At 60.3% G+C, this 44,298-nt stretch carries 44 protein-coding genes; 16 read left to right on the forward strand and 28 right to left on the reverse strand.

Annotation, left to right across the window (positions count from 1 at the left end):
• Positions 1-127 precede the first annotated feature (127 nt).
• The 3 genes from pgsA to EAY64_RS10140 are packed head-to-tail and all read right to left on the reverse strand — an operon-like array spanning position 128 to position 3,117.
• Positions 128-709: a CDP-diacylglycerol--glycerol-3-phosphate 3-phosphatidyltransferase gene (gene pgsA / locus EAY64_RS10130; protein WP_103524656.1), complete on the reverse strand. Its 582-nt coding sequence runs from the start codon at positions 707-709 to the stop codon at positions 128-130.
• A 24-nt stretch (positions 710-733) separates the two neighbouring features.
• Positions 734-2,539: an excinuclease ABC subunit UvrC gene (gene uvrC, locus EAY64_RS10135; RefSeq protein WP_103524657.1), complete on the reverse strand. Its 1,806-nt coding sequence runs from the start codon at positions 2,537-2,539 to the stop codon at positions 734-736.
• Entirely contained in the window at positions 2,539-3,117 is a 579-nt protein-coding gene (locus tag EAY64_RS10140) for a DUF4124 domain-containing protein (RefSeq protein ID WP_226034206.1), read from the reverse strand. The genes uvrC and EAY64_RS10140 overlap by 1 nt, the downstream gene beginning before the upstream one ends.
• Between EAY64_RS10140 and guaB the strand changes: the two genes are divergently transcribed.
• Positions 3,107-4,570, forward strand: coding sequence for an IMP dehydrogenase (guaB, locus tag EAY64_RS10145; protein ID WP_059285330.1), 1,464 nt, complete (start codon positions 3,107-3,109; stop codon positions 4,568-4,570). The two genes, EAY64_RS10140 and guaB, sit on opposite strands and share 11 nt — an antisense overlap.
• An 81-nt stretch (positions 4,571-4,651) precedes the next feature.
• Here the strand turns inward: guaB and EAY64_RS10150 are convergent, their stop codons facing one another.
• Together EAY64_RS10150 and EAY64_RS10155 are read right to left on the reverse strand one after the other, a co-directional pair.
• Positions 4,652-5,137 (reverse strand): AraC family transcriptional regulator, encoded by a 486-nt coding sequence (locus EAY64_RS10150; protein ID WP_103524659.1) that lies wholly within the window; start codon positions 5,135-5,137, stop codon positions 4,652-4,654.
• Between the two features lie 12 nt (positions 5,138-5,149).
• Entirely contained in the window at positions 5,150-6,022 is an 873-nt protein-coding gene (locus tag EAY64_RS10155) for an AraC family transcriptional regulator (RefSeq protein WP_103524660.1), read from the reverse strand.
• A gap of 175 nt (positions 6,023-6,197) precedes the next feature.
• Between EAY64_RS10155 and EAY64_RS10160 the strand changes: the two genes are divergently transcribed.
• Both EAY64_RS10160 and EAY64_RS10165 read left to right on the forward strand, forming a co-directional pair.
• A complete protein-coding gene (locus tag EAY64_RS10160; protein ID WP_103524661.1) occupies positions 6,198-7,070 on the forward strand; it encodes an alpha/beta fold hydrolase in 873 nt (290 codons plus the stop codon).
• 141 nt (positions 7,071-7,211) lie between these two features.
• Positions 7,212-8,069: an HDOD domain-containing protein gene (locus tag EAY64_RS10165; protein ID WP_103524662.1), complete on the forward strand. Its 858-nt coding sequence runs from the start codon at positions 7,212-7,214 to the stop codon at positions 8,067-8,069.
• A 72-nt stretch (positions 8,070-8,141) separates the two neighbouring features.
• Here EAY64_RS10165 and EAY64_RS10170 read toward each other — a convergent pair whose 3' ends face one another.
• Positions 8,142-9,632: a carboxypeptidase M32 gene (locus EAY64_RS10170; RefSeq protein WP_103524663.1), complete on the reverse strand. Its 1,491-nt coding sequence runs from the start codon at positions 9,630-9,632 to the stop codon at positions 8,142-8,144.
• 133 nt (positions 9,633-9,765) lie between these two features.
• Here EAY64_RS10170 and EAY64_RS10175 point away from each other — a divergent pair, with 133 nt between their 5' ends.
• Positions 9,766-10,158, forward strand: coding sequence for a nuclear transport factor 2 family protein (locus tag EAY64_RS10175; RefSeq protein WP_147456207.1), 393 nt, complete (start codon positions 9,766-9,768; stop codon positions 10,156-10,158).
• Here EAY64_RS10175 and EAY64_RS10180 read toward each other — a convergent pair.
• The 8 genes from EAY64_RS10180 to ilvD form a co-directional block, all read right to left on the reverse strand.
• Positions 10,110-10,841 (reverse strand): hypothetical protein, encoded by a 732-nt coding sequence (locus tag EAY64_RS10180; RefSeq protein ID WP_199106883.1) that lies wholly within the window; start codon positions 10,839-10,841, stop codon positions 10,110-10,112. The two genes, EAY64_RS10175 and EAY64_RS10180, sit on opposite strands and share 49 nt — an antisense overlap.
• Positions 10,842-11,011: 170 nt before the next feature.
• On the reverse strand, positions 11,012-12,121 hold the full coding sequence (gene ribD / locus EAY64_RS10185; protein WP_103524665.1) for a bifunctional diaminohydroxyphosphoribosylaminopyrimidine deaminase/5-amino-6-(5-phosphoribosylamino)uracil reductase RibD: 1,110 nt from the start codon (positions 12,119-12,121) through the stop codon (positions 11,012-11,014).
• A gap of 102 nt (positions 12,122-12,223) precedes the next feature.
• A complete protein-coding gene (gene nrdR, locus EAY64_RS10190) occupies positions 12,224-12,682 on the reverse strand; it encodes a transcriptional regulator NrdR (protein WP_103524666.1) in 459 nt (152 codons plus the stop codon).
• Positions 12,683-12,830: 148 nt separating this feature from the next.
• A complete protein-coding gene (glyA, locus tag EAY64_RS10195; RefSeq protein ID WP_103524667.1) occupies positions 12,831-14,078 on the reverse strand; it encodes a serine hydroxymethyltransferase in 1,248 nt (415 codons plus the stop codon).
• A gap of 95 nt (positions 14,079-14,173) precedes the next feature.
• The gene (locus EAY64_RS10200) at positions 14,174-15,280 is read right to left on the reverse strand and encodes a hypothetical protein (RefSeq protein ID WP_103524693.1); all 1,107 of its coding nucleotides are present in this window, start codon (positions 15,278-15,280) and stop codon (positions 14,174-14,176) included.
• Between the two features lie 749 nt (positions 15,281-16,029).
• On the reverse strand, positions 16,030-16,668 hold the full coding sequence (gene yfcF, locus EAY64_RS10205; protein WP_103524668.1) for a glutathione transferase: 639 nt from the start codon (positions 16,666-16,668) through the stop codon (positions 16,030-16,032).
• A 24-nt stretch (positions 16,669-16,692) separates the two neighbouring features.
• Complete coding sequence (locus tag EAY64_RS10210; protein WP_103524669.1) at positions 16,693-17,079, reverse strand: nuclear transport factor 2 family protein; 387 nt, start codon at positions 17,077-17,079, stop codon at positions 16,693-16,695.
• 82 nt (positions 17,080-17,161) lie between these two features.
• Positions 17,162-19,015: a dihydroxy-acid dehydratase gene (gene ilvD, locus EAY64_RS10215; protein ID WP_103524670.1), complete on the reverse strand. Its 1,854-nt coding sequence runs from the start codon at positions 19,013-19,015 to the stop codon at positions 17,162-17,164.
• A 198-nt stretch (positions 19,016-19,213) separates the two neighbouring features.
• Here ilvD and lgt point away from each other — a divergent pair, with 198 nt between their 5' ends.
• The 8 genes from lgt (at position 19,214) to EAY64_RS10255 (ending at position 26,740) form a co-directional block, all read left to right on the forward strand.
• Positions 19,214-20,065 carry a prolipoprotein diacylglyceryl transferase gene (gene lgt, locus EAY64_RS10220; RefSeq protein ID WP_103524671.1) on the forward strand — a complete coding sequence of 284 codons (852 nt, stop codon included), beginning with the start codon at positions 19,214-19,216 and terminating at the stop codon, positions 20,063-20,065.
• 118 nt (positions 20,066-20,183) lie between these two features.
• Complete coding sequence (locus EAY64_RS10225) at positions 20,184-21,032, forward strand: putative selenate ABC transporter substrate-binding protein (RefSeq protein ID WP_103524672.1); 849 nt, start codon at positions 20,184-20,186, stop codon at positions 21,030-21,032.
• Positions 21,029-21,826: a phosphonate ABC transporter ATP-binding protein gene (locus EAY64_RS10230; RefSeq protein ID WP_103524673.1), complete on the forward strand. Its 798-nt coding sequence runs from the start codon at positions 21,029-21,031 to the stop codon at positions 21,824-21,826. Before EAY64_RS10225 ends, EAY64_RS10230 begins: the two co-directional genes overlap by 4 nt.
• On the forward strand, positions 21,820-23,388 hold the full coding sequence (phnE, locus tag EAY64_RS10235; RefSeq protein WP_226034205.1) for a phosphonate ABC transporter, permease protein PhnE: 1,569 nt from the start codon (positions 21,820-21,822) through the stop codon (positions 23,386-23,388). The genes EAY64_RS10230 and phnE overlap by 7 nt, the downstream gene beginning before the upstream one ends.
• A 187-nt stretch (positions 23,389-23,575) precedes the next feature.
• Positions 23,576-24,382, forward strand: a complete 807-nt coding sequence (locus EAY64_RS10240; protein WP_103524674.1) for an ABC transporter substrate-binding protein — start codon at positions 23,576-23,578, stop codon at positions 24,380-24,382.
• Positions 24,383-24,474: 92 nt separating this feature from the next.
• Positions 24,475-25,212 carry an amino acid ABC transporter permease gene (locus tag EAY64_RS10245; protein WP_103524675.1) on the forward strand — a complete coding sequence of 246 codons (738 nt, stop codon included), beginning with the start codon at positions 24,475-24,477 and terminating at the stop codon, positions 25,210-25,212.
• Positions 25,209-25,883 (forward strand): amino acid ABC transporter permease, encoded by a 675-nt coding sequence (locus EAY64_RS10250; RefSeq protein WP_103524676.1) that lies wholly within the window; start codon positions 25,209-25,211, stop codon positions 25,881-25,883. The genes EAY64_RS10245 and EAY64_RS10250 overlap by 4 nt, the downstream gene beginning before the upstream one ends.
• A gap of 89 nt (positions 25,884-25,972) precedes the next feature.
• On the forward strand, positions 25,973-26,740 hold the full coding sequence (locus EAY64_RS10255) for a 3',5'-cyclic-nucleotide phosphodiesterase (protein WP_103524695.1): 768 nt from the start codon (positions 25,973-25,975) through the stop codon (positions 26,738-26,740).
• A gap of 102 nt (positions 26,741-26,842) precedes the next feature.
• Here the strand turns inward: EAY64_RS10255 and EAY64_RS10260 are convergent, their stop codons facing one another.
• From EAY64_RS10260 to EAY64_RS10315, 12 genes are all read right to left on the reverse strand, one after another.
• Positions 26,843-27,607, reverse strand: a complete 765-nt coding sequence (locus tag EAY64_RS10260) for a substrate-binding periplasmic protein (protein ID WP_158604659.1) — start codon at positions 27,605-27,607, stop codon at positions 26,843-26,845.
• A gap of 113 nt (positions 27,608-27,720) precedes the next feature.
• Positions 27,721-27,933, reverse strand: a complete 213-nt coding sequence (locus EAY64_RS10265; protein ID WP_103524678.1) for a heavy-metal-associated domain-containing protein — start codon at positions 27,931-27,933, stop codon at positions 27,721-27,723.
• Between the two features lie 16 nt (positions 27,934-27,949).
• Positions 27,950-30,292, reverse strand: coding sequence for a heavy metal translocating P-type ATPase (locus EAY64_RS10270; protein WP_103524679.1), 2,343 nt, complete (start codon positions 30,290-30,292; stop codon positions 27,950-27,952).
• 127 nt (positions 30,293-30,419) lie between these two features.
• Positions 30,420-31,487 carry a magnesium/cobalt transporter CorA gene (gene corA / locus EAY64_RS10275; protein WP_226034204.1) on the reverse strand — a complete coding sequence of 356 codons (1,068 nt, stop codon included), beginning with the start codon at positions 31,485-31,487 and terminating at the stop codon, positions 30,420-30,422.
• Between the two features lie 2 nt (positions 31,488-31,489).
• Entirely contained in the window at positions 31,490-32,983 is a 1,494-nt protein-coding gene (gene ppx, locus EAY64_RS10280) for an exopolyphosphatase (RefSeq protein ID WP_255640360.1), read from the reverse strand.
• Positions 32,984-33,128: 145 nt separating this feature from the next.
• On the reverse strand, positions 33,129-33,833 hold the full coding sequence (gene phoU / locus EAY64_RS10285; protein WP_103524680.1) for a phosphate signaling complex protein PhoU: 705 nt from the start codon (positions 33,831-33,833) through the stop codon (positions 33,129-33,131).
• A 126-nt stretch (positions 33,834-33,959) separates the two neighbouring features.
• On the reverse strand, positions 33,960-34,619 hold the full coding sequence (rpiA, locus tag EAY64_RS10290; RefSeq protein ID WP_103524681.1) for a ribose-5-phosphate isomerase RpiA: 660 nt from the start codon (positions 34,617-34,619) through the stop codon (positions 33,960-33,962).
• An 85-nt stretch (positions 34,620-34,704) separates the two neighbouring features.
• Complete coding sequence (ispF, locus tag EAY64_RS10295) at positions 34,705-35,184, reverse strand: 2-C-methyl-D-erythritol 2,4-cyclodiphosphate synthase (RefSeq protein WP_103524682.1); 480 nt, start codon at positions 35,182-35,184, stop codon at positions 34,705-34,707.
• A gap of 5 nt (positions 35,185-35,189) precedes the next feature.
• Positions 35,190-35,873: a 2-C-methyl-D-erythritol 4-phosphate cytidylyltransferase gene (gene ispD, locus EAY64_RS10300; protein WP_103524683.1), complete on the reverse strand. Its 684-nt coding sequence runs from the start codon at positions 35,871-35,873 to the stop codon at positions 35,190-35,192.
• A complete protein-coding gene (gene dnaQ / locus EAY64_RS10305) occupies positions 35,870-36,592 on the reverse strand; it encodes a DNA polymerase III subunit epsilon (RefSeq protein WP_103524684.1) in 723 nt (240 codons plus the stop codon). Before dnaQ ends, ispD begins: the two co-directional genes overlap by 4 nt.
• Positions 36,593-36,653: 61 nt before the next feature.
• Positions 36,654-37,097, reverse strand: coding sequence for a ribonuclease HI (rnhA, locus tag EAY64_RS10310; RefSeq protein ID WP_103524685.1), 444 nt, complete (start codon positions 37,095-37,097; stop codon positions 36,654-36,656).
• Complete coding sequence (locus EAY64_RS10315) at positions 37,094-37,903, reverse strand: class I SAM-dependent methyltransferase (RefSeq protein WP_103524686.1); 810 nt, start codon at positions 37,901-37,903, stop codon at positions 37,094-37,096. The genes rnhA and EAY64_RS10315 overlap by 4 nt, the downstream gene beginning before the upstream one ends.
• A 20-nt stretch (positions 37,904-37,923) precedes the next feature.
• Between EAY64_RS10315 and gloB the strand changes: the two genes are divergently transcribed.
• Together gloB and EAY64_RS10325 are read left to right on the forward strand one after the other, a co-directional pair.
• Positions 37,924-38,682, forward strand: coding sequence for a hydroxyacylglutathione hydrolase (gene gloB, locus EAY64_RS10320; RefSeq protein ID WP_103524687.1), 759 nt, complete (start codon positions 37,924-37,926; stop codon positions 38,680-38,682).
• A gap of 293 nt (positions 38,683-38,975) precedes the next feature.
• On the forward strand, positions 38,976-40,802 hold the full coding sequence (locus EAY64_RS10325) for a LysM peptidoglycan-binding domain-containing protein (RefSeq protein WP_226034203.1): 1,827 nt from the start codon (positions 38,976-38,978) through the stop codon (positions 40,800-40,802).
• A gap of 73 nt (positions 40,803-40,875) precedes the next feature.
• Here EAY64_RS10325 and dtd read toward each other — a convergent pair whose 3' ends face one another.
• Positions 40,876-41,328 carry a D-aminoacyl-tRNA deacylase gene (gene dtd, locus EAY64_RS10330; RefSeq protein ID WP_103524689.1) on the reverse strand — a complete coding sequence of 151 codons (453 nt, stop codon included), beginning with the start codon at positions 41,326-41,328 and terminating at the stop codon, positions 40,876-40,878.
• Positions 41,329-41,379: 51 nt separating this feature from the next.
• On the opposite strand from dtd, the gene EAY64_RS10335 reads away from it, so the two are divergent.
• Both EAY64_RS10335 and yaaA read left to right on the forward strand, forming a co-directional pair.
• Positions 41,380-42,219 carry a PhzF family phenazine biosynthesis protein gene (locus EAY64_RS10335; protein WP_103524690.1) on the forward strand — a complete coding sequence of 280 codons (840 nt, stop codon included), beginning with the start codon at positions 41,380-41,382 and terminating at the stop codon, positions 42,217-42,219.
• Positions 42,220-42,270: 51 nt separating this feature from the next.
• Positions 42,271-43,044, forward strand: a complete 774-nt coding sequence (yaaA, locus tag EAY64_RS10340) for a peroxide stress protein YaaA (RefSeq protein WP_103524691.1) — start codon at positions 42,271-42,273, stop codon at positions 43,042-43,044.
• 24 nt (positions 43,045-43,068) lie between these two features.
• Here the strand turns inward: yaaA and EAY64_RS10345 are convergent, their stop codons facing one another.
• A complete protein-coding gene (locus tag EAY64_RS10345; protein ID WP_103524692.1) occupies positions 43,069-44,064 on the reverse strand; it encodes a 2-hydroxyacid dehydrogenase in 996 nt (331 codons plus the stop codon).
• Positions 44,065-44,298 lie beyond the last annotated feature (234 nt).

The following is a 44,298-nucleotide window of genomic DNA, read 5'->3' on the forward strand; positions in this document are numbered from 1 at the left end:
TTGGCAAGGTTGCGCTCTACCAACTGAGCTATTCCCGCACTCACACTACTTTTGCTTCTCTTGTCTGCCACCGAAGTGGCGTCGAGAGAGTGCGAATTATAAGGGTTTCTCGGACCCTGTCAACACTTCACACATCAATTTTTTTACCGGAAAACTCGCGTGCCGCCATGCGCAGATAATAAACCATTGACCACAAAGTCAAAATTACCGCGATCACCATGAAAATATTTCCAAGCAGCAGGCTGTTTACCCCCGGCAACAGCGGACCGGCATACAGCAAGAGCAGAATAGCCAGCATCTGTGCCGCCGTTTTCAGCTTGCCGATATAGGCCACAGCCACGCTGCCACGGCTGCCCATGCCTGCCATCCACTCACGTAAGGCGGAGATGGTGATTTCGCGGCCGATGATGATCATGGCCATCCAGCCGGGAGTGCGGCCCATCTCGACCAGCAGTATCAACGCAGCGGCGACGATGAGCTTGTCTGCGACCGGGTCCAGAAAGGCACCGAAGGCTGAGGTTTGCCCCAGCTTGCGCGCCAGAAACCCGTCCAGCCAGTCAGTCCAGGCCGCGAGGAAAAATATCATGGCCCCTACATTGTTGCGGTCACTGGCATGTAGCACGGTATCCGGCAGGAAAAACACGGCAACGCAGAGCGGTATCAGGGCGACTCTGAGCCAGGTAAGGAAGATCGGCAAGTTGAAGGGCATGTGGTTAATCTGCTTAGGTTTTGTTTAATGCAGCGCGTGGTAAATCTTTTCCGCCAGCGTCCGGCTAATGCCATCCACCTGCGCCAGTTCGTCGACACTGGCCGCCACCACGCCACGCAAGCCGCCAAACCGCAGCAGCAGCTGCTGACGGCGCTTGGCACCAATACCCGGAATATCTTCCAGCGTGGAGGCGGTCCGGGCCTTGGCACGGCGGGCACGATGACCAGTGATGGCAAAGCGGTGTGCTTCATCGCGTATGGTCTGGATCAGATGCAAGGCAGGATGATCACTGCGCAATTGTAGCGTCTTTTGCTGATAAGGGAGGATGAGCGTTTCCAGACCGGGTTTGCGCTCTTCCCCTTTGGCCACGCCGATGATGGGCAGGCTTAGTCCCAGTTCGGCAAAAACTTCCAGTGCCACCCCCACCTGGCCCTTGCCACCATCAATCAGCACCGCGTCTGGCAACAGGCCTTCGCCTGCAGCCAGCTTGCTGTAACGCCGCGTCAGGACTTCGCGCATGGCAGCATAGTCATCGCCCGCCTTGGCGGTTTCAATATTGAAACGGCGATACTGACCAGGCTGCATGCTTTCCTTGTCATACACCACACAGGAAGCCACCGTGGCCTCGCCCATGGTGTGGCTGATATCAAAGCACTCCAGCCGCTCTACCCCCTCCAGCCCGAGTGCTTCGTTGAGCTGTGCCACGCGATGCTGCTGGGTGGCCTTGCTACTGTGGCGCTGCTGGATGGCCAGCATGGCATTCTTCTCGGCCATTTCCAGCCATACACGGCGCTCGCTGATGGGGTTGCTGACCAGATGGACTTTGCGCTCGGATTGTTCTTCCAGCGTTTGTCGCAGTGCAGCGGACACTTCACCATTGAAGATGATGACCGGCGGCATGGGTGCACCCAGATAGTGCTGGGCGAGGAAGGCATCCAGGTTGGCTCCGGCATCATCCTCTTGTGCCCCCTGCGGGAAAAAGCTTTTATCCCCCAGGTGACGGCCGCCGCGAATCATCACCAGATTGATGCACACCAGCCCGCTTTCAGCTGCAACAGCCACCACATCGCAATCGAGCTGGCTGGAGTTGCTGGAGACAAACTGCTTTTCCTGCACCCGGCTCAGCGCCTGTACCTGATCGCGCAGTTCTGCCGCCTGTTCGAACTCCAGCTGCGCGGCGGCCTGTTCCATGCGGGCGGTCAAGCTGTCGATCAGTTCGCTTTGCCGGCCTTGCAGGAAAGCCACTGCGCTTTGCACATCGTTACGGTAATCCTCGGCCGAGACATGTTCGACACAGGGGCCGGAGCAACGCTTGATCTGGTAGAGCAGACAGGGGCGTGAGCGATTGGCGAATACTGCATCTTCACAGGTGCGCAAGCGGAATACTTTTTGCAGGATCTGTATGCTTTCCCGTACCGCATAGCTATTGGGATAAGGACCAAAAAACTGATGCGGCTTTTTCGGCTCGCCACGGTAATAGGCCATTTGCGGGTAGTCGTGGCCGGTCAGCATCAGGTAGGGGTAGGACTTGTCATCCCGAAACAGGATGTTGTACTTGGGGGCCAGCGCCTTGATCAGATTGTTTTCCAGAATCAGCGCCTCCGCTTCCGAGCGGGTGACGGTGGTTTCGATGCTGGCAATCTGTCGTACCATCAACTGGATGCGTGGTGAGAGATCGCTTTTCTGGAAGTAGGAGCTGACCCGTTTTTTGAGGTCGATGGCCTTGCCTACATAAAGCACATTGCCCGACGTATCGAACATGCGATAGACGCCGGGCAAATTAGGAAGGCTGGCCAGTAACGATGGGTAATCGAATACGCTGGAAGGCACTACTTGTTACACCAGGTGGCTACATTTTGCTGGGCTTCTTGCAGTAAGTCGTTGCGCTGGCTGTCGGTGGCGAGGCCATTGCTGCCTGGCAGCTTGACCCGACCGCTCTGTTGCAGCGACGCCAGGTAACTCCGGGCATTCTTGCAGTTTTCCTGTGCCGTTTTTTTGTTCTGTTCTTTTATCTTGGCGTTTTCAGCATCAATATCGGCATTTTTCTTTTCAAGATCGCTCAGTACTGGCGTCTTGGGAGCTTTGGCTGGGGCAGAGGCCGCGGCGGAAGCCCGTACATTCAGTGGCTTGGCCCTGGCCCCCGGCGGCGGCTGGTCGGAAAACACGGTCTTGCCGTTGGCATCGATGTACTGGTACACCTCGGCCATGGCCGGGGCCGACAGCGAAAATGCAACAAGCACACTCAGAATCGCACGGGTTTTCATTCTTTGGTGTCCTAAGCTGAAACACGCTGATTGTACGGTGTCGGCACGCTGATCGCAAAAACAAGCGACAGCATTTTTTGCAACACTTCTATAGTCTCGGTATAATGCCGCTTTGCCGCAAAGGAAACGCCAGATGCGTATCATCGAGAAAGCCTATACTTTCGACGACGTTCTCCTCGTCCCGGCCCATTCTGAAGTCCTGCCGCGCGACGTAGTCCTCTCTACCAAACTCACCCGCAATATCACGCTGAACCTGCCGCTGGTTTCTGCTGCCATGGATACGGTTACCGAATCCGGGCTGGCCATCGCCATGGCTCAGGAAGGTGGTATTGGCATCATTCACAAGAATATGTCGGCCGACAAACAGGCTGCGGAAGTGTCCAAGGTAAAACGCCACGAAAGCGGCGTGGTCAAAGACCCGATCACCATCGCACCTGACATGCTGGTGCGCGATCTGGTCCTGCTGACCCGCCAACACAAGATTTCCGGCCTGCCGGTGATCGAAAACGGCAAGGTTGTGGGTATCGTCACCAACCGTGACCTGCGTTTCGAAACCCGCCTGGAACAGACCGTCGGCTCGATCATGACGCCGCGTGAACGCCTGATTACCGTGAAGGAAGGTGCCAGCATCGACGAAGCTCGCGAGCTGATGCACACCCACCGCCTGGAACGCGTACTGGTCATCAACGACCAGTGGGAGCTGAAGGGTCTGATCACCGTCAAGGACATCATCAAGACCAGCGAACACCCGAGCGCCAACAAGGACAATCAGGGTCGTCTGCGCGTAGGTGCTGCAGTTGGCACCGGCGGTGATACCGAACAGCGCGTTGCCGCGCTGGTGGCTGCCGGCGTGGACGTGATCGTGGTGGATACTGCCCACGGCCACAGCCAGGGCGTGATCGACCGCGTGCGCTGGGTCAAGCAGACCTACCCGCAAGTGGATGTGATTGGCGGCAATATCGCCACCGCTGCTGCGGCTCGCGCGCTGGTGGAAGCCGGTGCCGATGGCGTGAAAGTGGGCATTGGCCCAGGCTCCATCTGCACCACCCGTATCGTGGCCGGTGTGGGCGTACCGCAACTGACCGCCATCCACAATGTTTCCGAAGAACTGAAAGGCACTGGCGTGCCGATGATCGCCGACGGCGGCATCCGCTTCTCCGGTGACATTTCCAAGGCACTGGCTGCCGGTGGCAACTGCGTGATGCTGGGCGGCATGTTCGCCGGCACCGAAGAAGCACCGGGCGAAGTCGAGCTGTATCAGGGCCGTTCCTACAAGTCCTACCGTGGTATGGGCTCGCTGGGCGCCATGAGCCAGGGCTCAGCCGACCGCTACTTCCAGGACAGCTCCAACGCTGCCGACAAGTTCGTGCCGGAAGGCATTGAAGGTCGCGTACCGTACAAGGGCCCGATCGCTGCGGTCATCCATCAGCTGATGGGCGGCCTGCGCTCCTCCATGGGTTACCTGGGCTGCGCCAACATCGATGAAATGCATGAAAAAGCCGGCTTCGTGGAAATCACTTCCGCCGGTATGCAGGAATCGCATGTACATGATGTGCAAATCACCAAGGAAGCGCCGAACTACCACGTTTCGCGCTAATCCTCAGTCGCCAGCGGCCGCCAGACCGCTGGATGATCAAAAGCCCGTGTCACACGACACGGGCTTTTTTGTGGCTGCGCCTCAGGCCAGGGGCAATAGCAAACGGGTGCGCCATGCCTCCGGAGCCACCGCATGCGGCCCGCTCAAGGCTTCATCCAGCAAGGGGCGCTGGCCAAACTGCTCGCCGCTGGCGGGCAGCCATTCTTGTATTAACCAGTTCCATGCCTCGGCCAGGCCGGTATACGGCCCCTGATGCACAATGCATGCATAACGCCCTGCAGCCAGCTCAGCATAAGAAAAACCCCTGGCCGCAACTTCGCTCGCCGACAAGCGCAAAGCCGGCGGCGGTGTCAGGCAGGCCGCTGCGCGCAATGACTGCGGTGCGACCGTGGCCGGGTCATCCAGATACTGCCCGAATGCACGCAGGCTTTGCGGCCCGTCTGCATGCTGCTGCAATAGCGCACGCAAGTCGGCAAACGCCGTGGCAATGCCCGCGTAAGGCCCAAGATGCGGCTTCATCAACACCGGTAGTGGCTGTGCGAAGTGGATGATTTCTACCTGATACATGAAGAACTCCCGTTAGTCCCGCAAGGCCAGCAGCAAGCGACTGCGCAGCTGGGCGGGTGGCGTATTGTAAGGGGCATTCAGATACTGCTCGAGGCAAGGCTGGTCGGCCGGTTCTGCGCCGCTTTGCGGCAACCAGTGGCGGTATAGCTGATCCCATGCCGTTTTCAGCTCGGCATACGGCCCCACATGCTCCAGGCAAGCATAAGGGCCGGCCGGGATTTCACCACGGGAAAAGCCCTGGGCCGCCAACGCGGCATCACTCAGGCTGAATCCGCCAGGCAGGCTGACACTGGCGATAGCGCGCAAATCGGCCGCGGCCACCTGGTCCGGATCATCCAGATACTGGCCGAATACCTGCACCGGTTCACCGCCAGCCGGCAGAGGCCCCAGCAAGGCATGCAGGGCATCGAAAGCCTGCCCTATTCCCATATACGGCCCGCGATGATGCCGCTGCACGACCGGCATGGCGGGTAACAAAATGATGCTGACGCTGTGCATGACTCGCTCCTGTGAAGTGGCGGACATGAGCAAACGGCGCTGGCGATAACGACCCGGTGTTTCGCCGTAGTGCTTGCCAAATGCTCGCACAAAGGCAGCACTACTCGCATAACCGGCACGCTTGGCAATCGCGGGCAGTGCTCGCCGGCCCGCCGCCAGTTCGCCAGCCGCCCGGTGTAACAGCATGCGCTGCCGGCTCTGGCTTAGCGTCTCGCCCATCAGCGCATGAAACAAGCGATGAAAGTGATAGGGCGAGAAGCAGGCCTCTTCGGCCAGTCGCTCCAACGAGACCGGCTGATCCAGATGCCGCCACAGATAATCCAGCGCACGCATCAAGCGTTGCGAATACAAGGTACCAGGGCCGTGCTGGCGATAGGGTTTGCTCATGACGGGCAGTCTAGGTGAAAGGCATTGATCTATTTTGCGATTCTAGCCTGCCCCGTCCAGGCGCTGCACATTCCGCCGTGATGCGACACCGCCCCCCTTCCCCACCGTTCATGGTGAGCCTGCCCGGATTTTTCCGTACACTAAGCCTCTGTCCAATCCAGACGACCAATGCGCCATGCCCCTTGTTCAGCCCAGCCACAGCGAATTCATCATCCTGAACCAGCACCGTTACCATCTGCGCCACTGGGGTGATCCCGCGGCCCCCTTGCTGGTCATGCTGCATGGCTGGATGGATAGCTCGGCCACTTTCCAGTTCCTGGTGGATGCCCTGCCAGCCGGCTGGCATGTGGTGGCGCCGGACTGGCGTGGCTTTGGCGACAGTGACTGGAACCGTGACAGCTATTATTTTCCCGACTACCTGGCCGATCTGGATGCCCTGCTGAGCCACCTGTCGCCTCAACAGCCGGTACGGCTGCTGGGACACAGCATGGGGGCGATGATTGCCGGCATCTATGCCGGTGTACGTCCGGAACGCATCGAACGCCTGTCGCTGGTGGAAGGCTTTGGTCTGAATGCCACCCGCCCGGCGGAAGCACCCGGCCGCTATGCCCGCTGGCTGCGCGAGCGGCGTGATGCACCCAGCTTCAATGCCCTGGGGCGGCTGGAAGATGTTGCCAACAAGCTGATCGAACGCAATCCGCGCCTGCAGACACAGCGAGCGCATTGGCTGGCCACCATGCTGACGCGTGAGCGGGATGACGGCCAGCTGGTTTACCGTGCCGATCCGCGCCACAAGATGGTCAACCCGGTGCTGTACCGGCTGGAGGAAGCCAAGAGCTGCTGGCAGCGCATCAGCGCCCCGGTGCAATGGGTCATGGGTGGCGATATGTGGGACCACCCCATGGCCAAGGGCGTCATGGATACGCTGCCGGAACGGCGTGCCTGTTTTGCGCAGCTGCAGGAAAAGGTGATAGCCGGTGCAGGCCATATGATCCAATGGGAACAGCCGGAGGCGTTGGCGCAGGTGATTCAGCCTTTCCTGATTTAAGCTGAAACCAGGTTTGATTGAAGAGCCGCTCCCATCAAGCTTGAGCACGGTCAAAATTTACTTGATAGCCTATAAGATGGCCTAACGATTGGCAGGAAGGCTGATAAAATAAATGGAAATCATCTCCTCATAGCCTCCAGCATGACGCCACTGATCAGTACCGACGAGCGTGACGAGCTCCTGAAAAATTTGGTTATCCCTCCGCGTCCGGATGTGCTGGACAAGCTGCTGGGACTGCGCAATGACCCGGATGTCACGCTGCAAAAGCTCGACGACATCATCAGCGAAGACCTGGCCCTGTGTGTTGCCATGCTCAAGGCAGCCAATACACCCATTCTCGGCCGCGGTCGTCGCATCACTTCCATCCATCAGGCCATCAGCCTGCTGGGGGTGAAAAATGTGATCAGCCTGGTCAGCGGTCTGGTATTGCGCACCCGGCTCACTGCCGAAACACCGCCGGCACTGGAGCAATTCTGGGATAACACTTTGCAGATTGCCGCAATCAGCGCCGCACTGTGCGACAAGATCGTACATGTCCCGGATGACTGCCAGAGCTTTGCGCTGTTTCACAGCTGCGGCATGGCCATCATGCTGATGCGCTACCCCACTTACTACCGCACCCTGCGACTCACCGAAATGGCCAGTGATGACCGGGTGGGCCTGGTTGAGCAGGAATTGCATGGCACCCGCCATGATGTGGTGGGCTATCTGGTGGCCCGCAGCTGGAACATGCCGGAAAACTTCGCCAAAGCGATCCTGATGCAGAATGACGACACGGTCATGGCCACCGGGCCTGATGCGCCGCTGGATCATGATGGCCGCATGATGGTAGCGGTCACCCGGGCAGCGCGTCACGTCTGGCGCACGCTGACACCGGGCAAGGAAGATGCCGGCTGGGAGGCACGCAAGGATGAAGTGTTGAATTATCTGGGCATGTCGGATGTGGAATTTGAAGACTGGGTCGATGCCATGCATCAGGAGCTGGCTGTCGCCGGCTGAATACCCGGTATCCGGCATAAAAAAAACCGCGCGCCTACTTGGCCGCGGTTTTTTCTTGTCAGCCGCCGGCGGCTATCCCAGGTAGCGCGCCTGCAAATGAGCATGGAAGTAAGCCGGATTCAGGCTTTCCCCGGTGGCACGCTGTACCAGCGTGTTGGTGTCATGCAAGCTGGCCTGACTCCAGATATGCTGCTGCAGCCAGTCAAACACCACAGCCAGATCACCTGCAGCAATGCGCTGATCCAGATCCGGCGTGTCGCGCCGCATTACTGCGAAATACTGCGCGGCATACATCGCTCCCAGCGTATAGCTGGGGAAATAACCAAAGCTGCCATCCGTCCAGTGGATATCCTGCAAGCAACCCTGGCGGTAATTACCACGGGTATCCACTCCCAGATAAGCCTGCATTTTCTCATCCCACAGCGCTGGAATATCCTCGGCCTCGATCTCGCCCTCCATCAGGGCTTTTTCGATTTCATAGCGCAGGATGACGTGTGCCGGGTAGCACAACTCGTCGGCATCAACCCGGATAAAGCCCGGGTGAACACGGCTGTACAGCCCGGCGAGGTTTGCAGCTGACAAGGCCGGCTGCTCGCCCAGATATTGGCCCACCAGCGGGGCAATCAGGCTGAGGAAGGCCGGGCTGCGTCCCAGCTGCATCTCGAAAGACAGACTCTGGCTTTCGTGAATACCCATGGAACGGGCACGCCCGACAGGCAAATGCAGCATGTCACGCGGCAAGCCCTGTTCGTAGCGGGCATGGCCGGTTTCATGAATGATGCCCATCAGGCTTTGCATGAAATCGTCTTCGCGATAGCGCGTGGTGATGCGTACGTCCCCCGCCACACCACCGCAGAAGGGGTGAACGCTGACATCCAGCCGACCACCGTCAAAATCAAAACCCAGCAGCTGCATCACGGCCAGCCCCAGCTGGCGCTGCTGTTCTACCGGAAAACTGCCCTGTGGCAAGTGCAACGGTTCCTTGGCCTGCTTGGCCATGACTTGTGCAATCAAGCCTGGCAGCCACTGCTTCACCTCACCGAAAATGCGGTCGATGTCGGCACTCTGCATGCCCGGCTCGTATTTGTTCATCAAGGCATCGTAGGGGCTGCAGCCTTGTGCTTCGGCCAGCAAGCGGGCTTCCTGCCGTGACAGGGCCACCACTTCACGGAAATTCTGCAGAAAGCCGGCCCAGTCATTGGCGGTGCGCTGGCTGCGCCAGGCATGTTCGCAACGCGCCCCGGCCAGTGCTTGTGCTTCCACCAGCGTGGCGGGCAGCAGGTTGGCGCGTTGCCATTCCCGGCGCATTTCCCGCAGGCTGGCGCGCTCTTGCAGGCTGAGATCTTCCTGTTCCGCCCGCTGCAATTGCTCGGCCAATGCCGGGTCGGTCAGGGTGGCGTGCATCAGTACATCCAGCTCGGCCTGCGCCGCCGCCCGCGCATCATTTCCCTTGGGCGGCATCATGGTGGCCTGATCCCAGCTGACCATGGCGGAGAGGTGTTCGTAGCGATAGAGCCGGGTAAAGCTGGCAACGAGGGACTGATAGGCCGATGGCTGGGACATGCGTGCTCCTGCAAGGTATGAGTGGGAGCATGATGCCAACATGAAATGCGTTGGTCAAAGCCATTTATTTTTGCTGCCTTGACATGAGTGACATACATGGATAATGATTTTGTACATTTTCAAAGGTGCATTCATGAATAGCAAAATCAGCTCTCCACTGGCAAGACTGTTCCTGTTGTACCAAGCCCGCGACTGGCATGGGGCAAGGAGTCTGCTCTGCGACAGTGCCATCATGTGTTGGCACAGTTCGGGCGAATGTTTTAGCGGCGGCGATGCCATCATCCATGTCAACGCGGTGTATCCGGAAGGCTGGCGTATTACTCTGCTGGAAGACAATCTACTGACGGATGCACGCATCCATGTGATTGCTGCAGTGGATCACCATGAGCAGCGCTTTCTAGTGAATTCGTTTGCTACACTGACAGACGATAACCGTATCGTTCGGCTGGACGAATACTGGGCTACCTGCGAAGAACCTCAGCGCTGGCGCGTGGTGCTGCCGGGCTGGAGCAGGCTGATAGGCTGAGCGGCTTCCTCGGCCAGATGGATGCGCTCGTGCGCTGGCGGAAAAGACAGCCAATAGTAGAAATACTCGCGCGCCAGCTGGACGAAGGCTTTCTTGTTGCGGCTATCGTTCAGGTGCAACAGCATGGCATCGACCACCATGCGGAAGCTGTCTGGTCGGTAAGGTTGTCCGGATAGCAGGAACAACATGCCCTTGAGCAGCATTTCGCGTTCGTGAATGTCGGCTTCGGCCATACCATCCTCGAACAGCTTGCCCAGGTAGATTTCCAGCGAGGGCGGAAAGGCATCAAAGCCCTGGCGCTGCATGCGCTCCAGCAGCGAGGCCAGTGAGTCGGCCATCTCCAGCCGCACATTGCGGGTTGTAAAGCCGGAGCGGGCAGTAATTTCCACCAGCTTTTTCACATCACCCAGCCAGAAGTAATAGAACTCACGCGCGCAGGTCAGCGCCGTGACCCGGTCGATCACGGCACAGCTACCGACAAAACGCTCCACCACACGGCGGAAGGAATGGGCATCACGCGACACCCCATCCAGCAGTGGCAGCAATTGATCCAGCAATTGCCGTCGCTCATCCAGCACCTGTTCGGCCGCCCCCTGGCGCAAGATAAGGCGCAGATAGGCATCTAGCGCCTGCTGCAGGCCGGCCGAATCCATGGCGGGAAGTGATGAGGCTGAGTCAGTCATTGTGGTCTACTCATGCTAGCGGCACAGGCCGATACTGGCGGCCATGCCAGTCTTGTGTTTCACCGCCCTAGTGCCCGGCGGCAGACCGGGCCATGAACAAGCTGCTTCATTGTGGAACACGCCAGCCGGTTCGGCCAGCCCGATATCCGCGGCAGCCACGACAGCATGTCTCACAGCGCTGCGGCAAAAGTCATGTTGATACGAATATCAGCCCCCACCATGCGCACATCCTGAATCTTTACCTGCTGCTTGTCGGCAAGATCTTCCAGCGCCGGCCAGGCAAACAGGCCCTGCGCCGTACTGCCGACCAGCGAGGGGGCAAGATACAAAATGGCTTCGTCAACCAGACCAGCCCGCACCAGCGCACCATTCAGGCCGGCACCGGCCTCTATCATCAGTTCGTTGATACCGCGCTCGGCCAGGTGGCGCATCAGCATGGGCAGATTGGCATGGCCGGCATCTTCCGGCAGCACCATCAATTCGGCACCACGTTGCAGATAAGGCTGATGGCGGGCCAGGTCGGTACTGCTGGTCACCAGCAAGGTATTACCGCCATGGAAGATGCGGCGATCCGGCGGCGTGACCAGCCGGCTGTCCAGCACTACCCGCAAGGGCTGCTGCGGCAGGATGAAATCGCGCACCGTCAGCTGTGGATTGTCCACCAGCACCGTGCCACTGCCGGTGAGGATGGCACAGTGGCGGGCACGCAGCTTTTGCACATCATGGCGGGCTGCCGGGCCGGTAATCCATTGGCTCTTGCCGTTCAGCAAGGCCGTCTTGCCATCCAGCGTGGCGGCAGCTTTCAGCGTGACCCAGGGACGCTGGCGTTCTACCCGCGACAGAAAACCACGATGTACCCGGCGCGCCTCGGCTTCCAGCAGGCCGGCACTGGCATCGATGCCGGCTGCACGCAGCATGGCCAGACCACGGCCAGACACTTCATGATAAGGATCGACCATGGCCGCCACCACCCGCGCCAACCCTTCCTGTATCAGCCTTTCAGCACAGGGCGGGGTGCGGCCGTGATGGCTGCATGGCTCCAATGTCACATAGGCGGTCGCGCCACGTGGAGTATTTCCGCGCGCCAGACAGTCCTTGATGGCCTGAATTTCGGCATGATCCCCACCAAGCTGCAAGGTTGCCCCTTCACCGATGATCTGGCCATCACGAACCAGTACACAACCTACGCCAGGATTAGGCGCGGCGCGGCGGGTGGCGGCTTCGGCCAGGCGCAGCGCCTGTTGCATGAACACATGATCTTGCGGGGAATACGACGACATCAAGCAACCTTCCAGCGGAATGAGTATGGTCGCGCCACGCCATTAGCGTCAGCGACCGGCAACGGAAAACAGGCCAGCCATTGCCGGCTGACCAGTCCTTGTTTAATGATTGGACTTCTGGATTTCCTTGATGGCGTCGGAAAACTCGGAGATATCCTGGAAGCTGCGATACACCGAGGCAAAACGCACATAGGCCACCTTGTCCAGTTTGGCCAGTTCGTTCATCACCATTTCGCCGATCTGGCGGCTGGATACTTCGCGTTCGCCCAGTTGCAGCAGCTTGTGGCAGATGCGGTCGATGGCGTCATCCACCAGTGCGGTAGGTACCGGACGCTTGTGCAGGGCACGCAGGAAACTGGTACGTACCTTCTCGATATCGAACTCGGAACGATGGCCGCCGGATTTCACCACCTGCGGCATGCGCACATCGGCGGTTTCAAATGTCGTGAAGCGCTTTTCGCAGGCCAGACAACGGCGACGACGACGAATGCTGGCCCCGTCCTCGCTAACTCTGGAGTCGATGACCTGCGTATCGGCATTGCCACAGAAAGGACATTTCATGACGTGTCAATCCAGTATGTTTGATGAGGTCTGATGGTAGCAGCAAAGATCAGACAGGTTAATGCCTGCAACGGTAAAGCCGCCTTGATTTGCCGCAGATAATAAAAAAGGCAGCCCGCAGGCTGCCTTTCGTCTGGCACGCAATCGCTTACTTGGCGTAAACCGGGAAACGATGGCACAGCGCGGTGGCCTGTTCGGCAACACGGGCGATGGCAGCATCATCAGTCGGATTATCCAGTACATCAGCCACCAGGTTGGCCACCATCACTGCCTCGGCTTCCTTGAAGCCACGGGTGGTGATAGCCGGCGAGCCGATACGGATGCCGGAGGTCACGAACGGGCTTTCCGGGTCATTCGGAATGGCGTTCTTGTTGACCGTGATGTGACCACGGCCCAGCAGCGCATCGGCAGCCTTGCCAGTCAGGCCCTTGGGACGCAGGTCCACCAGGAAGACGTGGCTTTCGGTACGACCGGAGATGATGCGCAGACCGCGCTCGGCCAGGGTACGGGCCATGGCGTCGGCGTTCTTCAGCACTTGTTCCTGGTACACCTTGAATTCCGGCTGCAGCGCTTCCTTGAAAGCGATGGCCTTGCCGGCAATCACGTGCATCAGCGGGCCGCCCTGCAGGGTGGGGAACACATTGCTGTTGATGCTCTTTTCGAACTCGGCCTTGGCCAGGATGATGCCGCCACGCGGACCACGCAGGGTCTTGTGGGTGGTGGAGGTCACGAAGTCGGCATACGGCACCGGGTTCGGATAGACACCAGCGGCGATCAGACCGGCGTAGTGCGCCATGTCGACCATGAAGTAAGCGCCACACTTCTTGGCGATCTGACCCATGCGTTCGAAATCGAAGCGCAGGGCATAAGCAGAAGCGCCGCCAATAATCAGCTTGGGCTTGGTTTCCATCGCTACGCGTTCCATGTCGTCGTAGTCGATTTCTTCCTGCTCGTTCAGACCGTAGGCCACGATGTTGAACATCTTGCCGGACAGGTTGGCCGGGGAACCGTGGGTCAGGTGACCACCATGGCCCAGGTTCATGCCCATTACGGTGTCACCCGGCTTCAGGATGGAGAAGTACACCGCCTGGTTGGCCTGGCTGCCGGAGTGCGGCTGCACGTTGGCGTATTCGGCACCGAACAGTTGCTTCACACGGTCGATGGCCAGTTGCTCAACCACATCAACGTGTTCACAGCCACCGTAGAAACGCTTGGCCGGATAGCCTTCGGCGTACTTGTTGGTCAGCTGGGAGCCCTGGGCTTCCATCACTGCGGGGCTGGTATAGTTTTCGGAAGCGATCAGTTCAATATGATCTTCCTGGCGTTGGCACTCGGCCTTGATAGCGGCGGCCAATTCCGGGTCGAACTTGGCAATCGTCTGGTCAGCTGCAAACATCTTTGACTCTTCCATCAAAGGGTTAACGATGAGGCCATTCTACACGAATCGCCCTCTGAAACATTTTCACGTGAAGCGTTTTTACCAGCGCCGCTTCAGGCCTGCCCGTTCAACTGCGGCAAGTCATCAGCGGTAAAGAACAGCGGAATGCCATCACGACTTTCCGGGTAAACCGCCGGCAGCACATGCACATCGCGCACCCGGCATTCCGCCATCAGTTCGCGGAAGTTCGATTCGATCAGCGCCACATTGTCCATGGCCGCCAGCGGCCAGACAAAGGCTTCCCAGTTGCGCTCGTCGCCTTCGGCAGACAGGGTGATGTGCAACTCACCGTTGTCATGGGCCGACAGAATGGCCACCGGGTCTTTCGACAATTCACGCAGGCGGCGGATCTGGCTGCTGGCAAATACCTGCAACGCTACTTCGAAGCGGGCGAAATTGCCGGCCACCAGCGCCTGCATCACCGGCAGGGGCGGGCGGGCGATGGGGAACAGCGTCACGCCATCGGTGTGCAGCTGCTCGCCCAGGAATTTCATCAAGGGCATGCCCCAGGCACCCACGGCACCACCCAGCTGTACCGGCGCGGCATCGCCCGGCTGCTGGATGGCCACCCCCAGCAGGTAGCGCAGGAATACGCCCTCTTCTTTCAGGGTAATGGCCGCACCGTCCAGCGCTTCGCCGGCAAGGGGGGCCGCTGCATCCAGTTCACGGGTCAGGCGATACAGCTTCGCCGCATCCATGGCCACCACACTGTCCGGATGCAAGAGCTGGCCGAACACGCGGGCCTCACCATCCGAACTCAATACGCCGTGCTGACGCAACAAGGCGTTCAGGCCGTCTTCATCAGCAATCTGCGCCGGCAGCGTCGCCTGATTCTTGCTGCCTGCCACCAGCACCAGCGGCAAGGCAAACAGGTGAGCACGACGGCCATCCGGCTGCTCCACCGCCGCACGCAACGCATCCCAGACAATCTTATAAGTGTCTTGCGACGGCACCATCGCCAATGCGACCGAAATCGAGAGCAATTCGCCACGCTGCAGCATTTGCGCCATGGCGTCACGAATGGCGACAAACCACAGCTCGCGGTCGGCATCGCTGCTAGCGTTTTGTACCGACAAGGCGTTGTGGATCAGCATATTGGTCAGCGACACCGGCGGGTGGTACTGGCGCGGGTCCGGAAGAGTGAGAAGCGGCTGCGACATCATGTCATCCTGCTGAAATCGGGAAAGGGCATATTGTCGCACAATCAGCCGCGCCCGGCTCACCAAGCAAGCGCTTGACTTTCACATTCAAACATAAGCATGTGCTAATTAGCGACAGAAACGGATGTTTTTTAGCTTTTCGAAAATACTGATGTTGACACCCGAGCGCGACATCCGGATAATCCGTACTCGTTGAGATGCAGCAATTGCTTCTTGATAGTTTCTCCTCTATTTCTCCTTTGTAGACTTGGCGCGGGCCTCACGGCACCGCGCATTTTTTTGTCCATTTGCCAGGCAAGCCCAAAAAAATCTGCATAACACAATGTTATTAAAGATTTTTTACACGCGCGGCAGTATTCTCCCTCTGGCCAAGAATCACGCGAACCACCATGACGGCCCTGTCATATACCACTTTGCGCATACTTGCAGCCACTGCGGCGAAAGGACATTGGAATGTACATTGGCATGTTCGAATTTGCGCAATCTTGCGCAGCAAATGAAACATATACTGTATACAAGTTCAAATTGTGACAAAAAAGAAAAACCGAACATGCGAAAATGTTCGGTCTTGCTGAGCTAGCAAGGCAAAACAGCGGGAATTGCGCTGTTGATCGGGGAATCCAGTCTGGGGACCAAACCGGAAATGATGTGACAGAGCCAGGGAAATTAAGTTCTGACTTGTAGAAAATTCCACAGCACACATGATCAGCACTGTGGCAAGCAGCACACAGCTTAGCGGCTGCCCGACATCAGGCCAGCGCCGGGCGCGGTAGCTGCAGCCACTGCTGCACTGATGGTCGCTGCCATTGCCGAGCCGCATAGTCTGCCAGCCGCGCAGGCAGTTCATCGCCATTCAGCCGCAGGCGGTTGAGCATCAGCGCCAGATCGACATCGACAATGCTCCACTCGCCAAACAGGGTGTCCCGCCCCGGTAGCAGCAACTGCTCGGCAACACGCAGCAGCTTGTGGGCGGCGCGCTGGCCACTATCCGACAGGGGCTGTGTCACCGGCCGATAAAACACCACCAGCGTGTCGCGCTCCTGTCTGAGTGCCAGCAAATCGCTACGCAACCAGGCCTGGATTTGCCGCGCTCGCGCCTTGTCCTGGGCCGATTGCGGGTACAAAGCCGGGCCGGGAAACAGCTCGTCGAGATATTCGGTAATGGCCGAAGACTCACTGAGCACGAAATCACCATGCTGCAAGGCGGGAACCCGCGCGGTCAGCGAGCTGAAGGCATAGGCCGGCGCATGATTGGCCCCGGCATCCAGATCCAGCGCCGACAGCGTAAAAGGCAGCTGCTTTTCCTGCAGCGCCACATACACCGACATCGCATACGGGCTGCAGTACTGGGCATCAACGGTCAGGTGTAGTGAAGCGGTATTGTTCATTGCCAAGTTCCTCCGCTGGTGACATCACTCCGCACAAGCCTGGTCTAGTTGCACAGACCCGGAAACAAAGCTTGCGCTGCTTATCTTCCCTTCTTCCACGGCATACAGGCACAGCAGCTCGATCTGGCCCGGGCCTTCGGCAAAATTGCGCCTGACCATTTCGTGGTCAATCACCACCTGCCCCAGTACCTGACGCCGTAACAGCCGTGCATGCAGATCGGGCTCGGCGAAGCGGGCGATGGCCCGCTGGCGAATCTCGGCATGACCACGCGCCAGCAAGGTGGCAGGGTGCTGGTACTGGCAGGCATCTGCCGCATAGGTAGCCAGCCAGGCGTCCAGATCATGGGCGTTATAGGCGTCCAGCTGTTGCTGGACCACCTCTTCAGGGGACAAATGCAGGGTCTCTACCATCTTGGGTATTCTCCGGTGAGCACTAAGCGAAAAAAAACGGCAGCCGCAGCTGCCGTTCTTGCACATTCAGCGGGCAGTCCGCTTATTTTTCCACCTGGGTCACATCACGCACCGCACCGGTATCGGCGCTGGTGGTCATGGCAGCGTAGGCACGCAGGGCGGCGCTGACCGGACGCTGGCGGCCCAGCGGTTTCCAGGCATCACGACCACGGGCGTCCATGGCGGCACGGCGTGCTGCCAATGCCTCGTCGCTGATGGCCAGGCTGATGCCACGATTGGGGATGTCGATCTCGATGGTATCGCCCTCTTCCACCAGACCAATCGCACCGCCTTCGGCTGCTTCCGGCGACACATGGCCGATGGACAGGCCGGAAGTGCCACCGGAGAAGCGACCATCGGTCAGCAGTGCGCAGGCCTTGCCCAGGCCTTTGGACTTGAGATAGCTGGTGGGATAGAGCATTTCCTGCATGCCCGGCCCGCCCTTGGGGCCTTCGTAGCGGATCACCACCACGTCGCCAGCCACAATCTGGTCGTCCAGAATGGCGGCCACGGCATCGTCCTGACTTTCGAAGATACGGGCACGGCCGGTGAACTTGAGGATGGAATCATCCACCCCGGCGGTTTTCACAATACAGCCACGCTCGGCGATATTGCCGTAGAGCACGGCCAGGCCGCCGTCCTGGGAATAGGCATTGGCCTTGTCGCGGATGCAGCCAGCGGCGCGATCATCATCCACCGTCGGGTAACGCATGGATTGCGAGAAGGCGATGGTGGTGGGCACGCCACCCGGTGCCGCACGGTAGAAGCGGCGGGCTGCGCTGTCTTCGCCGTGGCGCATGATGTCCCAGGCTTCCAGTCCCTCGGCCAGCGTCTTGCTGTGGATGGTGGGGACATCGCGGTGGATCAGGCCGGCGCGGTCCAGTTCGGACAGAATGGCCACCACGCCACCGGCGCGGTGTACATCTTCCATATGATATTTCTGCGTGGCCGGGGCTACCTTGGACAGGCAGGGCACCGAGCGCGAGATGCGGTCGATGTCGGCCATCTTGAAATCGACACCGGCTTCGCTGGCGGCAGCCAGCAGGTGCAGCACGGTATTGGTGGAACCGCCCATGGCCACGTCCAGGCTCATGGCGTTTTCAAAAGCCTGCTTGGTGCCGATGGCACGCGGCAGCACGCTGGCGTCGTCCTGTTCGTAATAACGCTTGGTGATATCGACGATCAGGCGGCCGGCACGCAGGAACAGCTCCTTGCGGTCGGCATGGGTAGCCACCAGGCTGCCGTTACCCGGCAGCGACAGGCCCAAGGCCTCGGTCAGACAGTTCATCGAGTTGGCGGTGAACATGCCGGAGCAGGAACCGCAAGTCGGGCAGGCGGAACGTTCCACCCGTTCCACGTCTTCGTTGGAAATGGCGCTGTTGGCCGCTTCCACCATGGCGTCGACCAGGTCGAGCTTGCGGATGTCGTTGCCCCACTGCACCTTGCCGGCTTCCATCGGGCCACCGGAAACGAAGATTACCGGGATGTTCAGGCGCATGGCGGCCATCAGCATGCCGGGGGTGATCTTGTCGCAGTTGGAGATGCACACCAGTGCGTCGGCACAGTGGGCATTCACCATGTATTCCACGCTGTCGGCGATCAGGTCGCGGCTGGGCAGGCTGTACAGCATGCCGCCGTGGCCCATGGCGATGCCGTCGTCGATGGCGATGGTGTTGAATTCCTTGGCCACCCCGCCAGCGCGTTCGATTTCACGTGCCACCAGCTGGCCCATATTGTGCAGGTGGACATGACCGGGCACGAACTGGGTGAAACTGTTGGCAATGGCGATGATGGGCTTGCCAAAATCCTCGTCTTTCATGCCGGTGGCGCGCCACAGGGCGCGGGCACCCGCCATGTTGCGACCGGCGGTAGAGGTTTTGGAACGGTATTGGGGCATGTCTTGTTTCCTTGATGATCAGATGCTTGCAGAGCACATTGCCGCTGACCACGCCTGTGTTGCAGGCAGGTCTGCCCTCTCCGGGGTGCCGCAGGATCGGGCTGGCCACATTCTGTCACGGTAATGACAGGACGCGGCGGAACGCATTCCGTATAATTTCGTCCATATTCTTTTACCGCAAACGCACCGACCTGACAAATGATCGTTCATCCGCAGTTTGACCCCGTCGCCATCCACCTGGGCCCGCTGGCCATTCACTGGTATGGCCTGATGTACCTGCTGGGCTTTGGCCTGTTCCTGCTGCTGGGCAATTACCGCATCCGCCAGGGCCATGCTTTTCTTACTTCCAAGCTGCTGGACGACCTGCTGATGTATGGCGTGCTGGGGGTGGTGATTGGCGGCCGGCTAGGTGAGGTGCTGTTTTACGAGCCGGGTTATTACTTCAGCCATCCGGCAGAAATCTTCATGGTGTGGAAGGGTGGCATGTCCTTCCATGGCGGTTTCCTGGGAGTGCTGGTGGGCATGGCCTTGTTTGCCCGCAAGCAACAACGCAGCTTCTGGGAGCTGACCGACTTCATCGCCCCACTGGTACCGCTAGGCCTGGCGGCCGGGCGTATCGGCAACTTCATCAATGGCGAGCTGTGGGGACGGGTAGCCAGCCCCGAGCTGCCCTGGGCCATGCTGTTTCCCCAGGCGCGGGCCAATGACCTGGCCGAGGGCCAGACCTCGTCCGACCTGCTGAACATGCTGATGCAGTATGGCGCGCTGCCGCGTCATCCTTCGCAGCTGTATGAATTTTTGCTGGAAGGCATCGCCCTGTTTGCCGTGCTGTGGATCTATAGCAGCAAGCCGCGCGCCCGTGGCCAGGTATCGGCGGTGTTCCTGATCGGTTACGGTCTGGCGCGTTTTGTCAGCGAGTTTTTCCGCAATCCGGATGCCGGTATTTTCGGCCATTCCTACACCATCAGCATGGGCCAATGGCTAAGCCTGCCGATGATCATCATCGGGGTGCTGCTACTGCTATTCTTCGGCAAACGCCAGCCACGCTAGGTTATAATTGCCGCTGGCAGCTTTTGGTCTGCCACCATCGCTCTATCCAGAAAGCCAGTCATCGACTGGCTTTTATTTGTCCTGCGGCCTTTCGCCCGCACCGCTAAGGAAATCTGGCATGAAAACCCTCAAGCTCACTCTGGCCACTGCCTTGCTGGCCGTCTCCGCTCTGGCCTCGGCCGAAGAAGCCGTGCTGAAAGTCTCTGCCATTCCCGATGAGGCTCCTACCGAACTGCAACGCAAGTTTGCGCCGCTGGGCCAGTATCTGGAAAAGGAGCTGGGCATGAAGGTGCAATTCGTGCCGGTGACCGACTACGCCGCGGTAGTGACTGCGCTTAACAGCGACAAGATCGACATGGCCTGGCTGGGTGGCTTTACCTTTGTGCAGGCCAGCCTGCATGGCAAGGTGGTGCCGCTGGTACAGCGCGAGGAAGACAGCAAGTTCACCGCCAAATTCATCGTCAATGCCGCAGTGGGAGCCAAATCGCTGCAAGACCTCAAGGGCAAGAGCTTTGCCTTTGGCTCGGCCTCCTCCACTTCCGGTCACCTGATGCCGCGTTACTTCCTGCAGAAGGAAGGCATCAAGCCGGAAACCTTCTTCAAGAACGTCGCCTACTCCGGCGCACATGACGCCACCGTGGCCTGGGTCGCCTCCGGCAAGGTGGATGCCGGTGCGCTCAATGCCTCGGTATGGGAAAAGCTGGTGCAAAGCGGCAAGGTGGATGGCAGCAAGGTGAAACTGCTGGCCACCACGCCGCCCTTCTATGATTACAACTGGACGGTGCGTGGCAATCTGGACAAGAAGCTGCAGGCCAGAATCAGCGCGGCTTTCCTCAAGCTGGACCCGAAAAATCCGCAAGACAAAGCCATTCTCGATCTGCAGCGTGCCAGCCGCTTCATTCCCACCAAGGCTGACAACTACAAGGGCATCGAGGCTGCGGCAGAAGCGGCAGGCCTGCTCAAGTGAGCCTGCAGTTTGACAGCGTCAGCCTGCAACTGGGCGGAACAGACATCCTGCGCGATATCAGTCTGAGTCTGGCCCAGGGGGAGCAGGCGGCGCTGATCGGCCCGTCTGGTGCCGGCAAGACCTCGCTGTTATTGCTGGCCGCCACGCGCTACCGCCCCAGCCACGGCAGCCTCAACCTGCTGGGCGACAATCCCTGGCACTTGTCGCCGCGCTGGCTGGCCGGTTTGCGTAGCCGCATCGGCATGATCTACCAGGCAGCACCGCTGCCGGCCCGTCAGCGGGTGGTGCATGCGGTGGCAGCCGGACGACTGGGCCAGATGTCCGGCTGGAGCGCACTGCGCCAACTGCTGTGGCCTGATGATACCGCCGCCATCCTGGACAGCCTGCAGCGGGTGGCGCTGGCCGACAAGCTGTGGCAACGCTGCGATCAGCTGTCCGGCGGGCAGCGCCAGCGCGTCGGCATTGCCCGGGTACTGCACCAGCGTCCCGCGCTGGTGCTGGCGGACGAACCGGTGGCAGCGCTCGACCCGCGGCTGGCCGATGACACCATCCGCCTGCTGTGCGAAGAAGCCAGCACACACCAGTCCACCCTGCTGGTCAGCCTGCATTCTGTGGAACTGGCACTGGCTTATTTCCCGCGCATCATCGGGGTGCGCGATGGCCAGATCATGTTCGACCTGCCACGCGAGCAGGTGCATCCGGGCGTGGTCAGCGCCCTGTATGCCGGAGAAAGGCTACGCGAGCCGGCTGAGCCGCCCGCCCCAGCAGCCAGCCGCCAGGACCTGCGATGCTGAGCAGCCATCCGCGCGATCCGGCGCGCTGGCCGCGCCTGCTTACCCTGCTGCTGTGTCTGGCCTTGCTGGCCCCCAGCTTCAGCCTGACCCAGTTCAACCCGGCTACCCTGGCCAACCCTGATAGCTGGCGCACCATGGCCGGCTTTGTCGCGGGGTTCTTCCCCATGGCGCTGCAGGCGGATTTCCTGCGCGATGTGGCGCGGGAAACCATTACCACGCTGGCCAGCGCCACCGCCGGCATCGCCCTGGCCATGCTGCTGGGTGCGCCGCTGGCCTTGGCCACCAGCCATGCCTTGCAGCGCCATTTGCTGGGCGGCGAGCGCCCTGCCCGCCTGGCCGGCTGGCTGGCCTCGCTGCTGCGCGGGCTGATGGTGATCTTGCGCGGCATTCCGGAAATCGTCTGGGCGCTACTGCTGGTGCGGGCGGTCGGCCTGGGCAGCCTGCCTGCCGTGCTGGCCATCGGCCTCGCGTATGGCGGCATGCTGGCCAAGGTGTATGCCGAGATTCTGGAATCACAAACACCTGGGCTGGCTTCTGCCCTGTATCTGCAAGGGGCCAGCCGCTGGCAGTGCCTGCTGTACGGCCTGTGGCCACAAGCCCTGCCCGAGCTGCTGAGCTATAGCGTGTATCGCTGGGAGTGCGCCATCCGCGCCTCGGCCGTGATGGGATTTGTTGGCGCCGGTGGCGTGGGCCAGTTGCTGGACACCAGCCTGAAAATGCTCAATGGCGGTGAAGTCAGCACCCTGTTGCTGGTTTTCCTGCTGCTGGTCAGCCTGAGCGAAGGCATCAGCCTGTTGTCGCGCCGTGCCCTGGGCAGCGTGACCGCTACCCGCATGCTGCCGGCACTGGGCCTGCTGGCCGTGGCAGCCAGCGTGCTGTGGCTATGGCCGGGCTGGCGGGATAGTGGTTTCGACAGCAGCGCCATCGTGCGCTTTGCCCGGGACTTCTTCCCTCCAGCCAGCGACATGCTGACGGAAATTGGCCACGGCATGGTGGAAACCCTGGCCATGTCGGGGCTGGGCAGCGTGCTGGCTTTTATGGCTGGCGCGGTGCTGGCCATGCCGGCCGCCGGCCGCTTTGGCACTGCCGCAAAGTGGCTGAGCCGGCTTTTGCTGAATGTGCTGCGTGGCGTGCCTGACCTGCTGTGGGCATCCATTGCCGTACTGGCAGTCGGCCTTGGCCCGGCGGCCGGGGTGCTGGCGCTGGCCTTGCACACCACCGGCGTGCTGGGGCGGCTGTTTGCCGAAACGCTGGAAAACGCCGACCCGGAACCTGAGCTGGCCTTGCAACAGGCCGGGGCCGGCAGACTGCTGGCCTTTGCCTATGGTCAGTTGCCCACGGTGTTCAGCCAGTGGCTGGCCTACACCCTGTATCGCTGGGAAAACAATATCCGCAGCGCCACCGTACTGGGCATTGTGGGTGCCGGTGGCCTGGGGCAGCAGCTGTATCTGGCCTTGTCGCTGTTCCAGCAGCACCGGGCGGCCAGCCTGATCATCGCCATGCTGCTGCTGTCATGGGCGGTGGAACAGCTCAGTCGTTATTGCCGGCAGCGCATGGGCTGAATTGTCCGCATGCACAGCGCCTTGCAACGGCAGCCTTGGGCTGCCGTTTCTTATTCCATATTCTGATAAAAAATGCAGTTTTAATCGTTTTACCTGCTGAACAGCTGCGCCTAGCATGGGGGCCATTCACAGCAGCGCCTACCGGAGCTGACTGTCCTACCCTTCTCACTCCACAAGAGGCTTAGCCATGAAAACCACTTCCCTGCTACTGGCACTCACCCTGCTCGGCACCGCTGGCCACGCTCTGGCCGATCGCCTGGACGACATCAAGAAAGCCGGCGTGCTGCGCGTGGCGGCCTTCGACAGCAACCCGCCCTTTGGCTTCCTGGATGCCCAGACCCACCAGATCAGCGGTCTGGATGTGGAAGTAGCCCAGGCCATTGCCAAGAAACTGCAAGTAAAACTGGAACTGGTGCCCACCAATCCTGCCAACCGCATTCCGCTGCTGGTAGCCGGCAAGGCCGATCTGGTTGCCGCCAATTTCACCGTCACCGATGAGCGCAAGAAGCAAGTGGATTTCAGCCTGCCCTACTTTGCCTCCGGTCAGCAGTTCATCGCCCGCAAGGGCAGCCTGAGCAAGCCGGAACAGCTGGCCGGCCTGCGTGTAGGTGTGGACAAGGGCACCACCCAGGAAATCTATCTGCGCGAGAAATACAGCAAGACCACCGTGGTTGCCTACGACGACACCCCGCTGGCCTTTACCGCACTGCGTAACGGCAATGTGCAGGCCATTTCGCAGGATGGCTCCAAGCTGGCTGCGCTGCTGGCCAATGCCCCGGACAAGGCCAAGTACGAGCTGGCGCCATTCACCCTGACCCGCGAGTACCAGGCCATCGGCCTGCCCAAGGGGGAAGCCCGCCTGACCAAGGCAGTGAATGACACGCTGGTGGAACTGGAAAAGTCCGGCCAGGCCCGCAAGATCTACGACCGCTGGTTTGGCCCCAAGACCAAGGCCCCGCTGCCGCGTGATTTCAAGATCGGCGACGCCGCCTGAGTCTTGCAACACCGCACAAACCGGCCTGAGCGCTTATGGCGCAGGCCGGTTTTCCCGTTTCATCGCCGGATTTTTGAGCAGGAAAGATTGCCATGACACCCCCCTCCTGGCTGGGACAAGGCTGGCTGGCGCCACACTATCTGGGCTGGCTGCTGCAAGGTGCAGCCATGACTGCTGCGCTGGCGCTATGCGTCTGCCTCAGTGCCACTGTGCTGGGTGTGCTGCTGACCGCCGCACAGGATAGCAAGCAGCGCTGGCTGCAATGGCCAGCGCGTCTGTTTTGCAGCCTGCATCGCAACACACCGCTGCTGGTGCAGGTTCTGCTGTGGTATTTCGGCGTGGGTGGCCTGCTGCCGGACCAGGCCATGCAATGGCTGAACAGCCCGCACCAACTAGCGCTGCCGCTGGGCTTGAACCTGTCCTGGCCCTCGTTTGAATGGCTGGCCGCCTGGATTGCCCTGTCCTGGTATTCGGCCTGCTTCATCAGCGGCGAACTGGCCGCCGGGCTGCGTACCGTCGGCAGCGGGCAGCGGCTGGCTGGCCGGGCCCTGGGCATGAGCGAGTGGCAGATTTTCCGCTTTATCGTGCTGCCGCAGGCCTTGCGCCACATCCGCCAGCCGCTGCTTGGCCAGTACACCGCCATCATCAAGAACACCTCGCTGACCATGGCCATTGGCGTGGCGGAGTTGTCCTATACCTCACGCCAGGTGGAAAGCGAAACCCTGCTGGCCTTTCAGGCCTTTGCCGTGGCCACTCTGCTCTATCTGCTACTGGTGATTGCAACACAGCTGGCGGGTAGCCGGCGCAGCGCCGAGGAGCCTGGCCGATGATGCTGAGCTTGCTGCATGACAATCTGGACTATCTGCTGTGGGGCAATCTCACCCGTGGCCAGCCGGGTGGCCTGCTGCTGACCCTGGGCATCAGCCTGGCTGCCGGCGTGCTGGCCACGCTGGGTGGACTGGTCGGGGGAATTGCGCTGTGCATGGGTGGGCCGCGTCTGTGCCGGGTTCTCAACACGCTGGTGCAGATTCTGCGGGCCATCCCGGTGCTGATGCTGATTTTCTGGTGCTATTTTCTGCTGCCGATTTTGTTCGGCATTGATATTCCTGGCGTATTGACGGTGATTGCCGCGCTGGCGGTGATCAATGCCGCTTATCTCAGTCAGTCGGTCAAGGCCGGCATCGATGCCATTGGCGACGGGCAATGGCGCGCAGCCCAGGCACTGGGCATGACCCGCTGGCAAGCCTTGCGCTACATCATCCTGCCGCCGGCCTTGCGCGCCATGTTGCCGTCCTTCGTCAACCAGTGGATCACCTTGCTGAAAGACAGCTCGCTGGCGTATGTGGTGGGCGTGGCGGAATTCACCTTTGTCGCCACCCAGATCAACAATCGCGAGCAGGTCTATCCCTTGCAGATCTTCGGCCTGCTGGCCATCGGCTATCTGCTGCTGTGCAGTACGCTGGAGTGGCTGGGCCGGCGCGCCGGCCGCATGCCGGCCTGAGGCCATCCGGTTTTATGGCTGCGGCGCAATGCTGCGCCATCGACTACACTGGCTACAGGTTGATCCGGCTGATAAGCGAGGGGTTCCACATGCATGTCAAGGTTCTGGGTGCGTCCTCCGGTATCGGACAAGCGGCGCGCACCACCAGTTTTCTGGTTGATGGCAATTGCCTGATCGACTGCGGCAGCGGCGTTGCCGACCTCGATACCGACGCCCTGTTGCAGATCGACACCGTGCTGCTCACCCACAGTCATCTGGATCACAGCGGCAGCCTGCCGCTGCTGGCCGATGCCCATGTGACACACGGCGGCAGGGGGCTGGATGTCTATACCCAGCAGGAAACCATCAGCGCGCTGCAGCAGCACATGTTCAACGGCCTGCTGTGGCCGGACTACACCAAGGCGGCTCCCGGCAATATGCCGTGGGTGAGGCTGCATGCACTGGAAGTGGGCGACTCGATTCCCTTGCCCGACGGCATGGCCACTGCCCTGCCCGCCGAGCACAGCGTGCCGGCAGTGGGCTGGCTCCTGGAGGGGCCATGGCGGGCGCTGGCCTTTACCGGTGATTCCGGCCCTTGCCTGGCTTTCTGGCACTGGATCAGCCATGTCCCGTCTTTGACCGATGTGATCTGCGAATTGAGTTATCTGAACGAACAATCGGCGCAGGCGATGAAAGGTGGCCACATGTCGCCTGCCCTGCTGCTGCCGCTGCTGGAAATCCTGCCACCCAATGTCCATGTGTGGATCACCCACACCGAAAACAGCCTGCGCAGCCAGCTGCTGGAGCAGGTGCGCAAGGAGCTGCCCTCGCTACTGCACCTGCACCCGCTGGAGCAAGGCATCACCATCGAGTTGTAAGACCCGATAACACCCCCCCGCTCCAGCGCGCCGCCTTGGCCCGGGTTCTCTACGGGGTTGTGTGAGCGCTTCCAAGGGGAGATTGGACAGAGCGGCAGCCGCTTACTGACTGCTGCCGTAAATGCGGTCCAGCGGTTGCATGATGTGCGCCAGCCGGCCGCTGCGGCGAATACGTTCAAAACCTTCACGTACCTGCTGTACCAGCGCGTCGCTGGTATCACGGTTGAACACCATGTAGAGGCCGGATTCCAGCTCGCTCAGCACATAGACAGGCTCGATCTGGCTGCAATCCAGGCCGTGTGGCGCGCACTTGGCCAGGCCCAGCGGCACCAGATCGATGCGGCCAGCCTGCAACATCGGCAATAACAGATCGCTGGAGCTGACCACCATCAAGGTCTTGTCACCGCCATCAGCAAAGCCCTTGCGCCGCAGGTACTCCTCGCGGAAATCCATATTGACCACACCGATGCGATAGCGACGGGCATCATCCAGGCTATGTACCACCACGTCGCCGCGCCCCTTCTTGCGAAACAGGGCAATGCGGTTGGTCACCAGCGGGCCTATCCACTTGAACTTGTTCTCGCGTTCCGGCGTTCTGGCTACCGGATACATCAGGGTGCCGGGCCGGGCCAGCGTGGTGGTGTAGATTCTGGCCCAGGGCTGGATGTCCACCTGGTAGGGCAAACGGGCTGCGGCCAACGTGGCGCGCACGCTGTCGGTGCAATAGCCCTGTATCGCCCCATCCTGCCGATAGGAAAAAGGCAGATTATCCTCGGCCAGCACGGGCAGCGGTGCTGCCGGCACCAGCCCGCTGCAGGCTGCCAGCCCGCACCACACTGCTGTCCACTTGATCAAAAAGCGTATCATCGCGTCATCTGCGGCCTGTAGCCGTCTGCTTGTAAACGACTGATGCCGGTCAGGGACCGGCATCTGCAATGACAGCAGTATAAGTGTTTATACCGATAGCCGGTACTTATTCATTAGCTGGCGACTACCTCGAAGCCGGCATCCACCACGGCGGCGGCCAGCTCCTCGGGCGACACGGTAGCCGCATCGTAAACGATGTGTGCCTGCTTGTTTTCCAGGCTGACTTCGGCACTGCTGACACCAGCCATGGTGGACAATACCTTGCTGATGCTGTTGGAGCAGCCAGCGCAGGTCATCCCTTCGATATTCAGTTTCAGTTCGCTCATGCTTGTTCCTTTCAGTTTATTTCCAGCGGCGCAGCAGCAGCGAATTGCTGACTACCGACACCGAGCTCATGGCCATGGCAGCACCTGCCAGCACCGGATTCAGCAGCCCCAAGGCCGCCAGCGGAATGCCCAGTACATTGTAGATAAAGGCAAAAAACAGGTTCTGCCGGATCTTGCCCAAAGTGGCACGCGACAGACGGATGGCATCGGCTACCTGCTGTACATCACCACGCATCAGGGTGATGTCGGAGGTTTCCAGCGCTACATCCGAACCGGCCCCCATGGCGAAGCTGACATCCGCCACGGCCAGCGCCGGCGCATCATTGATGCCATCACCCACCATGGCTACCTTCAGGCCTGTTGCCTGGATTTCGCGCAGTGCATCCGCCTTGTCCTGCGGCCGCAAGCCAGCGCGGTAGTCGTCGATGCCGGCTTCCGCGGCAATGGCAGCGGCTGTCGACGGATTATCGCCGGTGAGCATGATGACCCGCACCCCCATTTGCTGCAAGCTGCGCACCGCAGCCGCCGAGGTGGGACGCAAGCGGTCGGCAATGGCCAGCAAGCCCAGCAAGACGCCATCGCGGGCAAGCGCAATCACGCTTTGCCCCGGCGCACTCCACGCGGGAGGCAAGGGCTGATTGCTGGCCCACTCCGGCCGCCCGACCCGTATCGTGCCGTATCCTTCCAGCTCGGCAATCACCCCCTGCCCTACTTCGGCGCGGAAGGACTGCACCGGCAACAAGGATAGCTGACGCGCCGCCGCCTGCTGCAGCAGGGCCAAGGCTAGCGGATGCTCCGAACCGCTCTCTGCACTCGCCGCCAGGCACAACAGCCGGTCCTGGTCACCATCAGCTGCCCAGATGCTGGTCAGTTGTGGCCGACCTTCGGTCAGTGTCCCGGTCTTGTCCACCACCAGCAGCTGGATGCGACCAGCCGTTTCCAGCGCTGCGGCATTGCGAAACAGCATGCCACGGCTGGCTCCCTTGCCTACCCCCACCATGACGGCAGTCGGGGTCGCCAAGCCCAGCGCGCAGGGGCAGGCAATCACCAGCACCGCTACGGCATTGATCAGTGCCTGACTCCAGTCGCCCAACCACCAGCCGTTCAGTAGCAAGGTCAGCGCCGCCAGGCCAGCCACCACCGGCACAAACACCCCGGCAATACGATCGGCCAAGCGCTGGATCGGTGCCTTGCTACCCTGTGCCTGGCCAACCAGCCGGATGATTTCCGCCAGCTGCGTGTGGGAACCAACACTGCCAGCCCGTATTTTCAGCATGCCTTGCAGATTGCGGGTGGCGGCATACACCTTGTCACCCACATCCTTGGCCACCGGCATGCTCTCACCGGTCAGCATGCTTTCGTCGAGGCTGGCCTTCCCTTCCAGCACCACGCCATCCACCGGCAGGCTTTCACCATGACGCACCAGCACCACATCGCCCACTTGCAGCTGGTCAACTGCGATCTCCTGCAGGCTGCCGCCCCGCTCTATCCGTGCCGTGCGTGGTGCCAGCCGCAGCAGGCTGGCAATAGCCCCTGCACTCTTGCCACGTGCCCGCGCCTCCAGCAGCTTGCCCAGTAATACCAGGGTAATCACCGCCGCACTGGCCTCGAAATACACATGCTGGTGCTGCCAACCCGACAGGGTAACCACGGTGGACAGCAGCCAGGCCATGCTGGTGCCCAGCGCCACCAGTACATCCATATTGGCGCCGCCGCTGCGCAGCGCATGCCAGGCTCCGCGATAAAAGCGCCAGCCAATGATGAACTGCACCGGGGTTGCCAGGGCCAATTGCAGGCCGCGTGGCAACATCAGCTGGTGCCAGCCGAACAACATGGCCAGCATTTCCAGGAAAAATGGCAGCGTAAGCAGCGCGGAGACGGCAAACCACAACAGTTCGCGCAGGTACGACTGCATCTGCTGCCCACCATCCTGGCTGGCAGCCTGCTGTAGCGTGGCAGTGAAGCCTGCCTTGCTCACCGCCGCCAGGGCATCGGCCGTGAGCAGCGTGCCCGACGGAAATTGCAGACGAGCGGTCGCCGTGGCGAAATTGACCTCGGCCTCCAGCAGCGGCAGTTTGTTCAGCACTTTTTCCAGCCGTACCGCGCAGGCAGCACAGCTCATGCCGGCGATATCCAGTTGCAGTTGCTGCAGCGGTACGCTGAAACCGGCTTTGTCGATGGCGGCCTGCAGCTGCGCGATGGTGGTGGTGTCGGGCCGATAACGGATAACGGCCTGCTCGCTGGCAAAATTGACATTGGCACTGACATCCTCCAGCCGGTTCAGCACCTTCTCCAAGCGGACGGCGCAGGCAGCGCAACTCATTCCGGCAATGGGCAGGGTAATGGCAGATTCATTCATGACAGCCTCCTTGGTATTTCAGTATATACCCCCAAGGGGTATGTGAAAACCATCATTACCAAAACTGCAGGCATGAAAAAGCCGCAGGGCCAGCGGCGCTGCGGCAGTGGATGCCACAGGAGGTGGTTCAGATCCAGTTACGCTTCCAGAACAACCAGATCAGCCCGCCGGCAATGGCAGCCATCAATCCCAGTACACCAAAGTACCCATAGTGCCAATGCAGTTCTGGCATGTTCTCGAAATTCATACCGTAGATGCCGGCAATCAGCGTCAAGGGCATGAAAATCATGCTGAACACGGTGAGCACACGCATCTGCAGGTTCAGCCGGTGCGACTGGGTAGACAGATACAGGTCCAGCATATCGGCTACCATTTCGCGGGACATTTCCAGTGATTCGATGACATGCATGGTGTGGTCGTAGGCATCACGCAAATACACCTGGGTTTCCTGCCGGATCAGGCTGAATTCGCCACGGGTCATGGTCAGCAGCATCTCGCGCAGCGGCAGAATGGAGCGGCGCAGCTTGAGGCAGTCATGCTTCAGCCGTTGCACCTTGTTCAGCACACCTTGCTCACGGCCGTGCAGCAGCAACTGGTCGGTACGCTCGACATGCTCGGTAAACTGGCTGAGCACGCCGAAATAGTCGTCGATGATGGCATCCAGCAATGAATAAGCCAGATAGTCCGCCCCCTTGCTACGCAGCACACTGTGCGGATTGCGCAGCCGCTCGCGCACCGGCTCGAAGACCCCGGTCGGCCTTTCCTGAAAGCTCAGGACAAAGTTTTCGCCCACCACCAGATACATCTGGTCGTAGCTGAGCCGGCCACCGTTTTTGGGAAAATCGAACACCCGCGTGGCGATGAACAGATAGTCGCCATAGTCTTCCAGCTTGGGCCGCTGCCGGTTGTTCAGAATGTCTTCCTGCACCAGCGGGTGTAGCTGGAAACGCTCGCCGATAGCCTGCATCACCGCAGGGTCGTGCAGACCATAGACATTGAGCCACAAGACTGGCTGTTCCGGCTGATAGGCCAGCCCCGCCGCGATACTGTCAAAACGGTTTTCACTCAGCTGCTGCGGACCGAACTCCACCAGGGCAAGACTGGAGCTGGGTAATTTCTGCTCACCGACTGGCAGCAGGCTGCCGGGTGCCTCACCCAGGCTGGGCACCCGTTGTTTCACTTCGGCATGGCGCATGATTAGAGCTTGCTGACGTCGAGTTCGAAACCGACATTCTTCCACTGCAGCACTTCCTGGCGGAAGGCGCTGGCAGTCAGCGGATTATCATTCAGCCAATTCTGACTCATGGTCAGCACAAAACCTTTCACATCCAGCTTCAGATCCAGCAATTCCGGCAGGGTGATGGCCATGCGGCTGCGATAGAACAATACCGCCAGCCGCAGCGCAACTACGGCCTGCCACAAGGCGGGGTCGCTCACCACCTGTTGCATCTTGCCCATGTCGCCGCGATGGCCCAGCACGATGGTAGCCAGCATGGCCTGTTCGCGCTTGGAAAAACCCGGCATGTCGGCATTTTGCAGAATATAGGCCGAATGCTTGTGGTAAGCGGTATGAGCGATGGTCAGGCCGATTTCATGCAGCCTGGCCGCCCAGATCAGCCGCTTGAGCATGTCCTGGTCGACATCCTCGCCCGCCACCATGCGGTACAGCCGTTCGGCCAGCACTTGCACCCGCTCGCTTTGCGGCACATCCACGTGGTAACGGCGCTTGAACAGCTGCACCGTGCTTTCGCGCATATCCTTTTCGCGCTGGCGACCCAGCAGGTCGTATAGCACGCCATCGCGCAGCGCACCTTCGGCCACGGTCATCTTGCTGATGCCCAGCTCTTCGAAAATGGCGATCATGATGGCCAGCCCGCCCGGCAACACCGGCAGCCGGTCCGCCTTCAGGCCGTTCAGGCTGACGTTCTTCAGCGATTCGCGCTTGATCAGTTCGGCACGCAATTCCAACATGCCCTCCAGCGTGATGTCGGAAGCCGACCATTCATTGATTTCCAGAATATCGCGCAGCGAACGGGCAGTGCCCGAGGTCCCCACCGCCAGTTGCCATTCTTCCGGGCGGTATTCGGTGGTAATGCGCTGGATTTCATTGCGCGCGGCCAGCGTGGCATCGGCGAAATTACTGCGGCTGAGCTTGCCATCGGCAAAATAGCGCATGCTGTAGCTGACACAGCCCAGCGGCAGGCTTTCGGTTACATGGGCCTTGAACTGGCTGCCGATGACAAACTCAGTCGAGCCGCCGCCGATGTCCACCACCAGCCGTCTTTCCTTGGTAGCAGGCAAGGAATGCGCCGCGCCGATATACACCAGCCGCGCCTCTTCGCGCCCGGCGATGATTTCGATGGGAAAGCCCAGCAGTGCTTCGGCGCGCTGGATGAAATCGGCCGAGTTTTTCGCCACCCGCAGGGTATTGGTGCCGACGATACGTACCTGGGCCGGGCTGAAACCGCGCAGGCGCTCGCCAAAACGGGCCATGCAGGCCAGGGCTTTTTCCTGGGTGGCGTCGTCCAGGTATTTGTCGGCAGTCAGGCCGGCGCCCAGACGCACGGTTTCTTTCATGGCATCCAGCGGGTACAGCTGGTCTTCTACAACGCGGGATACTTGCAGACGAAAGGTGTTGGACCCCAGGTCGACCGTGGCCAGCACATCCGGGGTGGGCAGGGTTGTGGTCAAAGGCTAGCCTTTTCCAATATGGTTTGCTGCGCGGCCATGCTCAGGGCTCAGCCTGTAAGCGGCCACGCCATGGATTATTCAATAAAAAATGGCAGTAACATGCGCGATGTTACCGCCATTCGTGCTATTGCGTCATTGCGCTTGATCAGTGGCCCAGGGTTTCCCGCTTGATGTCTTCCAGCGAGGTGTGACGGATGTCCTTGCCCTTGACCAGGTAAACCACGTACTCGGAGATGTTCTTGGAATGGTCGCCAATGCGCTCGATGGCCTTGGAAATGAACAGGGTGTCGATGGACATGCTGATGGTGCGCGGGTCTTCCATCATGAAAGTGATCAGCTGGCGCAGCTCGGCAGCGAAGTCGTCATCCAGCCGCATGTCTTCTTCGGCCAGTTCCAGTGCTGCGCTGGCATCCAGCCGGGCAAAGGCATCCAGTGCGCGGCGCAGCATGGCCAGGGCCACTTCTGCCATTTTGCGGATTTCGCGGAAGCGCGGCATCTGGTAGCGCTCGGACTGGTAGATGGTTTTGCCCATGCGCGCAATTTTCTGCGCTTCGTCACCGATACGCTCCAGATCGGTAATGGTCTTGATCACGGTGATGATGATGCGCAGGTCGCTGGCGGCCGGCTGGCGGCGCGCGATGATGTGCTGGCAGTCGTCGTCGATGGTGACTTCCATGGAGTTGACCAGCGCGTCTTCGGCAATCACCTTGTCAAACTTGGCGATGTCACCGGACATGAGCGCATCGATAGCAGAGAGGATCTGTTGTTCCACCAGACCGCCCATTTGCAGGACGCGGGTGCGGATGGTTTCCAGTTCCATGTCGAACTGCTTGGAGATGTGATCTGCCATGTCTGCCTCTTAAACGAATCCGGATTGCAATGAATAGATGATGGTAAGCCGCCCTGATGACAGGCTGATGACATTTAATCAAAACGGGCCTGTCAGCGACAGGCCCGGCGGCATGCGACAACGGGCTTAGCGAATGACTTCCACGCCATCCTGACGGCCCAGCACCAGCACATCGGCGCGACGACGGGCAAACAGGCCGCAGGTCACGACACCGGCGATATGGTTGATGGCTTCTTCCAGCTCCACCGGGGTGTTGATGGTGAGACCGTGCACATCAAGAATCAGGTTGCCGTTGTCGGTCACCACGCCCTGGCGCAGCTCCGGGTGGCCGCCCAGTGCCACCAGCTGGCGGGCCACCGAGCTGCGGGCCATCGGAATGACTTCGATCGGCAGCGGGAACTTGCCCAGCTTGAGCACGTACTTGCTTTCATCGGCGATGCAGATGAACTGCTCGGCTACGCTGGCCACGATTTTCTCGCGCGTCAGCGCTGCGCCACCACCCTTGATCATGTGCAGGTGATGGTTGATTTCATCCGCACCATCGATATACACCTCGAGCTTTTCCACCTCGTTCAGCTCGAATACCGGAATGTGGTGCGCTTTCAGACGGGCGGTGGAGGCTTCCGAGCTGGATACCGCGCCCTTGATACGGCCTTTGATGGTGGCCAGTTCTTCAATGAAGAGATTGACCGTGCTGCCAGTGCCCACACCGACGATACAGTCGTCCGGCACGAATTCCAGCGCCTTTTGGGCCACGGCCAGCTTGAGTTGGTCTTGGGTCAGCATGTTGATACCTCCATCAGGTGAGTTCGATTCCGCATTCAGACAGGGATTATCCCACATCGGCTGGCTTCTGTCGGTGCGCCAGCCATCACTGCGCCGGCATCAGCAGGCAAATGGCCTGCGCTTCGATTGCCTCGCCACGTCCCAGATAGCCCAGCTTTTCATTGGTCTTGCCCTTCACATTGACCGCATTCACGGCAATGCCCAGGTCGGCGGCAATGCAGGCACACATGGCATCGATGTGCGGTGCCAGTTTGGGGCGCTGCGCGATCAGCGTGGCGTCCACATTCACCACTTGCCAGCCGGCCGCCCTTACCCGTACCGCCGCTTCGCGCAACAATACCCGGCTATCGGAGCCCTTGAAGCGCGCGTCGGTATCCGGAAAATGCCGACCGATATCACCCAGTGCGGCAGCTCCCAGTATGGCATCGGTAATCGCATGCAGCAGGGCATCGGCATCGGAATGCCCCAGCAGACCATGGCTGTGCGGAATGGTCACGCCGCCCAGGATCAGCGGGCGGCCTTCCACCAGCTGATGCACGTCGTAACCTTGTCCAACTCGGAACATGCTGTTCACTCCTTTCTTGCAGCCAGAATGGCACGCGCCAGCGCCAGGTCACGCGGGTAGGTCACCTTGAAATTCTGCGCATCGCCCTCCACCAACCGGGGCTTGTGTCCATATTGCTCCACGGCGGAGGCTTCATCGGTGATATCCGCCACGGCGGCAGCGGCCAGCGCCTCGGCCAGCAGCCCGGCACGGAACATTTGCGGCGTCTGCGCCAGCCACAGCCCCTGGCGCGACACAGTGGCGCTGATGCGTCCTTCGCCATCAGCCCGCTTCACCGTATCCGGCACCGGCAAGGCCAGCAAGCCGCCTACCGGATCGTCAGCCAAGGTGGCAATCAGCCGCTCCACCGCCGCCACCGACAGGCAACAGCGCGCCGCATCATGCACCAGCACCCAGTCCTGCTCGCTGGCCTCCATGGCCTGCAAGCCATTGCGCACGCTTTCGGCGCGACTGGCTCCACCCACGCGCAGCACGCTGAGCTTGGGCAGATCCCATTCGAAATCATCAAACCATTCGTCACCGGGCGAGATCACCACCACCACCCGGCTGATAGCTGCCACCTGCGACAGCACCTGCAAGGTGTGCCACATCAGCGGACGATTGTTCAGTTGCAAGTACTGTTTGGGGCTGGGGCCGCCAAAGCGGCTGCCGGAACCGGCAGCCGGCACCAGGGCAAGATAGCGGCTCATGCGGCATCCCCTGCCGGCGGGTTCTCCAGCGTGCGCCACAGGCAACTGCCCTTGACTGCCTTGTCCAGATCGCCCAGATAGCTCTGGTGTGCGGCCAGCTCGTCCTCGCTGGCCCGGCGCACCGACAAGGGCTTGCGCTCGAACTGGATGTCGCCGGCCTGCTGGCTGCCATTGTCGACATCGATATCCATGACCAGGCTTTCCTGGCCACGGGTCATCCACAGATAGACTTCCGACAGCAGTTCGCAGTCGATCAGCGCACCGTGCAGGGTACGGTTGGAGCGGTCGATTTCAAAGCGGTCACACAAGGCATCCAGGCTGTTGCGCTTGCCGGGAAACTGGTCACGCGCCATAGCCAGGGTGTCGGTTACCTGCTCGGCCACATCCTTGATACGCGGCAGGCCCAGGCGGTCGAATTCGGCATTGAGGAATTTGACGTCAAACGGCGCGTTATGAATGATCAGCTCGGCCCCACGCATGAAGTCGGCCAGTTCGGCCGCCACTTGGGCAAAGCGCGGCTTGCCCTCCAGCGAGGCCAGTGAAATACCGTGCACCCGCTCGGCATCCGGATCGATATCACGCTCCGGGTGAATATAAACATGCAGATGCTTGCCGGTGAGCTTGCGGTTCACCATCTCCAGGCCGGCGAATTCAATGATGCGATGGCCCTGATCGGGGTCGAGGCCGGTGGTTTCAGTATCGAGAATGATCTGTCTCATGCTGCTGCTTTCGGACGGACCGGCCTGCGCCGGTCGCAATCAATAAATCTGTCAGGGGGATTTACAGCGTGTCGACGCCACGGTTGGCCAGCTGGTCGGCGCGTTCGTTGAATTCATGGCCGGCGTGGCCCTTGACCCAGCGCCACTCGACATGGGTATGGCGGTTGCGTTCGGCATCCAGCGCCTGCCACAAGTCGGCATTCTTGACCGGTTCCTTGGCGGCGGTTTTCCAGCCACGGGCCTTCCAGCCGTGGATCCACTCGGAAATGCCTTTCTGCACATATTGCGAGTCGGTGTAGACCACCACACTGCAAGGCCGGTTCAATGCCTCCAGCGCACGAATCACCGCCAGCAGCTCCATGCGGTTATTGGTGGTGCCGCGCTCGCCACCAAACAATTCCTTTTCCTTGCCCTTGAAACGCAGCAGCGCACCCCAGCCACCAGGCCCCGGATTGCCCTTGCAGGCACCATCGGTATAAATCTCAACGCGATCTTCAGTTGTCATGTTTCTCTGTCAGTTCCGCCCCGTCCTGCCGACCGGGCATGGTCATTCTTGGCGGTCTCCCGCTCTCCGGCCGGGGTGGCAGCTTGCTTGTGCGTGGGGTGACGCTCGTTGCCGCCAGCCACCACCAGCCCCTGTGCCGCCTTGGCGGCTTTCCACTTGGGGGTAATCAGCCGCATGCCGCGCTGGCGCTTGATGGCTTCAATGCCATATACACCGGCGGCCAGCGGCCACCATTTATCACCCGCCCGCTCCAGGAAGCCAAAGCGCTCGAGCCAGTCGTGCTGCGAAACGGGAGGCGCATAAGCCATGAAACAGCCAGCGACCGGCTCCAGATCCAGCAGCTTCAGCCAGTCGCGAATGCGGATCAGCGGGAAAAAATTGCCACGCCACGGCGTGTCTGCCCGCCCTTGTATCAGGCGGCGCACCCCCCACAAGGACACCGGATTGAAACCGGTCATCAGCAGACGCCCTTCCGGCACCAGCACTCTTTCCACCTCGCGCAGTACCTGATGCGGCTCGGTGGTAAAATCCAGCAAATGCGGCATGACCAGCAGGTCGAGGCTGCGCGATTCAAAAGGCAGCTGGGCCGGCTGACAGATGATCTGTGCCGCCTCACCGCTTTCTGCCGCCCGGCATTGCCAGGGAATGCGGTTGGCAGCCAGCAAGTCCACCTCTGGCAAGCCCATCTGCACCGCATGAAAACCGAAAATATCGGCAACAGCCCGATCGAAAAACGCCTGTTCGCACTCCAGCAGGTAATGTCCCAGTTCGGTCGTGGCCAGCCACGTGGAAAACGCTTGCATCATTGAAGGAGTCCGATCCGACCATGTTTACCATTACCCCCGTTCGGGCATTTGCCGACAATTATATCTGGGTTTTGCAGCAGGGCACCGGCGCACTTGCAGTTGATCCGGGCGACGCGGCACCACTGATCACCTTTCTGGAGCACGGTGGTCTGGCGCTGCAGGGCATTTTGATCACCCATAACCATGCCGACCACTGTGGCGGGCTGGCCGAGCTGTTGCAGCGCTGGCCACAGGCCAAGGTTTACGGCCCGGCTGGCATCAGCGGCGTGAATCAGCCCGTTGCGGAAGGCGAACAGGTCGACTGGCAGGGCTACCAATTCGAGGTATTGGCGCTGCCGGGCCACACACTGGACCACCTGGCTTACTACGGCCATGGCCAGCTATTCTGCGGCGACACCCTGTTTGGCGCCGGCTGTGGCCGGCTGTTTGAAGGCAGCCCGGCCCAGATGCTGGCCTCGCTGGACAAGCTGGCCGCCCTGCCAGATACCACCCGGTTTTATCCGGCACACGAATACACCTTGTCCAACCTCAAGTTTGCGCTGGCGGTAGAGCCGGACAATGATGAAATACAGCTGCGCCAGCTGCTGGACCAAAAGCAGATCGCCATGGGCTTGCCCACGCTGCCAACCGAGCTGGGACTGGAGAAAACCACCAACCCCTTCATGCGCTGCAGCAAACCGGCAGTGCAACAACAGGCCAGCCGGCAGGCCGGACATGCGCTGCAAGACCGCCTGCAAGTGTTCACAGTGTTGCGCGAATGGAAAAACAACTTCCGCTGACATGCATTCCGGGTAGATCATTCTTGCCAAAAGGCTGGCTACCCTTCTTTATTAAACATATCGACTCATTCAAGCAAAGCTCATGAAATGATTTGCCTTTTTCGATTGACACACCCTTTTGGGGTGTTTAGCATCGGCCGAGATCAGAATTCCGGGCTGGCCAAATGAAAAGAATTACACCATTGGCACTTTCGTTGTCATTTGCATTTTCCGTTTCATCCTTGGCACATGCCGATTCAGGGCCATTCCGGCAATCAGTCGGTGTCGACGAAGCCCAGGCCGCCGGCCTGGACATGATGCTGCTGAACTCCAGCCTGCTACGCAATGGCGATAACGTCTGGGAACGAGCACGCGAAGGTTTCCAGCTGACCGAAGTCAACGCCGACATCGTCCGCAAGCAGGAACGCCTCTACAGCAGCAAGCCCGAATACTTCAAACGCATGCTGGACCGCAGCCACAAATACCTGTTTCACATCATGAATGAAGTGGAACGTCGTGGCATGCCGACCGAAATCGCCTTCCTGCCCATTGTGGAAAGCGCCTTTGTCCCCACCGCCAACTCACCGGTAGGTGCAGCGGGTCTGTGGCAGTTCATGCCGGCCACCGGCCGTCATTACGGCCTGGAACAAACCTGGTGGTACGATGGCCGCCGCGATGTGATGGAAGCCACCCGCGCCGCGCTGGATTATCTGCAGAATCTGTATGCCCAGTTTGGCGACTGGAACCTGGCCCTGGCCGCCTACAACTGGGGCGAGGGCAATCTGGCACGCGCCATTGCCCGCGCCCAGGCCGCAGGTCTTGAACCGACCTACGAAAACATCAAGATGCCGAATGAAACGCGCAATTACGCTCCCAAGCTGATTGCCGTGCGCAACATTCTCAGCCAGCCGGAAAAATTCGGCGTCAAGCTGGACAAATTCCCCAACAAGCCTTACTTCATCGCGGTGTCCACCGGTCGTCACATGGACATCGACGTAGCCGCCAAGATGGCGGGTATTTCTGTTGCCGAATTCAAGGAACTGAACCCCGCCTTCAATCTGCCGGTATATGCCCACAAGCCCGGCCGGCAAATGCTGATTCCGCTGTCCAAGGCTGACAAGTTCGATTACAACCTGTCGCACTGGAACAAACCCCTGCTCAGCTGGCAGGTTTATACACCGTCGGCTGATGAAAATGTCGCCAGCGTGGCCGAGCGCTATGGCATGAGCACCGCCGAGCTGCAAAACGTCAACAAGGTAGGTTCGCGTAATCTGGCGGCAGGCCGCCCGGTACTGGTTGCCTTGCGTGGCAAGGGTGATGGTGCCAGCCCGCTGGATGCCGGTGATGGCAACCTGGGTGATGGCAGCAGCCTGATCGCCGCGGCCCCGGCAGCCGTGGCAAGCTCGCCGGTCGTTGCCAGCAGGGTAGAGATTCAAACTGTTGCCAGTGTCGCCCCTGCCAGCATTGCCAAACCCTTGCCTGTCAGCAATACGCTAGCCGCAGCGCCGGCTAGCGTGGCCACGTCGCCTGTTACCAACACGGTTGCCGCGGTTGAGCCGACCATCATTGCCGACAGCACTCCGGCAAAACCACTCGTGAGCGCAGCGCCTGCCGCAATGGCCAAGCCGGTATTGCTGGCCAAGGCGGAAGCACCCAACCTGCCTTCCAGCACCACACCGCCGCCCAAGCCGCTGGAGGCCCGCCTGGCCAGCGTCAACCCCGCAGCTAGCCAGCACACCGTCGCCAATGGCGATACCCTGTTCAATATTGCCCGCCGCTACAATGTCAGCGTGGCCGACCTGAAAGCCTTCAACAACCTGACGGATAACACCGTCAAGCTGGGTCAGGTCATCAAGGTCAAGGGCAATCCGCTGGCTGCCAATACCATGCTGGCTGAAGCCGTCCCCGCACCCAGCGCGCAAAGCGCGCAAGATGAGGCTCTGGTCAAGGTCAGCAGCAGCATCGCCCCGGCTAGCGGAGCGGTACCGGCCGAATACGTGGTACAGCGCGGCGATACGGTTTACAGCATTGCCCGCCGCTTTGGCGTCAATCACGCTGACATCCAGCGCTGGAACGATGCCAACCAGCTGACCCGTCTGCAACCTGGTCAGCGCGTGCGCATCGAGACCCAGGGCCTGTAATTCACCGGGTCCTGCCAATAAAAAACCCGCTTACGCGGGTTTTTTATTGCCTGCCATCAGAGCACTGCCGCGCTTACTCGGGGTCGCGGCTGTCCAGCAAAATGGTCACCGGCCCGTCATTGACCAGGGCTACTTGCATATCGGCACCAAACACGCCGGTAGGCACCGCACGGCCAATCGCCTGACTCAGACTGGCAACAAACTGCTCGAAAACGGGCCGGGAAATATCACCACGCGCCGCCCGGCTATAGGAAGGCCGATTACCCTTGCGCGTGGAGGCAAACAGGGTGAACTGGCTGACCGCCAACACCTCTCCCCCATGTTCCAGCAGGGAAAGATTCATCACTCCGGCGGCATCATTGAAAATACGCAACTGACTGATCTTGCGTACCAGCCAGTCGATATCCTGCTGGCCATCCACCTCCTCGATTCCCACCAGCAACAGCAGGCCGCTACCAATCTGGCCGCACACCTCACCTGCCACGGTCACGCTTGCTGCACTCACCCGTTGAACTACGACCCGCATGCCCACATCTCCTAGAATCTGACCTGCCATTCTACCTGCTGGGAGCGCGTGATGAATATTCTGAAGATTGCCGCCTTTTCCGATGGCGAGCGCGGGGGCAACCCGGCCGGCGTAGTCATCCAGCCCAGCCTGCCCAGTGACAGCGAAATGCAAGGCATTGCCGCCGAGCTGGGCTTCTCGGAAACCGTATTTGCCATGCCACAAGGCCAGGGCTGGCAGGTGCGCTATTTCTCACCGGAAGCAGAAGTCCCGTTTTGCGGCCATGCCACCATTGCCCTGGGTGCCGCGCTGGCCATGCACTACGGTAATGGGGATTTTCCCCTGCAACTGAATCAGGCCAGCATCAGCGTCAGTGGCCACTACCAGGCAGGCCAGCTCAGCGCCGCCCTGCAATCACCACCGACACACAGCAAGCCGGCACCGGCAGCATTGCTGCAAGAGGTGCTCGCCTTGTTCGGACTGAACCCCGCCCAGCTCTCCCCAACGCTACCACCCGCCCTGATTCATGCCGGTGCCGACCACCTGTTGCTAGCCGTACAAGAGCGCGCCACCCTGTCTGCCATGCGCTATTCACTGGAAGCAGGACGCGACTTGATGCGCCGTGCCGGACTCACCACCATCCTGCTGCTGTGGGCAGAAAACCGGCAACGCTTTCACAGCCGCAATGCCTTTGCTGGTGGCGGTGTCTATGAAGATCCGGCTACCGGTGCAGCCACGGCAGCGCTAGCCGGTTATCTGCGCGATATTGGCTGGGAGCATGGCGGCCATATCGAGGTGATACAAGGTGAGGACATGGGCCAGCGCTCTTGCTTGTATGCCACGATTCCGGCTGAAAAAGGCAGTTCCATTCGCGTATCTGGCAGCGCCAGACTCATGGAGCCGGCGCACTGAGCCACCGACTCCGCTACAATCCCACCCTACTCCGCTGCAAGGATTCGCCTCATGTTGATGGTACTCTCCCCGGCCAAAACGCTGGACTACACCACGCCACCGCACACCACGCGCTATAGTCAGCCGGATTTTCTGGCCGACAGCCAGCAACTGATTACGGTATTGCGCGAAAAAAGCCCGGCCGATATTGCCCGCCTGATGAGCATCAGCGATGCACTGGCCACCCTGAATGTGGGCCGCTATCACGACTGGGCGCCCGACTTCACGCCGGCCAATGCCAAGCAAGCCGTACTGGCCTTCATGGGTGATGTTTACGAGGGACTGGATGCTGCCAGCCTGAACGAAGCGCAGCTGGACTACCTGCAAAACCATCTGCGCATCCTGTCCGGGCTATATGGCCTGCTGCGCCCGCTGGACCTGATGCAAGCCTACCGGCTGGAAATGGGCACGAAGCTGGCCAATCCACGCGGAGCCAATCTGTATGCCTTCTGGGGTGAGCGGATTACCGCAGCGCTGAATCAGCTGCTGGATGCAGAAGATAACCCGGTACTGGTCAACCTGGCTTCAGACGAATATTTCAAATCGGTCAAACCGGCCCAATTGCATGGCCGACTGATCACGCCGGTATTCCAGGACTTCAAGAACGGCCAGTACAAGATCATCAGCTTCTACGCCAAACAGGCACGTGGCCTGATGGCGCGCTGGGCCGCCCTGCATGCGGTAGACACGCCGGAAGCACTGCAGGACTTCAATCTGGGCGGCTACCGGTTTGACACCAGCGAGTCAGACAGCCAGCGTTGGGTATTCCGCCGCCAGCTTGCCTGAAAACCGCCCGGCCAGCACTGGATTTCAGCTCCCCACCTTGTTGGCCAGCGCCAGCCCCTGCTCGAATGCCGTGGCGTTGGCCAGCGTGGTTTCCGCGATATTATCCAGCGCCTCCCGGGTGAGAAAACCCTGGTGTGCTGTGACCAACACATTGGGGAAGGTCAGCAGGCGCGCCAGCTGGTCATCCTGCAGGCCGACTTCAGAGTGGTTTTCAAAAAACACGCCCTCCTCCATCTCGTAAACATCCAGCCCTACCCCGGCCAGCCGGCCATCTTTCAGGGCAGCAATCAAGGCCGTCGTTTCCACCAGTGCCCCACGACTGGTATTGATCAGCACCGCACCGCTTTTCATGCCGGCCAGCGCATCGGCATTGATCATGTGCTGGGTTTGCGGCGTCAGCGGCAAATGCAGGCTGACCACATCACACTCCTGCAGCAATTGCGTCATCGACACATATTCAAAACCAAGTTGCTGGTCCAGACCGGTCTGGGGATAGACATCGAAGGCCAGCACCCGCATGCCAAAGCCCTTGGCAATGGCAATGGTGGCCTGCCCGATGCGACCAGTCCCCACCACACCGATCGTCTTGCGGTACAGGTCGAAACCCACCAGTCCATCCAGCGAGAAATCCATTTCGCGCACCCGCACATAGGACTTGTGAATCCGCCGCACCACGGCCAATAGCAGGGCAAAGGCATGCTCGGCCACCGCATGCGGTGAATAGGCCGGCACCCGGGTCACCACGATGCCGTGCTGCTGACAGGCCGCCAGATCCACGCCATTAAAGCCGGCACAGCGCAAGGTGATCAAACGCACGCCACGCTGCGCCAGACGGGCAATCACTTCGGCATCCAGCCTGTCGTTGACAAAGGGGCAGACCGCATCAACGTCATGCACCAGCTCCAGCGTGTCCTGATTGAGCCGGGGCTCGAAGTAGCTCAAATGATGGCCGAACTGCTGGTTGGCAAGATCCAGGCTTTGACGGTCGTAATTTTTGGTATCGAAAACAGCGATGCGCATGGTGCTTGTCGCCTGAAAGTGGGAGGGCTTTCAGTATAGCGCGGGCAGAGCGCGGCCCCGAGGCCTGAAATACCGCAAGACAGCTGCCAGACACTGCTAGGAAATAGCTGGCGCAACAATGCAAAAACCCCGTCAAGCATGGCTTGATCGAGGTTTTTACTACCGTGCAGCAAGCTGCAGGGAATTGGTTGCGGGAGCAGGATTCGAACCTACGACCTTCGGGTTATGAGCCCG

The sequence above is a fragment of the Aquitalea palustris genome, from assembly GCF_003693445.1.
GTDB classification, from domain to species: domain Bacteria; phylum Pseudomonadota; class Gammaproteobacteria; order Burkholderiales; family Chromobacteriaceae; genus Aquitalea; species Aquitalea palustris.

Coding starts and splice junctions, on each gene's coding strand:
- pgsA (WP_103524656.1), bottom strand. CDS start 709: ATGCCCTTCAACTTGCCGATCTTCCTTACCTGGCTCAGAGTCGCCCTG.
- guaB (WP_059285330.1), top strand. CDS start 3,107: ATGCGTATCATCGAGAAAGCCTATACTTTCGACGACGTTCTCCTCGTC.
- EAY64_RS10140 (WP_226034206.1), bottom strand. CDS start 3,117: ATGATACGCATCTGGCGTTTCCTTTGCGGCAAAGCGGCATTATACCGA.
- EAY64_RS10150 (WP_103524659.1), bottom strand. CDS start 5,137: ATGTATCAGGTAGAAATCATCCACTTCGCACAGCCACTACCGGTGTTG.
- EAY64_RS10155 (WP_103524660.1), bottom strand. CDS start 6,022: ATGAGCAAACCCTATCGCCAGCACGGCCCTGGTACCTTGTATTCGCAA.
- EAY64_RS10160 (WP_103524661.1), top strand. CDS start 6,198: ATGCCCCTTGTTCAGCCCAGCCACAGCGAATTCATCATCCTGAACCAG.
- EAY64_RS10165 (WP_103524662.1), top strand. CDS start 7,212: ATGACGCCACTGATCAGTACCGACGAGCGTGACGAGCTCCTGAAAAAT.
- EAY64_RS10170 (WP_103524663.1), bottom strand. CDS start 9,632: ATGTCCCAGCCATCGGCCTATCAGTCCCTCGTTGCCAGCTTTACCCGG.
- EAY64_RS10175 (WP_147456207.1), top strand. CDS start 9,766: ATGAATAGCAAAATCAGCTCTCCACTGGCAAGACTGTTCCTGTTGTAC.
- EAY64_RS10180 (WP_199106883.1), bottom strand. CDS start 10,841: ATGACTGACTCAGCCTCATCACTTCCCGCCATGGATTCGGCCGGCCTG.
- ribD (WP_103524665.1), bottom strand. CDS start 12,121: ATGTCGTCGTATTCCCCGCAAGATCATGTGTTCATGCAACAGGCGCTG.
- nrdR (WP_103524666.1), bottom strand. CDS start 12,682: ATGAAATGTCCTTTCTGTGGCAATGCCGATACGCAGGTCATCGACTCC.
- glyA (WP_103524667.1), bottom strand. CDS start 14,078: ATGTTTGCAGCTGACCAGACGATTGCCAAGTTCGACCCGGAATTGGCC.
- EAY64_RS10200 (WP_103524693.1), bottom strand. CDS start 15,280: ATGTCGCAGCCGCTTCTCACTCTTCCGGACCCGCGCCAGTACCACCCG.
- yfcF (WP_103524668.1), bottom strand. CDS start 16,668: ATGAACAATACCGCTTCACTACACCTGACCGTTGATGCCCAGTACTGC.
- EAY64_RS10210 (WP_103524669.1), bottom strand. CDS start 17,079: ATGGTAGAGACCCTGCATTTGTCCCCTGAAGAGGTGGTCCAGCAACAG.
- ilvD (WP_103524670.1), bottom strand. CDS start 19,015: ATGCCCCAATACCGTTCCAAAACCTCTACCGCCGGTCGCAACATGGCG.
- lgt (WP_103524671.1), top strand. CDS start 19,214: ATGATCGTTCATCCGCAGTTTGACCCCGTCGCCATCCACCTGGGCCCG.
- EAY64_RS10225 (WP_103524672.1), top strand. CDS start 20,184: ATGAAAACCCTCAAGCTCACTCTGGCCACTGCCTTGCTGGCCGTCTCC.
- phnE (WP_226034205.1), top strand. CDS start 21,820: ATGCTGAGCAGCCATCCGCGCGATCCGGCGCGCTGGCCGCGCCTGCTT.
- EAY64_RS10240 (WP_103524674.1), top strand. CDS start 23,576: ATGAAAACCACTTCCCTGCTACTGGCACTCACCCTGCTCGGCACCGCT.
- EAY64_RS10245 (WP_103524675.1), top strand. CDS start 24,475: ATGACACCCCCCTCCTGGCTGGGACAAGGCTGGCTGGCGCCACACTAT.
- EAY64_RS10250 (WP_103524676.1), top strand. CDS start 25,209: ATGATGCTGAGCTTGCTGCATGACAATCTGGACTATCTGCTGTGGGGC.
- EAY64_RS10255 (WP_103524695.1), top strand. CDS start 25,973: ATGCATGTCAAGGTTCTGGGTGCGTCCTCCGGTATCGGACAAGCGGCG.
- EAY64_RS10260 (WP_158604659.1), bottom strand. CDS start 27,607: ATGATACGCTTTTTGATCAAGTGGACAGCAGTGTGGTGCGGGCTGGCA.
- EAY64_RS10265 (WP_103524678.1), bottom strand. CDS start 27,933: ATGAGCGAACTGAAACTGAATATCGAAGGGATGACCTGCGCTGGCTGC.
- EAY64_RS10270 (WP_103524679.1), bottom strand. CDS start 30,292: ATGAATGAATCTGCCATTACCCTGCCCATTGCCGGAATGAGTTGCGCT.
- corA (WP_226034204.1), bottom strand. CDS start 31,487: ATGCGCCATGCCGAAGTGAAACAACGGGTGCCCAGCCTGGGTGAGGCA.
- phoU (WP_103524680.1), bottom strand. CDS start 33,833: ATGGCAGATCACATCTCCAAGCAGTTCGACATGGAACTGGAAACCATC.
- rpiA (WP_103524681.1), bottom strand. CDS start 34,619: ATGCTGACCCAAGACCAACTCAAGCTGGCCGTGGCCCAAAAGGCGCTG.
- ispF (WP_103524682.1), bottom strand. CDS start 35,184: ATGTTCCGAGTTGGACAAGGTTACGACGTGCATCAGCTGGTGGAAGGC.
- ispD (WP_103524683.1), bottom strand. CDS start 35,873: ATGAGCCGCTATCTTGCCCTGGTGCCGGCTGCCGGTTCCGGCAGCCGC.
- dnaQ (WP_103524684.1), bottom strand. CDS start 36,592: ATGAGACAGATCATTCTCGATACTGAAACCACCGGCCTCGACCCCGAT.
- rnhA (WP_103524685.1), bottom strand. CDS start 37,097: ATGACAACTGAAGATCGCGTTGAGATTTATACCGATGGTGCCTGCAAG.
- EAY64_RS10315 (WP_103524686.1), bottom strand. CDS start 37,903: ATGATGCAAGCGTTTTCCACGTGGCTGGCCACGACCGAACTGGGACAT.
- gloB (WP_103524687.1), top strand. CDS start 37,924: ATGTTTACCATTACCCCCGTTCGGGCATTTGCCGACAATTATATCTGG.
- EAY64_RS10325 (WP_226034203.1), top strand. CDS start 38,976: ATGATGCTGCTGAACTCCAGCCTGCTACGCAATGGCGATAACGTCTGG.
- dtd (WP_103524689.1), bottom strand. CDS start 41,328: ATGCGGGTCGTAGTTCAACGGGTGAGTGCAGCAAGCGTGACCGTGGCA.
- EAY64_RS10335 (WP_103524690.1), top strand. CDS start 41,380: ATGAATATTCTGAAGATTGCCGCCTTTTCCGATGGCGAGCGCGGGGGC.
- yaaA (WP_103524691.1), top strand. CDS start 42,271: ATGTTGATGGTACTCTCCCCGGCCAAAACGCTGGACTACACCACGCCA.
- EAY64_RS10345 (WP_103524692.1), bottom strand. CDS start 44,064: ATGCGCATCGCTGTTTTCGATACCAAAAATTACGACCGTCAAAGCCTG.